Source organism: Burkholderia sp. NRF60-BP8 (assembly GCF_001522585.2).
Taxonomy (GTDB): domain Bacteria; phylum Pseudomonadota; class Gammaproteobacteria; order Burkholderiales; family Burkholderiaceae; genus Burkholderia.
The window spans coordinates 227,766-284,750 of the sequence record NZ_CP013373.1 but is presented as its reverse complement, the minus strand read 5'-3'; the positions used below and the strand labels follow the sequence as shown (position 1 = coordinate 284,750).

Below are 56,985 nucleotides of genomic sequence, written 5' to 3'. Positions count from 1 at the left end.
ATCGCGGCCGCATGCAGGAATGGGCGGAGTTCTACGAACGCCTGTTCAACTTCCGCGAAGTGCGCTATTTCGACATCGAAGGCAAGGTGACGGGCGTGAAGTCGAAGGCGATGACGTCGCCGTGCGGCAAGATCCGCATCCCGATCAACGAGGAAGGCTCGGATACGGCCGGCCAGATCCAGGAATATCTCGACGCGTATCACGGCGAAGGCATCCAGCACATCGCGCTCGGCGCGAGCGACATCTACCGGGCGGTCGACGGGCTGCGCAGCAAGGAAGTGAAGCTGCTCGACACGATCGACACGTATTACGAGCTGGTCGACCGCCGCGTGCCGAACCACGGCGAATCGCTGGACGAGCTGAAGAAGCGCAAGATCCTGATCGACGGCGCGCGCGACGACCTGCTGCTGCAGATCTTCACCGAAAACCAGATCGGGCCGATCTTCTTCGAAATCATCCAGCGCAAGGGCAACCAGGGCTTCGGCGAAGGCAACTTCAAGGCGCTGTTCGAATCGATCGAACTCGACCAGATCCGCCGCGGCGTCGTGCAGGACAAGGCCTGACGCTGCCGCCGCGCGGCGGCAGCCCCGAGTAACCGGGACGGCCACGCGATCCGGCGGCACAAAGAAAAAGGGCGGGAATCCCGGGATTCCCGCCCTTTTTGCATTCCGGCGCAGCCCGCGGGCCGCGCGATCGCATCAACGCACGTTCGCCTTCGACTCGGCGGCACGTTCGGCCGACGGCTGTGCTGCGGTGTCCTGAGCCGGCACGATCTGACGCATCTGCGCGCCGGCTGCCGCCAGTGCGCTCGCGCCGCGCGCGTGCACCGGGCCGGTCATCGCGAAAAATGCGGCGGACACGATCAGGAAACTCTGGATATGACGTGTGTTCATTGCACCTCCTGTAAAACTGCCGGCGCCTCCCCGACTGAGTCGGAACGAACCGACGCGGCCGGGCACCTCCGGCAGGCCGACAAGATTAACGGCATTTGCCGGCAGATCAACGCGGCTTTACATGCTTTTACATGATGTAACGCATCATCCCGCCCTGTTTTGCGGTGCGCCGCCCTCATTTCCCCGCGTTGCGACCGATGGGCGGCGGGTTTGCCCCAGTGCTACCATCCCTTGAAACCGGCGAACATGCCGGCCACTGCTGAAGCGTCCAAAAGATGCCGACGCAACCGAAGTTTTGGTGATCCCAGACCGGGTGGAGGAGACAGTTAATGAATGCCCCGCTAGACGCAGACCAACGCGCGTCGCTAGAAGCCGCGCTGAAGTCCGTCACGCTTGACGACAAATACACGCTGGAACGCGGCCGCGCGTACATGAGCGGCATCCAGGCCCTCGTGCGCCTGCCGATGCTCCAGCAGGAACGCGACCGCGCCGCCGGCCTCAATACGGCCGGCTTCATATCCGGCTACCGCGGCTCGCCGCTCGGCGGCCTCGATCTGTCGCTCTGGAAAGCCAAGCAGCACCTGGCCGCCCACCAGATCGTCTTCCAGCCCGGCCTCAACGAAGACCTCGCCGCCACCGCCGTGTGGGGCTCGCAGCAGGTGAACCTGTACCCGGGCGCAAAATACGACGGCGTGTTCGGCATGTGGTACGGCAAGGGCCCGGGCGTCGATCGCACCGGCGACGTCTTCAAGCACGCGAACTCGGCCGGCTCGTCGCAGCACGGCGGCGTGCTGGTGCTCGCCGGCGACGATCACGCGGCGAAATCGTCGACGCTCGCGCATCAATCCGAACACATCTTCAAGGCCTGCGGGCTGCCGGTGCTGTTTCCGTCCAACGTGCAGGAATATCTCGATTTCGGCCTGCACGGCTGGGCGATGAGCCGTTATTCGGGCCTGTGGGTCGCGCTCAAGTGCGTGACGGACGTGGTCGAATCGTCGGCGTCGGTCGACATCGACCCGCATCGCACCGAGATCGTGCTGCCGACCGATTTCATCCTGCCGGAAGGCGGACTGAACATCCGCTGGCCCGATCCGCCGCTCGTGCAGGAAGCGCGGCTGCTCGACTACAAGTGGTACGCGGCGCTCGCCTACGTGCGCGCGAACAAGCTCGACCGGATCGAGATCGACTCGCCGCATGCGCGCTTCGGGATCATGACCGGCGGCAAGGCGTACCTCGACGTGCGCCAGGCGCTGATCGACCTCGGCCTCGACGACGAAACCTGCGCGCGGATCGGCATCCGGCTCTACAAGGTCGGCTGCGTGTGGCCGCTCGAAGCGCAGGGCGCGCAGGCGTTCGCGCGTGGGCTCGACGAAATCCTCGTCGTCGAGGAAAAGCGCCAGATCCTCGAATACGCGATCAAGGAAGAGCTGTACAACTGGCCCGACGCGCAACGCCCGCGCGTGTTCGGCAAGTTCGACGAGAAGGATGGCGCCGGCGGCGAATGGTCGGTGCCGATGGGCAACTGGCTGCTCCCCGCGCATTACGAGCTGTCGCCGGCGATCATCGCGAAGGCGATCGCGACGCGGCTCGAGAAGTTCGAATTGCCGTCCGACGTGCGCGCGCGCATCGCCGCGCGGCTCGCGGTGATCAACGCGAAGGAAATGGCGCTCGCGAAGCCGCACGTGCAGACCGAGCGCAAACCGTGGTTCTGCTCGGGCTGCCCGCACAACACGTCGACCAACGTGCCGGAAGGCTCGCGTGCGATCGCGGGGATCGGCTGCCACTACATGACCGTGTGGATGGACCGCAGCACGAGCACCTTCAGCCAGATGGGCGGCGAAGGCGTGCCGTGGATCGGCCAGGCGCCGTTCACGGACGAAAAGCACGTGTTCGCGAACCTCGGCGACGGCACCTATTTCCATTCGGGCCTGCTCGCGGTGCGCGCGGCGATCTCGTCGAAGGCGAACATCACCTACAAGATCCTCTACAACGACGCGGTGGCGATGACGGGCGGCCAGCCGGTCGACGGCGTGCTGACGGTGCCGCAGATCACGCATCAGCTCGCGTCCGAAGGCGCGAAGAAGATCGTGATCGTCACCGACGAACCGGAGAAGTACGACAGCCAGAAGGCGCTGCTCGCGCCGGGCGTGACGATCCATCACCGCGACCGGCTCGACGACGTGCAGCGCGAACTGCGCGAGATCGAAGGCACGACGATCCTGATCTACGACCAGACCTGCGCGACCGAGAAGCGCCGCCGTCGCAAACGCGGCACGTATCCGGACCCGGCCAAGCGCGTCGTGATCAACGAAGCGGTGTGCGAAGGCTGCGGCGACTGCTCGGTGCAGTCGAACTGCCTGTCGGTCGAACCGCTGGAAACCGAATTCGGCACGAAGCGCCAGATCAACCAGTCGAGCTGCAACAAGGACTTTTCGTGCGTGAAGGGCTTCTGCCCGAGCTTCGTCACGGTCGAGGGCGGCCAGTTGAAGAAGCCGAAGGCCGTGTCGGTCGACGGCAGCGCATTGCCGCCGATCCCCGAGCCGACGCTGCCGGACATCGAGCGCGCGTACGGCGTGCTCGTCACCGGCGTGGGCGGCACGGGCGTCGTCACGATCGGCGCGCTGCTCGGCATGGCCGCGCACCTGGAGAACAAGGGCGTGACCGTGCTCGACGTCACCGGCCTCGCGCAGAAAGGCGGCGCCGTGATGAGCCACGTGCAGATCTCGCACGCGCCGACCGACATCCACGCCACGCGGATCGCGATGGGCGAAGCCGATCTCGTGATCGGCTGCGACGCGATCGTCACGGCCGGCGACGAGTGCACGTCGCGGATGCGGCACGACGCGACGCGGGTCGTCGTCAACAGTGCGCAGACGCCGACCGCCGAGTTCATCAAGAACCCGAACTGGGCATTCCCCGGCGTGTCCGCCGAGAACGACATTCGCGCGGCGGCGGGTGACGCCGTCGACTTCATCGACGCGAACCGCTTCGCGGTCGCGCTGCTCGGCGACGCGATCTACACGAACCCGTTCGTGCTCGGCTACGCCTGGCAGAAGGGCTGGCTGCCGCTGACGCTCGCGTCGCTCGAACGCGCGATCGAGTTGAACGCGGTATCGGTCGAGAAGAACCGCGCGGCGTTCGACTGGGGCCGCCGCGCCGCGTACGACCTGGCCAGCGTGAAGCAGGCCGCGGCCGGCGACGCCCGCCCCGCGCAAGGCGCCACGGTGATCTCGCTGCACACGAAGAAGGCGGTCGACGCGCTGATCGCGAAGCGCGTGGCATTCCTCACCGCCTACCAGAACGCCGCGTACGCGTCGCGTTATGCGGCATTCGTCGACAAGGTGCGTGCCACCGAGCGCGCGCTGGCGGACGGCGACACCGTGCAGGAACCGCTGACCGAAGCGGTCGCGCGCAACCTGTTCAAGCTGATGGCGTACAAGGACGAATACGAGGTCGCGCGGCTGCAGTCCGATCCTGCGTTCCTCGCGCGCCTGACCGCGCAGTTCGAAGGCGACTGGAAGCTGAAATTCCACCTCGCGCCGCCGCTGTTCGCGAAGACGGATGCGCACGGCCATCTCGTGAAGAAGGCGTACGGCCCGTGGATGATGACGGCGTTCCGGCTGCTGGCGAAGGCGAAGTTCCTGCGCGGCACGGGGCTCGATCCGTTCGGCCGCACCGCGGAGCGCCGCACCGAGCGCGCGCTGATCGGCGAGTACGAAGCGCTGATCGACGAGGTGCTGGCCAGGTTGAACGCGGCCAACCGCCCGCTCGCGCTCGAGCTCGCGGCGCTGCCGGACGGCATTCGAGGCTACGGTCACGTGAAGGAGAACAACCTGCGCGCGGTGCGCCAGAAGTGGCACACGCTGCTCGCCAAGTGGCGTTCGCCGGCAGGCGGCGAGTCGCACCAGCAGGTCGCGTAACGGTACGCGGCGGGCGACGCGTTCGCGGTCGGAACGCCTCGCCCACGCCGCCCTTTACGGTTCACACGAAAAAAAACGCCACGGAACGCAGGTTCCGTGGCGTTTTTCATTGCGCCGCGCCTGACGCGCGGCACCCGCGGGCGTGGACTTACTTCGTGTTCGCGTTCGCGGCGGCAACGGCCGTCATGTTGATGATCCGGCGCACGGTCGCGGCCGGCGTCAGGATGTGGACCGGCTTCGCCGCGCCGAGCAGGAACGGGCCGACCGTCACGCCTTCGCCGCCGACCATCTTCAGCAGGTTGTACGCGATGTTCGCGGCTTCGACGTTCGGCATGATCAGCAGGTTCGCTTCGCCCGACAGCGTCGTGCCCGGGAACGCCTGCTTGCGGATCATTTCCGACAGCGCGGCGTCGCCGTGCATTTCGCCGTCGACTTCGAGGTTCGGCGCACGTTCGACGATCAGCTTGCGGGCCTCGGCCATCCGGCGCGACGACGCCGACGGCGCGCTGCCGAAGTTCGAGTTCGACAGCAGCGCGGCCTTCGGCGCGATGCCGAAGCGCTCGATCTCGGCCGCGGCCTGGATCGTCATGTCGGCGAGCTGGTCGGCGCTCGGCTGCTCGTTCACGTACGTGTCGCACAGGAACAGGTTGCGGCCCGGCAGCATCAGCAGGTTCATCGCGGCGAAGTGCTCGGCGCCCTTCGCGCGGCCCAGCACCTGCTCGATGAACTTCAGGTGGCTGTGGAACGTGTCGATCATCCCGCAGATCATCCCGTCCGCATCGCCCAGGTGCACCAGCATCGCGCCGATCAGCGTGTTGAACTTGCGCATCGCGGCCTTCGCGACTTCCGGCGTCACGCCGTCGCGCGCGCCGATCTCCTGATACGCCTGCCAATAGCGGTGGTAGCGCGCATCGTCTTCCGGATCGACGATTTCGAAATCGGTGCCGGCCTTCAGCTTCGAACCGATCTTCGCGAGACGCATGTCGACGACCGACGGACGGCCGATGATGATCGGCTTCGCGATCTTTTCCAGCAGCACGAACTGCGCGGCACGCAGCACGCGCTCGTCCTCGCCCTCGGCGAACACGATGCGGGCTTCCTTCTGCTTCGCGGTCGCGAACACCGGGCGCATCACCATGCCGGTGCGGTAGACGGTCGCGCCGAGCTGCTCGCGGTAGGCGTCCATGTCCTGGATCGGGCGCGTGGCGACACCCGAATCCATCGCGGCCTGCGCGACGGCCGGCGCGATCTTGATGATCAGGCGCGGATCGAACGGCTTCGGAATCAGGTATTCCGGGCCGAATTCGAGCGAATGGCCTTCATACGCCTTCGCGACTTCCTCGCTCTGGTCGGTTTCCTCGGCCAGCTCGGCGATCGCGCGCACGCACGCGAGCTTCATTTCTTCAGTGATCGTCGTCGCGCCGACGTCGAGCGCGCCGCGGAAGATGAACGGGAAGCACAGCACGTTGTTGACCTGGTTCGGGTAGTCCGAACGGCCGGTCGCGACGATCGCGTCCGGGCGCACGGCCTTCGCGTCTTCCGGGCGGATTTCCGGTTCCGGGTTCGCGAGCGCCAGGATCAGCGGGCGATCGCCCATCGTCTTGACCATGTCCTGCTTCAGCACGCCCGCGCTCGAGCAGCCGAGGAACACGTCCGCGCCGACGATCGCGTCGGCGAGCGTGCGCGCGTCGGTGTTCGCCGCATAGCGCTGCTTCGACGGATCGAGGTTGCCGCGCCCTTCGTAGATCACGCCCTTCGAATCGGCGACGAGGATGTTCGACTTCGTGAGGCCGAGGTTCACCAGCAGGTCCAGACACGCGATCGCCGCGGCGCCCGCGCCCGAGCACACGAGCTTCACTTCCGACAGCTTCTTGCCGACGACCTTCAGGCCGTTCAGGATCGCGGCCGACGCGATGATCGCGGTGCCGTGCTGGTCGTCGTGGAAGACGGGGATCTTCATGCGCTCGCGCAGCTTCTGCTCGATGTAGAAGCATTCCGGCGCCTTGATGTCCTCGAGGTTGATGCCGCCGAGCGTCGGCTCGAGCATCGCGATCGCCTCGACGAGCTTGTCGGGGTCGGACTCCGACAGTTCGATGTCGAACACGTCGATGCCCGCGAATTTCTTGAAGAGGCAGCCCTTGCCTTCCATCACCGGCTTCGCGGCGAGCGGGCCGATGTTGCCGAGACCGAGCACGGCCGTGCCGTTCGTGATGACGCCGACGAGGTTGCCGCGCGACGTGTACTTCTGCGCGTCGAGCGGATCGGCGTGGATCGCCTCGCACGCGGCGGCGACGCCCGGCGAATACGCGAGCGACAGATCGAGCTGGTTCGACAGCGGCTTGGTCGGGGTGACCGAAATCTTGCCGGGTTTCGGGTTCAGGTGATAAGCGAGAGCGGCCTGCTTCAGTTGTTCGTCCATGATTGACCTGCGAGAGACATGCGAAATTGTGACGATTCAGTACACAGCACCTTCGGCCGCGTCTGCTTGAATCGAGGGGATGGTCGACTGCGAGACGGCCCGCGACGCGCCGGATCGGCGCGCCATCGAACCTTGGCGGATGGCAAGAGGAAAGTACAAAGTACTGAACGATTTCCAAGGGTCGCCTAGTGTACACCCCCTAAATGACCTCTGTTGGTGCACCGCCGCATCCCCGGCATCAGCATCGGGACGGTCGCGCCCCATTTGTTTCGCCGGTGGTGAGCGACATCGCGAACCCGCGCGAATTCCGCCGAAAACCGACCTGAATCGGGTAAAATAGCCGGCTACGCGCGCAGCGATGCGATCGGTCCGCCGATCGCGCCCCGGCCCCCCGGGCGGGTTCCCTTGCTGCGCCACCGGGCCCGCGCCCGCTCCTCGCTCATCACCCAAGGAATGCCCATGACAGGCTACGATCGTCAGTCGATCTCGGATACGACCGCCAAAATCCTGCTCGAAGTGCAGGCGGTGCACTTCAATGCCGAAAAACCGTTCATCTTCACGTCCGGCTGGGCAAGCCCCGTCTACATCGACTGCCGCAAGCTGATCTCGTATCCGCGCGTGCGCCGTGCGTTGATGGAAATGGCGGAAACGACGATCACGCGCGACATCGGCTTCGAGCAGATCGACGCGGTGGCGGGCGGCGAGACGGCCGGCATCCCGTTCGCGGCCTGGATCGCGGACCGGATGATGGTGCCGATGCAGTACGTGCGCAAAAAGCCGAAGGGTTTCGGCCGCAATGCGCAGATCGAAGGCCATCTCGAGGAGGGCTCGCGCGTGCTGCTGGTGGAAGACCTGACGACCGACAGCCGCAGCAAGATCAACTTCGTCAACGCGCTGCGCACCGCCGGCGCGACGGTGAACCACTGCTTCGTGCTGTTCCACTACGACATCTTCAAGGAAAGCGTGTCGGTCCTGAAGGACATCGACGTCGACCTGCACGCGCTCGCCACGTGGTGGGACGTGCTGCGCGTCGCGAAGGCCTCGGGCTACTTCGAGACGAAGACGCTCGACGAAGTCGAGAAATTCCTGCACGCACCGGCCGAGTGGTCGGCCGCGCACGGCGGCGCGACGGCGCCGAAGGAATGACGCCACGCCGGCATGCGTGCCGGCGCACTGGCCGAGACAGCCGCCTGCTTCATCGCAGGCGGTTTTTTTTCGTCCGTCGGCCGGCGCGCTGACCGACCGCAATCGCTCTCGCCGGCGTGCGTCGCTCATCGAACCCTAATGCTAGACTTGATCCATCGCCGCCATCGGCGGCGCGGGCAACACACAACGCCAACAATGCCGGGAGCCTCGGCCCGGCCCACGTGACGGGAGAAGCGCCATATGCGTGTGGATCGCCGGATCACTCCGCCTGCGCCATCGGGTCGCCCGTCTCCGCTCCGCCTCCCCGCCCTCCTGTACGCCGCCGTTTTCGCGGTGCTGCCCGCGCATGCGGAAGGCCCGTTCACCGTGACGAGCGACGACCTGACGCCCGGCGCCCGCGTGCGGGCCGCGAACGTGTTCGACCGCGGCGACTGCAAGGGCGCGAACCGCTCGCCGCAACTCGCGTGGCACAACCCGCCGCCCGGCACGCGCGGCTATGCGGTCACGATCTTCGATCCCGACGCGCCCGGGCACGGCTGGTGGCACTGGGCCGTCGCGGGCATCCCCGCGACCGTCACGAGCCTGCCGGCCGACGCGAGCGCATCCGGCTTCCTGCGCCGCATCGGCGCGAGCGAGGCACGCAACGATTTCGGGATCGACGGCTACGGCGGCCCGTGCCCGCCGCCCGGCAAGCCTCATCGCTACGTGATCACCGTCTACGCGCTGAAAGGCACCGACCTGCGCATCTCGCAGGGCCGCCCCGCGCCGATGTTCGAACACGAGATCGGCACGCTCGCGATCGGCGCCGCGCAACTCACGGTCACTTACGGACAGTAGGCACTCGCGCGCCGCCGCCCGTCGCGCGGCACGATTGCCCGCGCCGGCGAATTTCAGTGCGCGGCGTGCGCGCTTTTTCCCGTCATTTCGGCTTGCTAGACTCGGCAGCACCGGTCGCGGCGCTCCGCCGCGCATCCGTCGCGCCGACCGAGTGCGGCGCGCGACGCGGCGAGCCTGCGGTCCGCCGTTCCCATCCCTTTCCGGAGAACGCTTCATGTCGAACATCGTCATCGTCTATCACAGCGGCTACGGTCACACGCAGAAACTGGCCGAGGCCGTGCACGCGGGTGCGCAGGATGCCGGCGCCACCGCACGCCTCATCGCCGTCGGCGAACTCGACGACGCGGGCTGGGCCGCGCTCGACGCGGCGGACGCGATCGTCTTCGGCGCGCCGACCTACATGGGCGGCCCGTCCGCGCAGTTCAAGCAGTTCGCCGATGCCACGTCGAAACCGTGGTTTACGCAGAAATGGAAGGACAAGATCGCCGCGGGTTTCACGAATTCGGCGACGATGAACGGCGACAAGTTCTCGACGATTCAGTATTTCGTCACGCTGGCGATGCAACATGGGATGGTGTGGGTCGGCACGGGCATGATGCCGGCCAACTCGAAGGCGGCCACGCGCAACGACATCAACTACGTCGGCGGCTTCACGGGCCTGCTCGCGCAGTCGCCGGCGGACGCGACGCCCGACGAGGGCCCGCTGCCCGGCGACCTCGACACCGCGAAAGCGTTCGGCCGGCGCGTCGCCGACGCGACGGCGCGCTGGGTGGCCGGCGGCCGCTGAGCGCGCCCGGGCGCCCTCGGTCGGTCCGTGCCGCCGCTGGCGGCCGCGCGGCCCCGAGACGCGCCAAACGGACACAAGACGGCCCGCGGGCCGTCTTTTTTCGCCCCGTGCGGTGCAGTGCCGCCGGATGACGTCTTAAAATGGCGGTTTCAGGGCGCCGCGGCTCCCGTTTCATTCAGTGAGAGCGAAATGAGCACCAAAGTTTTTGTCGACGGCCAGGAAGGCACGACCGGCCTCAAGATCTTCGAATACCTGTCGGCACGCAGCGACATCGAGATCCTGCGCATCGATGAAGCGAAGCGCAAGGACGTCGACGAGCGCCGCCGCCTGATCAACGCGTCGGACGTCACGTTCCTGTGCCTGCCGGATGTCGCGTCGCGCGAATCCGCATCGCTCGTCGAAAATCCGAACACCACGCTGATCGACGCGAGCACCGCGTTCCGCACCCACGCCGACTGGGCCTACGGCCTGCCCGAACTGACCCGCGCGCAGCGCGAGAAGATTCGCACGTCGAAGCGCATCGCGGTGCCCGGCTGCCACGCATCGGCGTTCGTGCTCGCGATGCGTCCGCTCGTCGATGCGGGCATCGTCGCGCCGACGTTCGCCGCGCACAGCTACTCGATCACCGGCTACAGCGGCGGCGGCAAGTCGATGATCGCCGAGTACGAAAGCGCCGCGCCGGGCGGCAAGCTCGCGAGCCCGCGCCCGTACGCGCTCGGCCTCGCTCACAAGCACCTGCCGGAAATGGCCGCGCATACCGGCCTCGCGAACGCGCCGATCTTCACGCCGATCGTCGGCCCCTTCCTGAAGGGCCTCGCGGTGACGACCTACTTCACGCCCGAGCAGCTCGCGAAGCGCGCGACGCCGCAGGACGTGCAGCGCGTGTTCGCCGAGTACTACGCGGACGAAGCGTTCGTGCGCGTCGCACCGTTCGACGCGGAGGCGAACCTCGACAGCGGCTTCTTCGACGTGCAGGCGAACAACGACACGAACCGCGTCGACCTGTTCGTGTTCGGCAACGCGGAGCGCTTCGTCACGGTCGCGCGCCTCGACAACCTCGGCAAGGGCGCATCGGGCGCCGCGATCCAGTGCATGAACCTCAACATCGGCGCGGCCGAGGACGCGGGCCTCAAACGCTGATTCAGCATCGCACGCGACGCAAAGCCGGCCACTGGCCGGCTTTTTATTTACTCGTATCAGGCAATATACAAAAACACCGGGCCGCGCATTTACAAATATTTACAAGCTTTCCATTGCGCGATTACCAGTGAATTAAACCAGCCTGCCTCCTTATCCAGTCAATCCCGAATAGGGATAAACCGGATACCGTCGATTTAAACGCTGCCGTTATACGCAGGAAGGCGCTGCGAGAGCGCGCCGGGCGTCGCGCATCCCCCACCGCGGCAGCTTTCGACAGCCCGTCTCGCGTTTAAATTCTTACCAATTGCCTTATCGGGCAAGGATTCAAATCGCAGATCCCGTTTCAATCGCCTTTTTTAGACGGGTTCATCAATTGACAGCAAAAATCCAGGCGGCGACATTAGCTCGCACAATTAAACGATTGGAGACAGCGGCATGTCGCACGCCTTATCGAAGGGGGTGGCAACGGCCTTTGCCATTGCCCCTTTCCTGGTTGCATGTGGTGGGGGGGACTCCGGTGGCGCGCTCGCGCCGATCAATGCGCCCCAATGTTCCGGCTCGAGCTGCGGCACGCAAGGGCCGCCGCCTTCGCAGCCCATCAACGGCGCACTCTGCCCGGCCAACGCGGATATCGTGAAGAGCACGTATCTCGGCGGCGCAGGGAGCGGCGAGATCGTCAGCGTCAACATCGACGCGGTCGCGATGACGTACACGCTCACGTGGCTCGAATCGCCGATTCCGCTGAAGACGGGCACCGTCACGCCGAGCCGCGTCGGCACGACCATCACCGGCAAGGTCGTCCACCCGCCGACCGGCACGCTGCCGACCGCCGAGCAGACGCGCTGCGCGTTCGTCCTCACGCCGGGCACCGGCCCCGCGCCGGACGGCTCGACCTACTCGACGGCCGCCGACTTCAACCAGGCGAACCCGCCGATGCTGCTGGTCGGCATGGGCGTGGCGGGCGGCGGCATTCCCGGCGCGACGATCCAGTACGACGGGCTGACGATCATCCCGGGCGTCGTGCAGAACGTCGGCCAGGTGCCGAACCGTCACTTCGACTTCTATCCGTTCCTCGGCTTCGCGAACACGACGACCGACCTCTCGAAACTGCCGGGCACGTACAACGCGCTGCTCTACCACCTCGTGCCATCGGGCAACTACGCGACGAAGGGCTCGAATTCGAGCGAGACGTTCGATGCGAACGGCGCGTGCACGTCGAGCGGTTCGGGCGGCTGCCAGACGACCGGCGATCCGTGGAAGACGAGCGCGAAGGGCGGCTACTTCGACAGCACGAAGGCGCCGCAGACGCTGCCGCAGACGCAACTGCCGATCGTCGGCGCGACCGGCAAGTCGGCGACCGCGCACATGGTGATCGGCCAGCTCAACGGCGCGACGGTGCCGGTGATCGTGCGCACGGGCAACGTGAACCTCGGCACGCCGCCGCTGCACCTCGACGCGCAGGTCGACGACGAATCGGGCATCGCGGTGCTCGGCGCGGCGACGGCGATCACGTCGGGCGCGATCGACGGCGGCTACGCGGGCGCGGACTCGAACTTCAAGTACACGGCCGCGCTGATCCGCGGCAGTAACGCGTCGTTCATCAACCCGTCCACGCAGGCCGAGGAAGACGGCTTCACGCTCGACTACGGTCAGACGACACCAGGCCTGCTGAACGCGACGACGACACCGAAGCCGCCGCCCGGCACGAACTACCCGTCCGCATCGGGCGTCGTGATCGCGACGGGCGGGCTGTACGCGGCGCTGATCCAGGGCACGGTGAACGGCGGCGTCACGTCGACGTCGGCGAATTCGACGACATCGTCGACCCCGTACTTCGGCGTGGGCGCGCAGATCAGCAAGTAGCGATCGAGGGCGCGGCGGCCGGCCCGCCGCCGCGCGACGCAGGGAAGGCACGAAGGCGCTCGGCTCGGCGCCGGCAGGACGAGCACACGACAGAAGCGGCCGACAGGGAGCTGGCCGCCGCACAAGACAAATCTGGAGGAGCAACATGAAGCGCAACCTCATTCTGGCGGCGGCCCTTGCCGCCCCCCTTCTTTCCGCATGCGGCGGCGGCAGCGACAATCCGCCGCCGCTCGTCGAGGATCGGCTCTGCCCTGCCACGCTCGACTACAACACCGTGTTTACGGGCGGCGCGGGCAGCGGCGAACTCGCGAAGGTCCAGCTCGACACGACCAAGATGACCTGGCAGGTCACCTATGTCGAATCGCCGGTGCCGCAAAAGACCGGTACCGTCGTGCCGACCCGTGCGGGCACCGTCGACAGCGGCACGCTCACGCAGGAAACGCTGTTGCCGACCAACAAGCTGAACCAATGCGCGTTCCGTCTGAACGGCGCGAGCCTCGATGCGTCGCGTCCGGCGCGCATCTTCGTCGGCTTCGGCGTCGCGGGCGGCACGATTCCCGGCAAGGAGATCCAGTTCGACGGCGTGCTCGGCCAGGCCGCGGTGCCCGACACGAAATTCCCGTACTACCCGTTCATCGGCTTCTCGTCGATCGAAACCGACATCACGAAGGTCGCGGGCACGTACAGCCACATCGGCTTCGGCGAAGTGCCGTCGCAGAAATTCGCGCCGGCATCGATCGACGCGAAGGTGACGATCAACGCGGACGGCACGTGGACCAAGTGCGACACGACCGGCCAGTTCGCCGGCGGCGCGTGCGCGCAGCAGGGCACGAACTTCGTGCAGTCGGCCGACGGCAGCGGCGCGTTCCAGTCGAACAACTACGCGAGCCAGTTGAAGCCGACGCTGTCGGCCACGCCGCAGGGCAAGGGCTTCATGATCGTCGGCAAGCTGCGCAACCAGCTCGTGCCGATCCTCGTGCGCACGGGGGTCGCGAACCCGAACCCGACGCCCGACAGCAACGGCGTGCCGGGCCTGACCGCCGACGACGAATCGAGCATCTCGATCCTCGCGCCGCAGACGGCCGTGGCGGCCGGCTCGCAGAACGGCGAGTACATCGGCGTCGACAGCCAGTTCGATTACCGCACCACCGCGCTGATCGACAAGCAGGCCACGCTGCTCGACCCGTTCCAGCCGTCGCAGGCGTCGCTCGCGACCGCGCTCGACCTCGACTACACGCAGAAGGTGCCGGGCACGGTCACGACGATCCACACGGGTTCGGGCAGCACGTCGCCGACCGGCAAGTTCATCTTCACGGGTGGCGTGTTCGGTTTCCTCGACAACGCGGGATCGACGCCGTATTTCACGATCGGCGCATTCGTCCAGTAAGCGGAGGGAGAAGCCGTGATGAAGAAAACCCTTCTCTGCGCGGCGGCGGCCGCCGCCGCGCCGCTCGCGGCGCACGCGCAGAGCGCCGGCAGCAACGTCGTCACGCTGGGCTGGTTCCATATCATGCCGCAGCAGAGCAGCACGCCGATGACGACCAACGTCGCGCCGACGCCGATCAACACGCCGCTGCGGCTGCCGCCGTCGTTCACGTCGCCGGGCACGGGGCTGCACACGAGCGGCGCCGACACCGTCGGCCTGACGGTCAGCCACTTCCTGACCGACCACATCGCGGTCACGTCGGTGGCGGGCGTGCCGCCGGTATTCAAGGTGTCGGGCCAGGGCACGATCAAGCCGCCCGGACCCGCCGGCGCGCTCGGCACGCAGAACATCGGGCTGGGATCGGTCAACCCGATCGTGAAGAGCGTGCGGCAGTGGAGCCCGGCGGTGATCCTGCAGTACTACTTCGGGCAGGCCACCGCGAAGTTCCGGCCGTTCCTCGGCCTCGGCGTGTCGTACAACTGGTTCAGCGACCTGCAGCTCAACACGAACTTCATCAAGCAGACGCAGGACAACCTCGGTGCGATCCTCGCGGCGGGCGCGGGCAAGCCGGGGACGACGTCGGTGGAAGCGAAGGCGTCGTCGTCGTGGCAGCCGGTGTTCAACGCGGGCCTGCAGTACAACCTGACCGAACACTTCGGGCTGGTCGCGTCGGTGACCTACATCCCGCTGAAGACGACGTCGACGGTGACGATCAAGGCGGCCGACGGCTCGGTGCTCGCCGAATCGAAATCGGACCTGAAGGCGGACCCGATCATCAGCTACGTCGGGATGACCTACAAGTTCTGAGCGCGGCGAGGGCCGGCAAATGGAGCGCCGCGACACAATCGCAGGCAAAAAAAAGCCCGCCTAAGTGGCGGGCTGAATCCATATCAGAGGAGACATGGAGGAGACAGGTGCAACTATAGCGAATCGGTTTCCGCAATGCAACATTTCCGTAGAGAAAATAAGGATTTTCCCTCGAACGCGGCCTCTAGTTCGCCGTTACGGCACCCGACCCCTTCTCGTTCTCCCGTTCGAGGACCTCGCCCAGCGCGTCGCGCAGCAGCGCGACCGGCCGCACCAGCCGGCCCGGCAACGTGCCGTGCACGATCCACACGTTGATCCGCGTTTCCAGCCCCGTCGTTTCCACCACCCTCAGCGCATCGCGATGCGCGCTGCGCGCCAGCGCGTTCGGCGCAGCGATCCCGATGCCGGCGCCGCGCGCGACGAGCGACAACTGCAACTCCGAGCCGAATGCCTCGACCGCGACGTCGAACGGCAGCCCGGCCGCGCCGAGCGCCCGGCTCAGCGCCGAACGCATCCCGCAGCCGTCCTGGCTCAGCACCCACGGAAAACCCGACAGCGTGTCGAGCGACAGCGGGCCCGCCGGCAGCGGGAAATCGCGCGCGGCGACGAGCACCGTCGGCTGCGTGGCGATGAGCGTTGCCGTCAACGCGTCCGGTAGCGCCGCGCTCGCCGGCACCATCACGGTGGCGACGTCGAGCGCGCCGCGCTCGATGCCCTGCACCAGCGCGGGCGACCAGCCGGCCGTCACGCGCAGCGTGAGGCGCGGGAACGCGTCGCGCAGCCGATCGATCGGCCGCTCCAGCGCGAGTTCGGACAGAAACGGCGGCACGCCGATGCGCAGTTCGCCCGACGGCTCGCCGTCCGGCGCGCCCGCCGCCATCAGCTCGTCGACCGCGCCGAGCACGTTGCGCGCGAGCGCGTAGACGTCGCGCCCGGCCGCGGTCGGCTTCAGCGGCTTGCTCTGCCGTTCGAGCAGCGGCACGCCGAGCAGCGATTCGAGGTTCTGCACGCGCCGCGTCAGGCCCGGCTGCGTCAGATGAAGCTTCGCGGCCGCGGCAACCATCGACCCGCTGTCGACGACCGCGACGAACGCCTGGAGATCACGCGTATTCAAAACAAACTCGCATAATCGTGTTAGACATATTTCAATTGTCGCATAAACATCGGACACCTACGATGGGAATTCCTTCGACCTCCCCGTCAGGCTTCCGATGAACTGCCCTGCCCACCGTTGCTCCGCCCCCGTTTCCTCGTCCGTCGCCGCGCCGCCCGCGCTGAGCGCGGGCATGACGCTGTTCTTCGCCGCGACGGTCGGCGTGATCGTGATGGATCTGTTCGCCGCGCAACCGCTGACCGGCCCGATCAGCGCGGACCTGCACCTGCCGCCCGGCCTCGCCGGGCTCGTCGCGATGCTGCCGCAACTCGGCTACGCGGCCGGGCTCGCGCTACTCGTGCCGCTGGTCGACCTGCTCGAGAACCGCCGCCTGATCGTCGCGACGCTCGCCGTCTGCGCGGCGGCGCTCGCGCTGCCCGCCGTCACGCGCTCGGGCATCGTGTTCCTGCTCGCGACGCTCGCGGCCGGCGCCGCGTCGAGCGTGATCCAGATGCTCGTGCCGATGGCCGCGTCGATGGCGCCCGAAGCGCAGCGCGGCCGCGCGGTCGGCAACGTGATGAGCGGGCTGATGCTCGGGATCCTGCTGTCGCGGCCGCTCGCGAGCCTGATCGCGGGATCGGCCGGCTGGCGCGCGTTCTATCTGCTGGCCGCGCTCGCGAACGCGGCGATCGCCGTCGTGCTCGCGCTGCGCCTGCCGACGCGCACACCGTCGATCACGGTCGGCTACCGTGCGTTGCTCGCATCGATGGGACGCCTGCTCGCCGACGAGCCGGTGCTGCGTCGGCATGCGCTGTCGGCCGCGCTCGCGATGGCCGCGTTCAGCGCATTCTGGACCGCCGTCGGGCTGCGGCTCGCGCAGCCGCCGTTCGCGCTCGACCTGCATGGGATCGCGCTGTTCGCGTTCGCCGGCGCCAGCGGCGCGATCGTCACGCCGCTCGCCGGCCGCGCGGGCGACCGCGGTCACGGCCCGGCCGCGCAGCGGCTCGCGCACGGCACGATGCTCGCGGCGCTCGCCGTGCTCGGGATCGCCGGCGCCGGCTGGTTCGGCTTCGACGCGCATGCGCATCGCGGCGTCGCGCTCGCGCTGCTGGCCGGCGGTGCGGCGCTGCTCGATGCGGGCGTCATCGTCGACCAGACGATCGGCCGTCGCGCGATCAACCTGCTGAACCCGGCCGCGCGCGGACGCCTGAACGGGCTGTTCGTCGGGCTGTTCTTCGTCGGCGGCGCGCTCGGCGCGGCGCTCGCGGGCAGCGCATGGGCATGGGGCGGATGGAGCGCGGTGTGCGGCGTCGGGTTCGCGTTCGCCGGCGCGACGGCCGTGTTCGGGCTGACGGCCGGACGCGGCGCCGGCGCGGTGGCGCTGAATCGCCCGCGTGCGTGAGCGGGCAGCGGTGCGACGCGGCGCCCGAAAACCGAACGCCCCGCCCTCTTGCGAGGGACGGGGCGTTCGGTACGCCGGTGCCGGCCGGGAATCAGTGACGAACCAGCGCCATCATCGCGCCGAAGCCGACGAACAGCCCGCCCGTCAGCCGGTTGAACACCTTCGCGACGCTCTGGCTCTTCAGCGTGGCGCCGATGCGCGTGCCGAACGCCGCATAGACGAGATACCAGCTCACTTCGATCACCGCGAACGTGACGACGAGGATGCCGAACTGCGGCAGCGTAGGCTCGGCCGCGTTGATGAACTGCGGCAGCAGCGCGGCCGCGAACAGGATCGCCTTCGGGTTGCTGCCCGCGACCAGGAAGCCGTTGCGGAACAGCGCCACGCGCGATGCCGACGCCCCTTGCGACACGGCATCGGCGTCGGCCGCCGGCGCGTCGTCCACGCGTGCGCGCCACGCCTTCACGCCGAGATAGATCAGGTAGGCCGCGCCCGCGAAGCGCAACGTATTGAACATCGCCGGCCATGCCTCGAGCACCGCGCCGAGCCCCGCCGCGGATACCGCGAGCATCAGCACCAGCGCGCTCAGGCAGCCGGCCATCGTCGCGGACGAGCGCCGCAGCCCGTGCCGCGCGCCGTGCGTCATCACGAGCAGCATGTTCGGACCCGGAATCGCCGACACGACGAACACCGTCGCCACGAAAAGCCACCACGTATGCAAGTTCATGACTGCCTCTGCCTGGAATGATGATGTAAGGGAAACGGACTGCCGATTATGCCGTGCGCACGGCGCTTCTGTCGCGTGTCAGCGGCCGGCGCGGCGCAGCGCGGCCTCGCCGAGCACCGCGAAATCCTGGTCGCCGCCGCCGTGCGCGAGCACGTCGAGCAGGCTGTCGCGCACGACGCTCGCCACCGGCAGCGGCACCGACGTCGCGTCGCCGGCTTCCAGCGCGAGCCGCACGTCCTTCAGCCCGAGCCGCGCCTTGAAACGCGCGGGCTCGTAGCGCCGCTCCGCGATCATCGCGCCGTAGCCTTCGTAGACGGGCCCCGGGAACACGCTGCTGGTGATCACGTCGAGGAAATCGCGCATCGCGACGCCGTGCGCGCCCAGCAGCGCGGACGCCTCGCCGAGCGTCTCGATCGCCGACGCGAGCGTGAAATTCGCGGCGATCTTCGCGACGTTCGCGTGCTGCGGCAGCGAACCGAAGCGCCAGGTCTTCTGACCGATCGCGTCGAACAGCGGCTGCACGCGGTCGATCGCCTCGGCCGGGCCGCCCGCCATGATCGTCAGGCGCGCGGCGGCCGCGACGTCGGGCCGCCCCATCACCGGCGCGGCGACGTAGTCGATGCCGCGCGACGCATGCGCGTGCGCGAGCGATTCGGCGAGCGCGACCGACACCGTCGCCATGTTCACGTGGATCAGCCCGCGCGGCGCCTGGGCCAGCAGCGCTTCGTCGAATACCGCGCGCGCGGCCGTATCGTCGCCGAGCATCGAGAACACGGCGTCGCCGCGAAACGCGTCGGCCGGCGTGTCGACGACACGCGCGCCGAATGCGGCCAGCGGCTCGGCCCGCTCGCGCGACCGGTTCCAGACCCGCACCGTGTGGCCCGCCTTCAGCAGGTTCGTCGCGATCGCCTGCCCCATTTCGCCCAGCCCGATAAACCCGAGATCCATGTCCCGCTCCTTCGCTCCGTGAAGCCGCGAGTTAAACACAGATGCCGGCGCTTTGCAGCGCCTGCCGCCGGCCGGGCGCGGTGCGATACTGCACGGATGGCGACCGCGACCTTCCGCTTTCACGGCGAACTGAACGCCTTTCTCGCGCGCCCGCAGCGCGACCGGGCGTTCGCGCACGCGTACGCCCGCGATGCGACGGTGAAGCATGCGATCGAGGCGCTCGGCGTCCCGCATACCGAAATCGGCCGGCTGTGCGTGAACGACGCGCCGGCCGCGCTCGACCGGCCGCTCGGCGACGGCGACCGCGTCGAGGTCTTTCCCGAGCGCGCACGGCCGGCGGTCAACGGCGCGGCCGCGCGGCAACCGGCGTCATGGCGCTTCGTGGCCGACGCGCATCTCGGTGGCCTCGCGCAACTGCTGCGCCTCGCCGGCTTCGACACCTGCTACGACAACCACTACCGCGACGACGAACTCGCGGCGCTCGCCGAGCGCGAGAACCGGATCGTGCTGACGCGCGACCGCGAGCTGCTCAAGCGGCGCGCGGTCGCGCGCGGCTGCTATCTCCATGCGCTGCAGCCGGCCGACCAGTTGCGCGAACTGTTCGAGCGGCTCGATCTCGCGCCGCACATGCGGCCGTTCCGGCTGTGCCTGCGCTGCAACGCGCCGCTGCATCCGCTCGACGCGGCGACCGCGGCGCCGCGTGTGCCGGCCGGCATCCGGCAGCGGCACCGGCGCTTCGCCGCGTGCGACGTGTGCCGGCGCGTGTTCTGGGAAGGCTCGCACTGGCGGCGCATGCGCGCGGTGGTCGACGCGATGCGCATGCCGCCGCCCGCCCGGCTCGACGACCCCGCCGAACCCGGCGCCTGAAAAAACGAAACCCCGCATGCCGGAGCATGCGGGGTTGGCAAACCGCTGACCGGCAACGCCGGTCGTGGGGCGAACCGCTTAGTTCTGCGTGCCTGCGTCGTTCGTGCCGGCGGCCGATGCGGCTGCAGCCTTCGCCTGGCCCTTCTTCGAACCGTGGTGCTTCAGCTGGTGCTTCGGCTTGCTGTGATCCTTCTTGGCCGGTGCCGAAGCGGCGGCCGACGTGTCGGCTGCCGGCGCGGACGCCTGTGCGAATGCCGAAACCGATGCGAGCGCGAATGCTGCGGCGATGATCGAAGCGAGCGTCTTCTTCATTGTTCTTCCTTTAGCGGAGAAAAAATCAAACGTACCGGTAATCAAAGATGCGAGGCATTCGCACCGGAGCCCCAGGCCGCGAGGCCGGCTTTCGCCGTTTCCGTCGCGACAAAACCTGGCGCACTGGTTCCATAACGCACCGCGTTCGCGGCAAGTTGACACGTTGCTTGCATCCTCGGGTTTCCCCGGGGGCCGGCGCGTCAGCCTGCGCCGGCAGGCCGGACAGGCCGCCGCCGCACGGCGCCGCAAACCGGCTCGCACGGCGCCGGGGCCGCGCTTATACTGGCGTCCATCCGTCCCTTTCCCCGGAAACCGGATCGCGCCGGTCACACGACCGCCGCCGTCTCGAGGCGCTCAAATTGCCCGATCACAATCTGGACAAACTGAAAATCGACCGGCGTCCGATCGCACCGGTGCCGCGCCGGCGCCGGTGGGTCCGCTATGCGGTCGCCGCCGCGCTGATCGTCATCGCGATCGTCGCCGGCCTCGCGCTCACCGGTCGGCCGACCGTCGACACCACGTCCGTCACGTCCGCCTACCCGTACCAGAACGACACGCAGCTCAATGCGACCGGCTACGTCGTGCCGCAACGCAAGGCCGCGGTCGCGTCGAAGGGCCAGGGGCGCGTCGAATGGCTCGGCGTGCTCGAAGGCACGCGCGTGAAGCAGGACGAGATCATCGCGCGGCTCGAAAGCAGCGACGTGCAGGCGTCGCTTGCCCAGGCGCGCGCGCAGGTGCAGGTTTCCCGCGCGAACCTCGGCGTCGCGCAGGCGGAACTCAAGGATGCGGAGATCGCGTTGCGCCGCACCGCCGCGCTCGCGCCGCGCGGCGCCGTGCCGGCCGCGCAGCTCGACACCGACACGGCGCGCGTGAACAAGGCGCGCGCGACGCTCGCCAGCGACCGGGCCGCGATCGCGTCCGCCGAAGCGAACGCGCAGGCCGCGCAGGTCGCGGTCGATCAGACGGTGATCCGCGCGCCGTTTGACGGCATCGTGCTCGCCAAGCACGCGAACGTCGGCGACAACATCACGCCGTTCTCGTCCGCGTCGGACAGCAAGGGCGCGGTCGTGACGATCGCCGACATGGAGACGCTCGAGGTCGAGGCCGACGTCGCCGAATCGAACATCGCGAAGATCCGCGCCGAGCAGCCGTGCGAGATCCAGCTCGACGCGCTGCCCGACATGCGCTTCGCCGGCCGCGTGTCGCGGATCGTGCCGACCGTCGACCGCTCGAAGGCCACCGTGCTCGTGAAGGTGCGCTTCGTCGACCGCGACGAGCGCGTGCTGCCCGACATGAGCGCGAAGATCGCGTTCCTGTCGAAGCCGGCGTCGCCGCAGGACCGACAGCCGGTGACCGCCGTGCAGGCGAGCGCCGTGGTCGAGCGCGACGGCCGGCCGGTCGTGTTCGTCGTGAAGGACGACGCCGTGCATGCGGCGGCCGTGACGCGCGGCATGCGGATCGGCGAACTGGTGGCGATCCGTGGCGTGAAATCCGGCGACACGGTCGTGCTCGCGCCGGGCGCGAAGCTGAAGGACGGCGCGAAAGTGACCGTCGCGAAGAAGTAGCGCGCGTGAACGACGCCCTACCGCCCCTCGTCGAGATCAGCCACGTCGCGAAGTCGTACCGGCGCGGCAACCAGATCGTGCCCGTGCTCACCGACATCTCGCTCGACATCGGCGAAGGCGACTTCGTCGCGCTGATGGGGCCGTCCGGTTCCGGCAAGAGCACGCTGCTGAACCTCGTGGCCGGCATCGACCGGCCCGACAGCGGCGAGCTGCGCGTCGGCGGCCTCGACATCTCGCAACTCGCCGAGGCGCAACTGGCCGAATGGCGCGCCGCGAACGTCGGCTTCATCTTCCAGTTCTACAACCTGATGCCCGTGCTCACCGCGTTCGAGAACGTCGAACTGCCGCTGATGCTCACGCACCTGTCGCGCCGCGAACGACGCGAGCGCGTCGAGCTCGTGCTCGACATGGTGAATCTCGGCGATCGCACGCGCCATTACCCGTCCGAGCTGTCGGGCGGCCAGCAGCAGCGCGTCGCGATCGCGCGCGCGCTGATCACCGATCCCGTGCTGATCGTCGCCGACGAGCCGACCGGCGACCTCGACCGCGCGTCGGCGACCGACGTGCTCGCGATGCTGCAGCGGATGAACGCCGAACTCGGCAAGACGATCATCATGGTGACGCACGACGCGCATGCGGCCGGCGCCGCGCGCTCGCTCGTCCATCTGGAAAAAGGAGAACTGATCGATGGGCACGCCGGCTGACCGGCGGCGGGAGCGCGCAAGATGGTCGTGAAGCTGATCGCGCGCAACGCGCTGCGGCACCGGCTGCGCACGCTCCTGACCGTGCTCGGGCTGACCATCGCGGTGCTCGCGTTCGGGCTGCTGCATACGGTGGTCGACGCGTGGTACGCGGGCGCGGCGGCCGCGTCCAGCGGCCGGCTCGTCACGCGCAACGCGATCTCGCTGGTGTTTCCGCTGCCGGTGAGCGACGAGAGCCGGATCCGCGGCGTCGACGGCGTGACGACCGTGGTCCGCTCGAACTGGTTCGGCGGCATCTACCGCGACCCGAAGAACTTCTTCGCGAGCTTTGCTGTATCGGACAACTATCTCGACCTGTATCCCGAATTCATCCTGCCGGCGCAGCAGCGCGCCGACTACGACCGCGACCGCCGCGGCTGCCTCGTGGGCCGCCAGCTCGCGACGCAGTTCGGCTTCAAGGTCGGCGACGTGATCCCGCTGAAGGGCACGATCTATCCGGGCACGTGGGACTTCGTCGTGCGCGGGATTCTCGACGGCCGCGACGATTCGACGATCACGCGCCAGCTGGTGTTCCACTGGGATTATCTGAACGAGACGGTGCGCAAGCGCACGCCGAAGCAGGCCGACCAGGTCGGCGTGTTCGTGCTCGGCATCGCGAACCCCGACGACGGCGCGTCGATCGCGCGCAACGTCGACGCGGTGTTCAAGAACTCGCTCGCCGAAACGCTGACCGAGACCGAACAGGCGTTCCAGCTCGGCTTCGTCGCGATGTCGAACCAGATCATCGCGGCGATCCGCCTCGTGTCGTACGTGGTGATCCTGATCATCATGGCCGTGATGGCCAACGCGATGGCGATGAGCGCGCGCGAGCGCACGGCCGAATACGCGACGCTGAAGGCGCTCGGCTTCGGCCCCGGGTTCCTCGCGCTGCTCGTGTTCGGCGAATCGGTCGCGATCGCGGTGGCCGGCGGCGCGCTCGGCATCCTCGCGACGCCGCCCGCCGCGAGCCTGTTCAAGCAGGCGGCCGGCGGCATCTTCCCGGTGTTCAAGGTGTCGACCGAGACGGTCGTGCTGCAGGCCGCGTGCTCGGTCGCGGTCGGTCTCGCGGCCGCGCTCGTGCCGGCGTGGCAGGCCGCGCGCGTGCGCGTCGTCGAAGGCCTGCGGGCGATCGGATAGAGGCGCGCATGGCCATTCCGCTCACCTACATCGCGCGCAACCTGTGGACCCGACGGCTCACCACCGCGCTCACGGCCGGCGGGATGGCGCTCGTGATCTTCGTGTTCGCGACGGTGCAGATGCTCGACGCGGGGCTCACGAAAACGCTCGTGTCGACCGGCGAGGCGGACAACGCGGTGGTGATCCGCAAGGGCGCCGAGACCGAGATCCAGAGTTCGATCGACCACCAGCAGGCCAACGCGCTCGAGATGCACCCGGCCGTCGCGCTCGGCCCGGACGGACGGCCGCTCGTCTCGAAGGAAGCCGTCGTGCTGATCTCGCTCGTCAAGACCTCGACCGGCAAGCCGTCGAACGTCGTGATCCGCGGCGTGTCGCCGGCCGGCCTCGCGCTGCGGCCGCACGTGAAGCTCGCGGCCGGCCGCCCGTTCGCGCCGGGCTCGTCGGAGATCGTCGTCGGCAGCGCGATCGCGAAAGGCTTCAGCGGCACGCAACTCGGCGACCGCCTGCATTTCGCGCAGCGCGACTGGACCATCGTCGGCGTGTTCGACGCGGGCGGCAGCGGCTTCGACTCGGAGATCTGGGGCGACGTCGACCAGCTGATGCAGTCGTTCCGGCGCACCAGCTATTCGTCGATGGTGCTGCGCATCCCGAGCGCCGACGGCTTCGCGCGCTTCAAGGCCGACATCGACGTCGACCCGCGGCTGACCGACGAGGCGAAACGCGAACAGACCTTCTACGGCGACCAGTCGAAGGCGCTGTCGACGTTCATCAACATCCTCGGCATCACGCTGTCGACGATCTTCTCGATCGCCGCGATGATCGGCGCGATGATCACGATGTATGCATCGGTCGCGAACCGCGTGGCCGAGATCGGCACGCTGCGCGCGCTCGGCTTCAAGCGCACCAACGTGCTCGCCGCGTTCCTGCTAGAGGCGCTGCTGCTCGGCTTCGTCGGCGGCGTGATGGGGCTCGCGTGCGCGTCGCTGATGCAGTTCGCGTCGTTCTCGACGACCAACTTCCAGACCTTCTCGGACCTGTCGTTCCGCTTCGTGCTGACGCCCGCGATCGTCGTGAAGACGCTCGCGTTCTCGCTCGTGATGGGACTCGTCGGCGGCTTCCTGCCGGCGATGCGCGCCGCGCGGCTCAAGATCGTCGACGCGCTGCGCGCGCAGTGACGCGCGCCGCCGCTCACGTTCGACGTTCGCGCGGCACCCACGCGCCGTGGAACCCGGCCGGCACGCGGCGCGGCAGATGCACGGTCGCGACCGGCCCCGCGTCGATCGCGCGCGCATCGAGGATCACGACGTCGCTCGTATCCGTCGCCGCGCGGTAGACCATCACCAGCAGCCAGCCGTCGTCCTCGTCTTCGTCGCGACGGCCCGGACGCGGCACGAACACCGGCTCGCTGTTCTGGTCGCCGGCCGGCACCGCGTAGTGCATCGTCGTGCCGCGCACGTGATCGAAACGCATCACGCCGCGCAGTTCGGCGTTGTTCGGCTGCTCGGCCGCATACAGGTAGCGGTAGCGGCGCCCGGTCCGGCTTTCGTCGATGCGCGGTAGCTCGATGCCGCCGTCGGCGAGCGGTCCTTCGTCGACCAACCCGTTCGCCGTATCGATCACGTAGCGCCACAGCTCGCCGACCGGGTTGTCGGCGAAGCGGCCCGTGCGCGCGTCGAGCCGCAGGAACGACGGATAGCGCACCGCGTCGAGCACGATGCACGACGCGTCGCAATCGTACGCGTTCACGACGTGCTGGATGAAGCACGGCTCGACGCCGAACCAGCGCACGTCGCCGCCATGGCGCGGGATCACGCCGATGCGCGCGGGCCGGTCGTCGTGCCAGCGCAGCGGCATCCGGTGGCCTTGCTTCAGCAGCGAGAAGTCGTAGCCGACGTTCAGGTCGAGCAACAGGCTGCGGGTTTCGGTGATCGCGAGGTCGTGCATCATCGACGGCGCGCTCAGCTCGATCTCGAGCTCGACGCGCGGCACGCCCTGCGCATCCGCGACGCCGTAGCGCAGCCACGGCGCACGCCAGTCCGCGCGGAACAGGATCAGCTCGCCGGTCACCGGATCGACCTTCGGATGCGCGGTCATCCCGCCGTCGAAACCCGCATGCCGCGCCGGCAGGCCGAGCGAATCGAGCGCGGCGGTGATCGCGAGCGGCGCGCCGCCCTCGGCCAGTGCGAGCAGTTCGCCCGCATGCTGCAACACGCTCACGTTCGGATTGGTGTCGGGCAGATGCGGCACTTGCCCGGGCGCGTGCACGGCGGCCCAGCGCTGCGTGCGCGCCCAGCGGTTCCGGTAGCCGGCCGCGCGGCCGCCGTCGAACGCGATCGCATGCAGCATCGCGGCCTCCGGCCACCACGACAGCATGTCGTTGCCTTCGAAACGGCCACCCGGCGGGTTCGGGCCGTTGCGCAGCAGCGTGCCGTCGAGTTCGCGCGGAATGGCGCCCGTCACACGCAGATCGACGAGGTCGACTTCGTCGGCGACCGGCGCGATCGCGCCGCGGTTCAGGTCGAATACGGTCATGGCGTCGGCGCTCCGTCAGTGGCCTTCGGTGGACGGCGGCAGGTCGCCGCGCGCCAGCGCGAGCGCATGGTCGCGCACGTCGTCGGGCCAGCCGGCGACGCACTCGGCCAGTCGCGCCGGATCGTTCGCATACAGCGCCCGCGCGGCTTCCTCGAAACCGGGCAGGTCGCCCGCCATCGCCGACATGAAGTGGTAGGCACGGGCCTGCGCGTCGCGCTGCCGGTCGGCCGCCGCATGCGTACGCCGCGCGTCCTCGACGAGCTTGCGCAGCGCGACCGACGCGCCGCCCGGCTGCGCGCCGAGCCATTCCCAGTGACGCGGCAGCAGCGTGACCTCGCGCGACACGACGCCGAGCTTCGGCCGGCCGCGGCCGCGCTGCTCGCCCGCGCCGGCCGGCTCGCCGGCGCCGCCGGATGCATCGCCCGACGGCACCGCATAGCGCGCGCGAATGTCGTCCACGGTGCCGCGCAGGTCGAGGTCGATCGAGCGGCCCGTCGCGTCGTCGAAGATCAGGATCGAACCGGGCATCGCGTCGCCGGCCGTCTGCCGGACCGCGAGCGCGACCGTCGCGAGCGGGCCGGACGCGAGCCGCCGGTGGCCGTCGAAGGCCGTGTACGAAGGAAGGAGCGTGGAAGTCGTCATGGTGGTCGCCCGCGGGCTGGAATCGGAATGACGCTATTTTTATCCGGGTATTAATTGGATGTCAATATTGCCCGGGTAAAAATATCGCCAGCGGATTCCACCCTGACGCGCGGCCGAGGTGGCCGAGGTGGCCGATCAGGCAGCCCGCGCCGGCACCGCGATGCCGCGCGCGCTGGCCAACGCGTCGTCGAGCGACACATGCCCCTCGAACGCGGACGACACCGGCGGCGGCAGGTTTTCCTCGATCGCGTGCGCGAACCGCACGCCGGCATCGTCGGCCAGCCGCGCGCGCAGCGCGGCGACATGCGGAAACGCATCGCGCTCGAACACCGCGTGATAGTCGGCCCAGCGCGCGATCCCGGCAAAGTACGCATCGGCCAGCGTGCGCCGCGCGCCCAGCAGCCACGGGCCTTCTCCGCGTTCGAGCAGCGCTTCGAGCTGCCGGTGCGCCTTCAGCACCTTGCCGCGGCCGTACGCCTGCAGCGCCGCTTTCTCGGCGCCTTCGGTGTCGTGTTCGTACACGTACCAGAGCGCACCGAACGCGTTGAAGAACGTCGTGTTCAGCCACGCCAGCATCCGGTTCAGCCGGTCGAAATCCGCGCTGCCCTGGCGAAACGCGAGGCCGCTGTCGAGCGCCTGCGCGCCGATATGGCCGAGGATCGCGATGCTTTCGGTCAGCACGTCGCCGTTCGCGGTGACGAACGCCGGCGTTTCGGCGACGGGGTTCAGCGCGACGAACGCGTCGCTCGTCACGGCGCCCGGCATCGTGATGCGCGACAGCCGGTACGGGCGGGCGACCCATTCGAGCGCGACGATCGAGCCGAACGAGCAGCCGGCGGGAATACCGTAGAGAAGGATCGGAGACATCGGGGAATTCCGCGAAAGTTGAACGAGCCGTTATGCTCCCATGGCGGACGATGACGCAGTAGCCGCTAAAATCGAAACCCGTCGTTTCTCCATGTGGACGCTGGAAGTGAATCTGAACGATCTCTACCTGTTCGTGCAGGCGGTGGATGCCGGCAGCATGTCGGCGGCCGCGCGCCGGCTCGACCTGCCGAAATCGACGGTCAGCAAGCGCGTGGCCGAGCTCGAGCGCACGCTCGGCGCGCGGCTCGTGCATCGCACGTCGCGCAGCTTCCGGCTCACGCCGGTCGGCGCCGAATTCTTCGAGCATGCGCGCGCCGCCGTGATCGAGGCCGAAAGCGCGCGCGACGCGGTGCTGCGGCAGGCCGCCGAGCCGGCCGGCGTCGTGCGGATCACGAGCTCGGTGCCGGTCGCGCAGCACATCCTCGCGCCGTGCCTGCCGGCGCTGGCGATCGCGCACCCGAAGCTGCTGCTGCAGATTCATGCGAGCGACCGCCTCGTCGACATCGCGCAGGAAGGCTTCGACATCGCGGTGCGCAGCCATTTCGCGCCGCTGCCCGATTCCGCGCTCGTGCAACGGCCGCTCGCGGCGTCGCCGATCGTCGTCGTCGCCGCGCCGGCCTATCTCGCACGGGCCGGCACGCCCGACACGCCGGCCGATCTCGCGCGGCACGACGGGCTCCACCCGGGGCCGCAGCCGTGGCGGCTGCAGCGCCTCGACGATGCCAGCGACGCCGTCGACGTGACGCCGCGCTTGCGGCTGCAGGCCGACGAATCGACGCTGCTGCTACAGGCGGCGACGGCCGGCCTCGGCCTCGCCTGCCTGCCCGACTGGATCGCCGGGGCCGCGCTCGCGTCCGGCACGCTCGTGCGCGTGCTGCCCGGCTGGTGCGCCGGCACCGTCACGACGACGCTGCTGATGCCGCATCGGCGCGGCCAGTTGCCGGGCGTGCGCGCCGCCGTCGAGTTTCTCGCGCAGCACGTCGCGCGCCGCCACCGCAACAGCCCGGACGACGCGCACGCGTGACCGCGCGCCGCCTTCGATCGATTCAAATGCTGAATCGATCAAGTCAGCAATTGGCATGAAAGCGCAAATGTCGACATGACAGAATGGGCCGGGACGCCCCGCCTGCATCGGCGTCCGGTGCCCGGCCTCCCGTCGGCGGCATCCACACACATCACGCGCGCACCCGACGCGCCTGCCGCACGACGGCACCTTCCGCCCTTCGGAGGAGACAAGTCATGAATCCGCTTCACGCGCTGCCGGCGTCCGCGTCGGCAACGGCCCGGCGCACCCGCGTGCGCTGGCTGGTGCTGGCCGTCCTGTTCGCGATCACGACGATCAACTACGCGGATCGCGCCGCCATCGCGATCGCGGGCCCGGCGCTGGCCCGCTCGATGCACCTGAGCCACGTGCAGATGGGCTTCATCTTTTCCGCGTTCGGCTGGTCGTACGTGATCGCGCAATTGCCCGGCGGCTGGCTGCTCGACCGCTACGGCTCGCGCATCGTCTACGCATTCAGCATCTTCTTCTGGTCGCTGTTCACGCTGCTGCAAGGCGGGATCGGCTTCTTCGGCGGGGCGGCCGCGTTCGCGCTGCTGTTCGGGCTGCGTTTCCTGGTCGGCGCGGCCGAGGCGCCGTCGTTCCCCGCCAACAGCCGGATCGTGTCCGCGTGGTTCCCGGCGCCCGAGCGCGGCACCGCGTCGGCGATCTTCAACGCCGCGCAGTACGCGGCGACCGTCGTGTTCGCGCCGCTGATGGGCTGGCTCGTGCATGCGTTCGGCTGGCAGTCGGTGTTCGCGGTGATGGGCGTGCTCGGCTTCGTGTTCGTGCTGGTGTGGAACCGCACGATGTACGACCCGAAGCATCACCCGAACATCAACCGCGCGGAACTCGACTACCTCGCCGAAGGCGGGGCGCTCGTCGACATCGACCAGGCGACGGGCGGGCGCGACGGCGGCCCGTCGATGCGCCAAGTGAAGGCGCTGCTGAGGAACCGGATGCTGGTCGGCGTGTACGTCGCGCAGTACTGCATCAACGCGCTCACCTACTTCTTCATCACGTGGTTCCCCGTCTATCTCGTGCAGGCGCGCGGGATGTCGATCCTCAACGCCGGCCTCGTCGCGTCGATCCCCGCCGTATGCGGGTTCCTCGGCGGGATTCTCGGCGGCGTCGTGTCCGATGCGCTGCTCAGGCAGGGCCGGTCGCTGTCGGTCGCGCGCAAGGTGCCGATCGTGATCGGCATGCTGCTGTCGATGTCGATGATCGTCTGCAATTACACCGATTCGCACGTGCTCGTCGTGGTGTTCATGGCGCTGTCGTTCTTCGGCAAGGGGCTCGGCGCGCTCGGCTGGGCCGTCAACGCCGACACCGCGCCGCGCCAGATCGCCGGCCTGAGCGGTGCGCTGCTCAACACGTGCGGCAATCTTTCCAGCATCACGACGCCGATCGCGATCGGCTATATCGTCGACCGAAGCGGCTCGTTCAACGGCGCGCTCGTCTATGTCGTCGCGCATGCGCTCGTCGCCGTGATCTGCTACCTGTTCGTCGTCGGCGAGATCCGCCGCGTCGAGCTTCAATGAACGGCGCGGGCCGCGCCGGCGCGTCCGGCGGCCCGCACGCCACCGGAACCAGGAGCGAACCGATGTCCGAACCCAGCCGTGCCGGCACCCCGCGCGTCACCCGCATGCAGGTGATTCCCGTCGCCGGCCGCGACAGCATGCTGCTCAACCTGTGCGGCGCGCATGCGCCGTACTTCACGCGCAACCTCGTGATCCTCGACGACGGCAGCGGGCATACGGGCGTCGGCGAAGTGCCGGGCGGCGAAGGCATCCGCCACGCGCTCGAGCGCATGACGGATCTCGTGGTCGGGCAGCCGATCGGACGCTACCAGGCCACGCTCAACGCGGTGCGCGCGGCGCTGTCCGGCGCGGGCGCCGGCGCCGGACGCACGATTCGCCACGAAGTGACGTCGGCCGGCGAGGCGGCGGTGCTGCGTCAGCCGCACGAGATCAACCTGCGGCTCGACAACGTGATCACCGCGATCGAAGCCGCGCTGCTCGACCTGCTCGGCCAGCACCTCGACGTGCCGGTCGCGGCGCTGCTCGGCGAAGGCCAGCAGCGCGACGCGGTGCCGATGCTCGCGTATTTGTTCTACATCGGCGACCGGCGCCGCACCGATCTGCCGTATCGCGACGAAGCGCAGGCGTCGGTGCCGTGGTTCCGGCTGCGCAACGAAGCGGCGCTGACGCCGGCCGCGATCGCTCGGCAGGCCGAAGCCGCGGTCGAGCGCTACGGTTTCGCCGATTTCAAGCTGAAGGGCGGCGTGATGGCCGGCGCCGACGAGATGGAAGCGATCGCGGCGATCAAGGCGCGCTTTCCCGACGCGCGCGCGACGCTCGACCCGAACGGCGCGTGGTCGCTCGACGAGGCCGTCGCGCTGTGCCGCGGACAAGGCCACCTGCTCGCGTATGCGGAAGATCCGTGCGGGCCGGAAGGCGGTTATTCGGGCCGCGAGGTGATGGCCGAATTCCGCCGCGCGACGGGGATTCCGACCGCGACCAACATGATCGCGACCGACTGGCGGCAGATGGATCATGCGGTGCGGCTGCAGGCGGTCGACATTCCGCTCGCCGATCCGCATTTCTGGACGATGCAGGGCTCGGTGCGGCTCGCGCAGCTGTGCCGCGACTGGGGGCTCACCTGGGGTTCGCATTCGAACAACCACTTCGACGTGTCGCTCGCGATGTTCACGCATGCGGCGGCGGCCGCGCCCGGCACGATCACCGCGATCGATACGCACTGGATCTGGCAGGAAGGCGACGCGCGGCTCACGCGCGAGCCGTTCGCGATCGTCGGCGGCAAGGTGGCCGTGCCGGAACGGCCGGGGCTGGGCATCGAACTGGACATGGCGCAGGTCGAGGCCGCGCATGCGCTGTACAACGAGGTGGGCGGCACCGCGCGCGACGATGCGGTCGCGATGCGCTATCTGGTGCCGGGGTGGACGTACGATCCGAAGCGGCCGAGTTTCGGGCGGGTTTAGGGTGGAGTGGCGGGACGGCGGGTGGCGTGACGGGTGGCTGTTGCCAAACGCGGCAAACGGCCGCATTCTGCCGGCTGCCTGAATCGGCCTGCGCGGCGGGCGGTCGGGCGCCTTCGTCCATCCGCAAAAGAACGCCCTCGCCATGACGTCATCCGAGCCGACACCGCGACAGATCGTCGTCTTCGTGCTGTATTCGGTGCTGTGCCTGCCCGCGAGCATGACCGTCGCCGGGTATCTCGCGACCCGGATCACGCAGAACGTATCGAACTTCGAAGGCGGGGCCGGCTACGCGGCGCTGTGGTGGATCATCATTCTGACCTGCGCGTTGTATGGACTATCGATCGCCCTCTGCGCGCTGCTGCGGAAGAGGACCGCGGTGCTCGCGGTCATGACGGCGGGGTTCGCCGTGTTGTCGGTGCCGACGTTCAGGGTGATCCATGAATTGGCGACTTAGCGCGCAGGCCGAGCTCCCGCGGACAAACAAAAAGGCCCGATCTCGCGATCGGGCCTTTCAAATTCCGTTGGTGGAGCGGAGGAGGATCGAACTCCCGACCTTCGCATTGCGAACGCGACGCTCTCCCAGCTGAGCTACCGCCCCAACAGTCGACCATCATACACACGCATTTCCGCGCTTGGCAATAGGGGTTACGTCACTCCCGTCGCGTTACTTCGACGGCGCCCCCGCCAATACCCATTCGACCACCGAACGGACGTCGGCATCGCTCATGCGCGGATGCGCCGGCATCGGAATCGCGCCCCAGACGCCCGAGCCGCCGTCCTTCACCTTCTTCGACAGCTTGGCCACGGCCTGCGGATCGGACTTGTAGCGCGCGGCGATATCCTTGAACGACGGGCCGACGAGCTTGCGGTCGACCGCATGGCAGCCCATGCACGCGTTGCTGCGCGCCACCTTCAGGCCGTCGCCGACGTCCGCATGCGCGACGCCCAGCGTGCCGGCCGCGAACGCCGCAGCCGCGGCGCCCTGCATCATCCATCGTTTCATCTGCTTCATCCGCATGCCCGTCATTGCGCCTTCGCCTTCGGATTGCCCGGATGCACGCTCGACGAATTCGAGATCGGCGCGGGCGACTGCAGCGGCGCGGACTGCACCGACGCGTCCGGCACCGCGCCGACCGTCGCGCTGTCCGCCGGCGCGGCGGCCGCCTGCGCGCCGGATGCGCCGCTCGCCGGCGACGCGTCCTGCAGCGCCTGCGCGTCCTGCGGCTTCACGTACTGGAACACCTTCACGACCTTCTCGACGCCCGGCACCTGGCTCGCGGCTTCCGCACCGCGATTGCCTTCATCCACCGTCACGAGGCCCATCAGGTAAAGATTGCCGCGTTCGGCGACGACCTTGTAATAGTTCGCCGAGATGCCCTTCGTCGCGATCAGCTCCGACTTCACGCGCCCTTCGAGGTACGAGTCGTTCGCGCGCGACGACAGCGACGACGCCGGCTCGACCGACAGCTCGTTGACGATGCCGTTCACGTTGTTGATGCCGCGCACGATTTCCTCGGCGCGCTGCTTCGACGCATCGTTCGGCACTTCGCCCGTCAGCAGCACGCGACGGTTGAACACCGTCACGTTGACGTGCGACTGGTCCGGCAGCCCGTTGTTGATCTGCGTGAGCGACTTGACCTGGATCTCGCGATCCTCCGTCTGCGCGCCGAGCGTACGGCGATCGGTCGCGATCAGCGCGCCGCCGCCCGCCGCAGCGCCCACGACTCCGAGCACACAACCCTGCAGCGACACGGCGAGGCCCGCCGTCAGCGCGGCGAGCAGCGTGGTTCTGACGAGCGTCTGTTTGACGCGGCTTTGATTCATCGACGGCTCTCCTTCGTTCAATCCTCACCCAGCAGCATCGCGTCGATGCCGTCGCACAGGCAGTGGATGGTCAGCAGATGGACTTCGTGGATGCGCGCCGCGCGAACGGCGGGCACGCTGATCGGAATATCGGTGTCGGACAACGCCGCCGCGACCGTGTGGCCGTTGCCGCCCGTCAATGCGACGACGGTCATCTCGCGCTCGTGCGCTTCGTCGATGGCCGCGAGCACGCGCGGCGATGCGCCACCCGCGTCGAGCACCAGCAGGACGTCGCCCGTCTGGCCCAGCACGCGCACCTGCTGCGCGAACAACTGCTCGACGGCCGCCGCGCCCGCGAGGCCGGCCTGCGACGCGTCGGTGGCCAGCGCGATCGCGGGCAAGCCCGGACGCTCGCGCTCGAAACCGCCGACGAGCGACGCGGCGAGGTATTGCGCGGCGGCGGCCGACGGGCCGTCGCCGCACGCGACGATCTTGTTGCCGTTCGCCAGTGCGGCGAACATCGCATCGACCGCGGCTGCGATCGGCAGCGACAGCGCGTCGGCCGCTTCGGCATGAAGCGCGGCGCTGTCGCGGAATTGTTGCTGAATACGTTCGACTGACATCGATTCCTGGTGAACTGGGCGCGCGGCACAACTCGCGCGACATCGTGGGTGCGGCGAGTTTACCGTACTCCGGCGCCCTCTCCGGGGGTCCGGCAAGAACTCTTTACATCTCGTCACAGCTCGCGGCTACGCATCGTCGGTACGAAATGCGTCGCGCAGCCACGCAAGCCGTCCGGCCTCGAACGCGACGACGTCGAAACGGCACGCGGCGCCAGCGCCGTGCCGCGACCAGAACTGCAACGCGGCCGCGACCAGACGCCGCCGCTTGCGCCAGCCGACGCTCGCGGCCGCGCCGCCATGCCGGGCGCTGCGCCGCGCGCGCACTTCGACGAACACGAGCATGCCGTCGGGCTCGCGCATCACGAGATCGAGCTCGCCGCCGCGCATCGTCACGTTCGCGGCGACGAACCCGAGACCGCGGCGCTCGAGAAACTGCCGCGCGCGCTGCTCGAACACGGCACCGACCGGCTTGGATCGCGCCGCGCCGGAAAAGTTGTCGCCCGAATGCGGCCGACCGCGCGCGCCATCCGGTCGGGCCGGCGCCGCGTGGCACAATGCCGTCCTTGTTCCGTTCGTGCCGCGATTGCGTGCCTTGCCTGCCATGACTGCCCTCCTCGAACTCGCGCATACGCAGCACTACCCGGACGCCGCGCTCTACGTGGTCGCCACACCGATCGGCAATACGGCCGACATCACGCTGCGCGCGCTGCACGTGCTCGGCCTCGCCGATCGCATCGCGGCCGAAGACACCCGCAACACGGGCCAACTGCTCGCCCGCTACGGGATCTCGAAACCGCTCGTCGCCGTGCACGAGCACAACGAACGCGAAGCCGCGCAGCGCGTGATCGAGCTGCTGCGTGGCGGCGAACGCGTGGCCTACGTGTCGGACGCCGGCACGCCCGGCATCTCGGACCCCGGCGCGCGGCTCGTCGACGCCGTGCGTGCCGCCGGCTTCACGGTGGTTCCGCTGCCGGGCCCGAGCGCGGCCGTGACCGCGCTGAGCGTGGCCGGCGACTGGGCCGGCGCGTTCACGTTCGCGGGCTTCCTGCCGCCGAAGGCGAAGCAGCGCGCGACCGCGCTGCAGGCGCTGGCCTCGCACCCGTACGCGCTGGTGTTCTATGAAGCGCCGCACCGGATCGCCGAAACCGTCGCCGCGCTCGCCGACGCGTTCGGCCCCACGCGCCGGCTGCTGATCGCGCGCGAGCTCACCAAGCTACACGAGGAGTTGTTCCAGGGCACCCTGGCCGAAGGACGGAGCTGGCTCGCCGGCGACGCGAACCGGCAGCGCGGCGAGTTCGTGCTGGTCGTCGAAGGCGCGCCGGCGGCAAGCGGCGAAGCCGACGATACCGCGCACGACGCGCTGCTCAGGCTGCTGCTGGAAGAGGTGCCGGTGAAGAGCGCGGCCAGGCTCGCGGCCGCACTCACGGGTGCGTCGCGCAACACGCTGTATGCGCGTGCGCTCGTGCTGAAGGAAGGCTGACGCGCGACGCCGGCGCGCGGAAACGACAAAGGGCTGCCGGCAGGCAGCCCTTCGTGCATGAGCGGACGATCCGCCGCGTTACTTCGCCGAGATCGACGCGAACATTTCGTCGCGCGCCTCGCGCGCTTCCTGCGGCGACAGCCCTTCGATCTTCACGCGGCCCGTGCCGGCGTGCACGAGGCCGATCACCTTGGCCGCCGCGTACGACAGGTCGAGCACGCGGCCGCGCTTGAACGGCCCGCGATCGTTGACCTTCACGACGACCCACTTGCCGGTCGATGCGTTCGTCACCTTGATGTACGACGACAGCGGCAGCGTGCGGTGCGCGGCGGTGAACGCATTCATGTTGAAGCGCTCGCCGTTCGCGGTGCGGCGGCCGTGGAAATCCCGCCCGTACCACGATGCGCGGCCGGTCTGGCGGAAATCGGATACGTCCTTGCCGTCGATCGGCTCGGCGTCCGCCAGCGACGACTTCTTCGCGTCCTTGCTGTCGGCAGCCGGCATCGATGCCAGCGCGGAATCGAAATTGAGCGGCTGCTTGTCGTCGTCCGCCTTCGCGGCAGCGGCCGTCTTGTCGACCGCCTTCTTCTGGCTCACGCTGCCGGTGGTCTGGCTGGGTGGCACCGCACAGCCCGTCAGCGCAAAAAATAATGCAATGGTTCCGAATCGGCTCGGAAAACGTAAATTCATCGACGTGTCGCCTTCTGGTTCGGGCCGCATCGATACAACGCTGCGTCACAACGCAGCGATGCGGCCCGGACGGCAAATGCGTGCACGCCCCGCTCGAGTGCGAGCAGGCGGCTAGCATGGGCGCGGCGTTCGTCTAGGCCGCAACCGTCCTGATTAGCTTTCACGTCTGGCGCAACCTGTCCCCAACAGCCTGACCAGACCCCACATGCCGCCATCGAACATGGCTTCACGTTCGCGCGCGTCGATACGACCGACGCACAGGAACGGCGGCACAGGCCTCATCCGGCGGCGCGGCAGCAGGGCCGCGGACGGGCGCGCAGCACCCGGCCGGACAAGACGTGAGCACCGAATGCTCGGTGCTGGATACACCGCCGGACTCCCCGGCGGCCGATGCTTGACGGTGAATCGGATGCCTCGTTTAACGGGGCCGAAACACCAGCGAATTGCGTGAAATTCACGCGCAATGGGGCGCATTATACATAAATCAAAACCTTGTCTCGAAAAGCGCCCCCGGCGGACCATTGATTCTCGCTATGGCTGTAACAATCGGCATGCTCCGGGAATGCCCTCATCCGCACGCCGCGGCATGCGTCGCACGCACGGCAGGCGGCGCGCGCGACCGGTACAATCGGTCCTTTTAGCCGCCGGTGCCTCCATGAAAGTCACGCTCATTCCGGTCACACCGTTCCAGCAGAACTGCTCGCTGCTCGTCTGCGAGAAGACGGGCCGCGCCGCCGTCGTCGATCCGGGCGGCGATCTCGACCGGATCGAACAGGAAGTCGCGCGGCAGAACGTGCAGGTCGAGAAGGTGCTGCTCACGCACGGGCACATCGATCACTGCGCGGGCGCGAAGACGCTCGCGACGCGCTACGGCGTGCCGATCGAGGGGCCTCAGGAAGAAGAGCGCTTCTGGATCGAGAAGCTGCCGATGCAGAGCGAACGCTTCGGCTTTCCGGCCGCCGACAGCTTCGAGCCCGACCGGTGGCTGAACGACGGCGACACAGTGCAGTTCGGCGACGAGACGCTCGAGGTCTATCACTGCCCGGGTCACACGCCCGGCCACGTCGTGTTCTTCAGCCGCGCGCATCGCGTCGCGATCGTCGGCGACGTGCTGTTCGCGGGCTCGATCGGCCGGACCGATTTCCCGCGCGGCAATCACGAGGACCTCGTCCGTTCGATCAAGGAAAAGCTGTGGCCGCTCGGCGACGACGTCACGTTCGTGCCCGGTCACGGCCCGGTGTCGACGTTCGGCGACGAGCGCCGCACGAATCCGTTCGTGTCCGACAAGGTATTCGGATGAACCAGACCGCCATCCCGGAAATTTACGTCAGCACCGACGTCGAAGCCGACGGCCCGATTCCCGGCCCGCACTCGATGCTGAGCTTCGCGTCGGCCGCCTATACCGAGGACAAGCAGCTGATCGCGACGTTCTCGGCAAACCTCGAGACCCTGCCCGGCGCGCACGCGCACCCGGTGCAGGAGGCCTGGTGGAAAACCGAACCCGAAGCGTGGGCCGCGTGCCGGCGCGACCTGCAGACGCCCGAGACGGCGCTGGTCGCCTACGTCGAATGGGTCGAGGCGCTGCCCGGCAAGCCGGTGTTCGTCGCGATGCCGGCCGGCTTCGATTTCACGTTCATGTTCTGGTACATGATGCGTTTCGCGGGGCGCTGCCCGTTCTCGTGGTCGGCGCTCGACATCAAGACGCTCGCGTTCGCGATGACGGGCCTGCCGTACCGCAAGGCGATCAAGCCGCGCTTTCCGAAGCACTGGTTCGACGACCATCCGCACACGCACGTCGCGCTCGACGACGCGATCGAGCAAGGCGCACTGTTCTGCAACATGCTGGCCGACCTGCGCCGTCAGCAGGCCGCGCTCGCGGGTCTGGCCGTGTCGGATACCGATCGGTCGGATCGCGCGGGGGCGGGACAAAATCCCACGGATCCGCGAGCAAATTAGCGAATCTCGCTCAACGGCGCGTCGCCAGATTGCCTTTCCTTCCCCGGCCCTCTAACATTCAGCGTGTTGTAGCTGCCGCATGGAGGCGCAGGTGACGCTCGATTCCTTTTCGCAAAAAATCCTTCGCCTGTTGCAGCTCGACGCGCGCCGTTCCGTGCAGGAAATCTCCGATCAGGTCGGTCTGTCGAGCACACCGTGCTGGCGCCGCATCAAGGACATGGAACAGTCGGGCGTGATCCAGCGCTACACGGCGCTGCTCGATCGCGAGAAGCTCGGCCTGCACGTCTGCGCGCTCGCGCACGTGCACCTGACGCGCCACAACGAAGGCGGCGTCGAGCAGTTCGAGCGCGAGATCGCGACCTGCCCGGAAGTCACCGAGTGCTACAGCACGACCGGCGAAGCCGATTACATCCTCAAGATCGTCGCGCCGGACATCAAGGCCTACGACGTGTTCCTGCACGAACGCATCTTCAAGATTCCGGCCGTGTCGCAGGTGCGCACGAGCGTCGTGCTGCGCGAAATCAAGTTCGACACGCAACTGCCGCTGTAATGCGCGGGCCCGCGCCTGCGGCCGGCCGCGTTCGCGGCTGCCGGCTGCCCGGTCAGGTCTGCACGGGCAACGTGCGCGTGAAGCCGATCCGGCGCGCACCGAACTCGCGCTTCAGCGTCTCGACGTCGAGCCGCCCGGCCAGCGCCGCATCGGCGTCGCGCGGGTCGCTGTCGAGCGTCACGTCGACCTCGAGCCCCGTACTCAGGTAATGCAGGTTGATCGCCGCCGCGTGCAACCCGCGCTGCGCGAGCGCGGCCTCGAGCCGGGCCGCGAGCTCGCCGCGCGGCGGCAGCGCGAGCGCCGGACGGCGCGCCGCGTCGTTCTCGGGGTCGACATGGATCAGCGCATCCAGCACGCGCGGGTCGGACAGCACGCGCGCCCGCGCGGTCTCAGCGATGTAATGCCCTTCGGAGACGGAGATCTTCGGATCGACGAGGATGTGCGCATCGACGAGCGCGGCATCGCCCATCTTGCGCGTGCGCAGGTCGTGCACGTCGCGCACGCCGGGCGTCGCGGCGAGCAGCGCGCGGATTTCGGCCGTGTCGGCCGTATCGAGCGCGCGGTCGGAGAGGTCCTGCAACGCGTCATAGCCGAACGTCCAGCCCATGCGCGCGACCATGAAGCCGACGATCGCCGCCGCGATCGGGTCGAGCAGCCGCACCCCGGCCAGACTGCCGACGATGCCGATCGCGACGACGAGCGACGACGCGGCATCCGAACGCGCATGCCACGCGTTGGCGACGAGCATCGCCGAGCGCACGCGCCGCGCTTCACGCAGCATGTAGCGAAACAACGCTTCCTTCGACACGAGCACCGTCAGCGCAACGATCAGCGCGGAAAAATGCACGGCCGGAATGTTTTCGAGATTAACGAGGCGGTCGCCGGCGCGCCAGAGCATGCCGATACCGACCGCAATCAGGATCGCGCCGAGAAACAGCGACGCGACCGTCTCGTAGCGGCTATGGCCGTAATTGTGGTCGGCATCCGGCGATGCGCCGCTATGCCGATTCGCAACCAGCACGACAAAATCCGAGATCAAATCGGAAATCGAATGCACACCGTCGGCAATCAATGCCTGCGAATGCGCAATCACGCCGACGACGATCTGAAATGTCGCAAGCACGACATTCAGGACAATACTGACGAGCGTGCTCTTGCGCGCGACTGCGTGCTTATCCGCGCTCTGCGCGTCGCCGGAAAACGTGGACATGAAATATGAGATATCGGTGTGCGAGTCGTAATTCTATCAAAGGCGCCCCGCGAGCCCAGCCAATACCCACAAATTTCTCATTTAAATCAACCGCTTATACGAACGTGTCGCATTTTCATTCACGCGACACATGCTTACGTTTTCATGACGGCGCAGCCGGGCGCTGCCGGTGTCCGGAAACAAAAAAGCCGCGCTCCTCGACGGACACGCGGCTCTCTTGAAGAGCGAGCAACTTAAACGAACGTTTAAATCGCAAACTGATCGCGGTTCTTGCCGGCGATCCAGCGCGGCGGCTTGCCACGCCCCGACCACGTCGCGCCCGTTTCCGGATCGCGGTATTTGGCGGCCACGCCTGCGCGCGGACGACCGACCTTGCCGGCCTTCGCGCGGCTGAGACCGAGTTCGGCGAGCGAAAAGCCGTAGTCGGCAATTTTCTGCTTCACGTCATTCAGCACTTCAGCGTATTCACGCGACTTCGCTTCTTCGATTTGCTTCTCCAGCTTCTCCCGCTGGGCCAGCAGGTCCTTGTAAGAAGACATAGTTTCCCTTTCTATCTATCTGACCAATGGTGCCGGTCTGCAGCCAGCTCACCATTCATGAAATATATGTGCCTCGGATTTTCGAAGGCAGAGATTAGCACAAAAAAGATTTGATAGAAGCGAGATTCATGAAAATCCCGAGGCCAATTGGAATTCGCGCATGTCATTTTGACCGGCCGCGGCCTTTTCTCAAATTTTTACGCTCCTGCATAGAGATTAGGACATTAGCGATCGACTATTCGGTCTATCAACATACGCAATTACCCTGCATTCGAGAAAATCAAAGCTTTCATCGGACGACAGTTTTGCAAAAACCACATGACGCAGTTTGCTAAACGGACAAATCCCTGACCCGTGACGTCACGTCACATCCTTTGCGCAGGCGATCAGCCGCTCGTGCAGCGCACCGGTATCGGCCGAAGGCGACTCGAACGGCGTGCGCACGCGGCGCCCGTCGCATCGCCAGTCCGCGCCATGACGATCGACGCCGAGCAGGTCGAGCCCGTCGCGGTGTGCGTCGCTCGCCTCGTAGGCACGCCACAGCGCCTGTTCGTCGTCGAATGCGAGCGGCGGCAGCGCATCGAGATGCGTGCCGTCGACCCAGCCCATCCGCCCGAACCCGCCGATATAGCGCAGCCGCTCGATCTCGAGCGCCCAGAACGCGAAATCGCCGAGCGCGAGATAGCGCGCGGCGTCCGGTTCGTAGCGCAGGTAACGCGCGGTGACGTGCGGATCGTCGCCGAGCGGCACGAACCGGCCCAGCAGCGTCGCGCGCTCGGCATTCAGGACCTCGCCGCCGCTCGCATCGACGACGAGGAAACCCGCACGCGGATCGGCGGCGAGATTGCGCGTGTGCTCGGCCAGGCCGCTCACCAGGATCACGGGCCGATGGCTTGCATCGGGTGCAAACGGCACGACCGTCGGGTACGGGAAGCCCTGCGGTTCGCGCGCATGGGTGGCGAGCGTGCCGAGCGCGCAGCGGTGCAGCAGATGCAAGGCGAAGGCGGGATCGATGTTCAAGGGGAACTCCTGCGGTCGAAAGGCGGCGCGGCGGGCATCGCATCGATGTTACCCGCGCTCGCCGTACGCTGCGCATCGGCCGAACGGCCAAAGAACGGCCGATGCGACACCGGGCCGCCGCCGCAGGATGGCCCGATCGCCCGGGCATCGACCGAACGGCCATCGCCCGGCAAGAACGTAAGCGGTTCGATAGAATCGGACAGATCCGACGGGCGCCGTGTGCGCCCGCGCATTTTCCTGGCGAGCCTTCCCGTGTCCGAATCCTCCTCCCCTGAATCGTCGTCCCCGTTCGCCGCGCCGCCCGACGCGCATCGCGTGCTGCCGCTGCCCGCCCGCCAGCGTGCGCGCACGGCGTCGATGGCGCTGTTCTTCGTCGCCGGCATGATGTACGCGTCGTGGGGCGTGCACGTGCCGACCGTGCGCGACAAGTTCGCGCTGAGCCCCGGGCTGCTGTCGATCGCGCTGTTCGCGGTCGCCGGCGGATCGATCGCCGCGATGCTGACCATCGCGCGCTGGATCGCGCGCGTCGGCTCGCGCACCGCGTGCCTCGCCGGCGGGCTCGTGATGTCCGCGTGCGCGGCGCTGATCCTCGTCGTGCCCGACTACTGGATGCTGCTCCCGGTGCTCGCGCTGTTCGGCTTCTCGATGGCGACGCTCGACGTCGCGATGAACGCCGAGGCCAGCGCGGTCGAAATCGCACTCGGCAAGCCGATCATGTCGTCGCTGCACGGGATGTTCAGCATCGGCGGGATGGCCGGCGCGGCGGCCGGCGGCGCGCTGCTGTCGGCCGGCATGGCGCCGGTCGCGCATCTCGCGCTCGCGGCGGCGGTGAGCGCCGCGGTGCTCGTGGCCGCGAGCCCGGCCGTGCTGCCGCACGTGCCGCATCACGAACAGGCGCACGGCGGCGGCAACCGCTGGCGCTCGCCCGCGCTGTGGATGCTCGGCGGCATCGCGCTGATCGCGCTGGTCGCCGAAGGCGCGATGTACGACTGGGCGACGGTCTACATGCGCGACGTGGTCGCGGCGAGCCCGGCGCTCGCGAGCGCCGCGTACGCGGCGTTCTCCGGCGGGATGGCCGTCGCGCGCTTCGCGGGCGACGCCGTGCGCGCCCGCTTCGGCGCGCCGCAGCTCGTGTTCGCGAGTGCGTCGCTCGCGTGCGCGGGGATGATCGGCGCGCTGCTGCTGCCGAATCCGGTCGCGGTGCTGACGGGTTTCACGCTGATGGGCCTCGGGCTGGCCAACATGATGCCCGTGCTGTTCGCGGCCGCCGCGCGCGTGAAAGGCATCCATGCGGCCGAAGGGCTCGCGCACGTGGCCGGGCTCGCGTATTTCGGGCTGCTGTTCGGTCCGGTCGTGATCGGCGCGGTCGCGCAGGCCGCGAACCTGACGATCGGCCTGTCGGTCGTCGCGCTGTGCGCGGCGCTCGTCGCGCTCGTCGCGCCAAGGGTGCTCGCGCACCTGAAAATCTGACGGCGCGGCAGCGCACGCCGGCCCAAAAAGAAAGCGCGCATGCGTGGCCGCATGCGCGCTTTCACCCCTGCTGTTGACCGCTGGTCGCGTTACATCTTCACTTCGTCGAGCAGCGACTTCTTGCCGCTCTTGTAGTTGTACAGCGAGATCACGCCGTGCTGCAGGTCGCCCTTCGAGTCGAAGGTCGTCGTGCCGATCACGCCCGTGTACTTCGTCGCCGGCATCGCCGCGAGGATCTTCGCCGGGTCCGTCGAGTCCGCGCGCTTCATCGCGTCGGCGATGATGTACACGGCGTCATACGTGAACGGTGCGTAGATCTGGATCGGCTGGCCGAAGCGCTTCTCGTACTTCGCCTTGAACGCGGCACCGCCCGGCATCTTCTCGAGCGACGCACCGGCCTCCGAGCACACGACGTTGTCGGTCGCGTCGCCGGCCAGGTCGGCCAGCTTCTCCGTGCACACGCCGTCGCCCGCGAAGATCTTCGCGCGCAGGCCGAGCTGCTTCGCCTGTTTCGCGAACGGGCCGCCGGTGGCGTCCATGCCGCCGTACATGATCGCGTCCGGGTTCTCGCCCTTGATCTTGGTCAGAATCGCGCGGAAGTCGACCGCCTTGTCGTTCGTCGCGTCGTGCGACATCACCTTCAGGCCGAGCGCCTTCGCCTTCTTCTCGAACTCGTTCGCGAGACCTTGGCCGTATGCGGTCGAATCGTCGACCACCGCCACGCTCTTGATCCCCTTCGAGTGCGCGTAGTTCGCCAGCGCCGGGCCCTGCTGCGCATCGGTCGCGACCACGCGGTAGGTGGTCTTGAAGCCTTGCTGCGTGTACGCCGGGTTGGTCGCCGACGGCGAGATCTGCACGATGCCCGCATCGCTGTAGATCTTCGAGGCCGGGATCGACGTGCCCGAGTTCAGGTGGCCGACCACCGCAACGACCTTGTCGTCGACGAGCTTCTGCGCAACCTGCGTCGCCTGCCGCGGGTCGGCGGCGTCATCCTGCGGATCGAGTTGCAGCGTGATCTTCTGGCCGCCGATCGTGAGACCCTTCGCGTTGATTTCCTCGACGGCGAGACGCGCGCCGTTTTCGTTGTCCTTGCCCAGGTGTGCAATGCCGCCCGTCAACGGCGCGACGTGGCCGATCTTGACGACTTGATCGGCGGACGCGTTGCTTGCAGCTGCAGCGCACAGCATCGCCGCTGCGGTGATCGGCAACAGCTTTTGCATCTTGATATTCATGTAAGTCTCCAGTTCGGTCCCAAAAAACGCCATCGCCCGGTGCCCCGCTGCCATCCCCGTGTTTGCCATCACTGGACGATTCGCCGGTTGCATCGTTCATGCACTTGGCCTCAAGCACGTGAAAACCGCCGCTTTTAGCGGCCGCCCGCCCGTACTTGCGCGCAAGTGTAGGTGATCAAATTAATTTGTGGGACTTTTTTGGGGTAGTGGTAACACTACCGATATGCGCGCTTTGGAAGGATGACTCGAATAACGCTGCAAGCCCCGACGGATAAGGGTTTCCGCTAAGTCGGAAGAGACTTTCGAAAGGTCGTTTCAACCTATTCGCGAGGGCATTTCGATTCGGTATTTTGTGCCCTGGATCGTTGAATGAAACGCGCGTGACACCACGCGCGTTTCGTCGTCCGGTATCGATCGTTCTGGCGGATGAAGCAGCGTTCAGGCGGCCGCTGCACGCCATTCCGCGTCGAGCGCGGCGACCAGTTGCGACGTCGTCAGCGCATCGCCGCGCCGCCGCGCGAGCGGCGCGCCCTGTCCGGCCCACAGCGACAGGTAGTCGCCGTCGTTCGCGCGCGCGGCGGCCTGGCGCAGCGGCTGGGTCAGCGCGTTCTGTATCGGATACGGTGCGGCGTCCGCGACGTGCTCGCCGAGCCGCGCCATCAACGCGTTGCGCAGCCCGCGTGCATGACGGCCGGTGATCGCGCGCGTGACCTGCGTCGACGTGTCGGCGCTCGCGAGCAGCCGTGCCTTCCAGTCCGCCGCGATCGCGCTTTCCGCGCACGTGAGGAACGCGGTGCCGAGTTGAGCGGCCTGCGCGCCGAGCGCGAGCACGGCCGCGATGCCGCGGCCGTCCATGATCCCGCCCGCGGCGAGCACGGGCAGGCCCGTCGCGTCGACGAGCTGCGGCACGAGCGCGAGCGTGCCGATCAACGCATCGGCGGCGGAACCGATGAAGGTGCCGCGATGGCCGCCCGCCTCGGCGCCTTGCGCGGAGATCGCGTCGGCGCCGGCCGCCTGCCACGCGAGCCCTTCGGCCACGTGCGTCGCGGTGCCGATCACATAAGTGCCGGCGGCTTTCAGGCGTGCGACGTCGGCCGCGTCGAGCACGCCGAACGTGAAGCTCGCGACCGGCACGCGCAGCGCAACGAGCGCATCGAGCTGCGCGCGGAAATCGGGCGCGTAGCGCGCGGGCGCCGTGCCCGGCGGCAAGCCGAGCGTGGCGTTCAGCGGATCGATTGCGGCCAGCGCGCGCGCGACGGTCGCCGCGTCGGGCGCGGCTTCATCGGGCAGCACGAACAGGTTGATCGCGAACGGGCGATCGGTCGCCGCGCGGATCGCGGCGACTTCGGCTTCGATACGTTCGGGCGCGAGCGCGCCGGCGCCGAGGCTGCCGAGCGCACCGGCGTTCGACGCGGCCGCGACCATCGCGGTCGTGGTCGCGCCGACCATCGGCGCCTGCACGAGCGGCAGGCGCAGGCCGAAGCGTTCGGAAAAGGGCGTGGAAAACGAGCGGGCAGACATGGCGAATCCTTCGAAGACGATGCGCGAAAGCGCTTTGTAAAGGCCGACACATCGACTGTATCGAAGCCGGCCGGCGCCGAAAAATGAATAATCGAGATCGAAACGATCGCTGCGCGAGAAGCGGCCGCGCGCGCTGCAGCACCGGACGATCGGTGGCACACTAGGCCGCCCTCCATTCATTCCCCGGGGCGCCTCGCGCACCCCGTACGCCAGGAGTTCAAAACGTGACTGCCCAATGGATCGACATCCCGACCGGTAACGACAGCTTCGGCGGCTATCTTGCACTGCCCAAGCGCGGCAGGGGCCCTGCCGTCATCATCATCCAGGAAATCTTCGGCGTGAACGCACACATCCGTTCGGTCGCCGACCAGTATGCGGCCGACGGCTTCGTCGCGCTCGCGCCGGACGTGTTCTGGCGCACGCAGCCGCGCGTCGAGCTGACCTACGACGGCGCGGATCGCGACAAGGGCATCGAGCTGATGAAGAAGACCGACGTGGGTCTCGCGGTCGCGGACATCGGCGCGGCGGCCGACGCGTTGCGCGCGCGCCCCGAAGTGGGCGGCAAGCTCGCCGCGATCGGCTACTGCTTCGGCGGCCAGCTCGCGTACCGCGCGGCGGCGACCGGCAAGCTCGACGCGGCGGTGTCCTATTACGGCGGCGGCATCCACAACGCGCTCGATCTCGCCGGCCAGATCAAGCAGCCGATCCTGTTCCACTACGCGGAAAACGACCACGCCATTCCGCTCACCGCCGTCGACCAGGTGAAGGCCGCGTTCGCCGGCCACAGCGATGCGTCGTTCCACGTGTACCCGGGCGCCGAGCACGGCTTCAACTGCACGGACCGCGCCTCGTACAACCAGCGCGCGGCGGCGCTCGCGCACGGCCGCACGCTGACCTTCCTCGCCGAGCACCTCTAAAAAAGACACGGCCGCGGGCCCGCCACGCCGGGCCCGCGTTATGCTCGCACCATCGCCACGCGTGACAACGGGGGTGAACGCGATGCACTCGGACTATCTCGCGCATGATGCAATCGGCCTCGCCGCGCTCGTGCGCGAGCGCCGCGCCAGCCCGCGCGAACTGCTCGACGCCGCGATCGGCCAGGCCGAAGCGGTCAACGGCGCGATCAACGCGATCGTGCTGCAGGACTACGAAGCCGCGCGCCAGCGGGCGGCGGCCGCGCCCGAGCCAGGCGCCGACGCGCCGTTCGCGGGCGTCCCGTATCTCGTCAAGGATCTCGGCGCGGCGGTCGCCGGGCTGCCGCTGTCGATGGGCAGCCGGCACTACCGTTACTTCGTGCCGGCCGACGATTCGCCGGTGATCGCCCGCAGCCGCGCGGCGGGCCTCAACGTATTCGGCAAAACCAACACGTCCGAGATCGGCCAGATGCCGTACACGGAACCGGAACTGTTCGGTGCGTGCCGCAACCCGTGGAACCTCGATCACACGCCCGGCGGTTCGAGCGGCGGCGCGGCGGCAGCCGTCGCGGCCGGCATCGTGCCGCTCGCGCATGCGTCCGACGGCGGCGGCTCGATCCGCATTCCGGCGTCGTGCTGCGGGCTGTTCGGCCTGAAGCCGAGCCGCAACCCGGTGCTCGTCGACCTGCCGTCGAACGGCGAACTCGTCGTCCAGCACGCGGTGTCGCGCAGCGTGCGCGACAGTGCGCTGCTGCTCGACGTGACGACCGGCCAGACACTGCCGCCCGGCGCGCCCGGCACCTTCCTCGGCGCGCTCGATACGCCGCCCGGCCCGCTGCGGATCGGCCTCGTCGTCGATCCGATGCTCGCGCCGGCGCTCGCCGACGACACGCGCGCGGCGCTCGACGATGCGGCCGCGCTGCTCGAATCGCTCGGCCATCACGTCGAGCCGGCGACGCTGCCAATCGACTACGCGCGCGCGGCCGAAACCTTCCTGACGCTGTGGGCGACGATCGCCGAGGACATGGTGCTCGGCGCGCGCGAACTGACCGGTCGCACGCCGCGGCGCGGCGAGTTCGAGGCCGCGACCTGGGCGATGGCCGTGGTCGGTCGCCGCCTCGCGCGCACGCGGCTGCCCGACGTGCTCGAATGGCAGCGCCAGCTCACCGTGCAGGTCGCCGGCCTCGTGTCGCGCTACGACGCGATCCTGTGCGCGTCGCTCGCCGGGCCGCCGGTGAAGATCGGCGAATTGCAGCCGACGCCGTTCGAATCCGCGCAGATGAAGCTGCTCGCCGCGCTGCCGGTGAAACCGCTGCTGAAGGAAATGCTCGCGAAGTCGTCGGAGAAGGCGTTCGCGTGGGCCGGCTGCACCGAGCTGTTCAACCTGACCGGCCAGCCGGCGATGTCGGTGCCGCTGTACTGGAATGCGCGCGGGCTGCCGATCGGCGTGCAGTTCGCCGCGCGCCATGCCGACGACGCGTTGCTGCTCCGGCTCGCGCGGCAGCTCGAACAGGCGCGGCCGTGGTTCGACCGCCGCCCGCCGCTGATGCAGGCGCAGCGCTGACGCGCGCACGTTTGCGCCACGCGCCACGATAAAAAAAGCCCCGCCGGCACGAACCGGCGGGGCCGTTGCGCATGCAACCGCGTGACGGTGCTTACACCGCGAGCCGCTCGCAGATCGTCCGCGTCGCGGCCGCTGCGTTCAGCGTGTAGAAGTGCAGCCCCGGCACGCCCGCGTCGATCAGGCGCTGGCACAGGCTCGTGACGACGTCCGCGCCGAACGCACGGATCGACTCGCGATCGTCGCCGAAGCTTTCGAGCCGGCGCGCGACCCAGCGCGGCACTTCGGCGCCGCACATCTCGGAGAAGCGCATCAGCTGCGAGAAGTTCGTGATCGGCATGATGCCCGGCACGATCGGCACGTCCACGCCCAGCTTGCGCGCATCGTCGACGAAGCGGAAATACGCATCCGCGTTGAAGAAATACTGCGTGATCGCGGAATTCGCGCCGGCTTTCACCTTGCGCGCGAAGTTCTCGAGATCGGCTGCGGGCGAACGCGATTGCGGGTGGTACTCCGGGTAGCCGGCGACCTCGATGTGGAACCAGTCGCCATGCTCGGCGCGGATGAAGCTGACCAGCTCGGACGCATAGCGCAGCTCGCCGACCGCGCCCATCCCCGACGGCAGGTCGCCGCGCAGCGCGACGATGTGCCGGATGCCGTGCGAGCGGTACTGGTCGAGAATCGCGCGCAGGCTGTCGCGCGACGAGCCGATGCACGACAGGTGCGGCGCGGCCTCGAGGCCGTCCTTCTGCATGTCGAGCACGGTATCGAGCGTGCCCTGCTGCGTCGATCCGCCGGCGCCGAACGTCACGGAGACGAATTTCGGCTTCAGCGGCAGCAGCTGCGCGCGCGTGGCGCGCAGCTTGTCGACGCCGTCCGCCGTCTTCGGCGGGAAGAATTCAAACGAGAGTTCGATCGGTTTCATGATTCGATGGGGTTGGGCCTGCGGCCGCCCGCCCTCAGCCGATGTCGCGCTGGCCGAAGATCAGGGCGGACAGCAGCCACGACACGATGCTGTACAGGATCGAACCGAAGAACGCGGACCAGAACCCCGACACCTCGAAGCCCTTCAGCAGCGACGACGCGAACCAGAAGCACAACGCGTTCACGACGAGGATGAACACCCCGAGCGTGACGATCGTGACGGGCAGCGTCAGCAGGATCAGCACCGGCCGGATCACCGTGTTGATCAGCCCGAGCACGACCGCGATGATCAGCGCGGTGCCGAAGCTCTTGATGTGGATCGACGGCACGAGGTACGTGATGATCAGCAACGCGAGCGCGTTGATGACCCAGGTGAGGATGACGCTCATGGAGGGCTCCGGTTCGGTTGTCGATCGGTACGATCGGTGAGCGCCGCCGCGCCGTGCGCCCGCAACGGGCGCGCACGGCGCGGCGGCAGCGCATCAATAGCGGTAGTGGTTCGGCTTGAACGGGCCGTCCTTCTGCACGCCGATGTACGCGGCCTGCTCGTCCGACAGCACCGACAGGTTCGCGCCGATGCGCGCCAGGTGCAAGCGCGCGACCTTTTCGTCGAGATGCTTCGGCAGCACGTACACCTTGTTCTCGTACTGCTCGCCGCGCGTGAACAGTTCGATCTGCGCGAGCGTCTGGTTCGCGAACGAGTTCGACATCACGAACGACGGATGGCCGGTCGCGCAGCCGAGGTTCACGAGGCGGCCTTCGGCCAGCAGGATCACGCGCTTGCCGTCCGGGAAAATGATGTGGTCGACCTGCGGCTTGATGTTTTCCCACTGGTACTGGCGCGTCGACGCGACGTCGATTTCCGAGTCGAAGTGGCCGATGTTGCAGACGATCGCGTTGTGACGCATCGCCTTCATGTGATCGTGGTTGATCACGTGGTAGTTGCCGGTCGCCGTCACGAAGATGTCGGCCTTGTCCGCCGCGTATTCCATCGTCACGACGCGGTAGCCTTCCATCGCCGCCTGCAGCGCGCAGATCGGATCGACTTCGGTGACCCACACGGTCGCACCCAGGCCGCGCAGCGATTGCGCGCAACCCTTGCCCACGTCGCCGTAGCCCGCGACGACCGCGACCTTGCCCGCGATCATCACGTCGGTCGCGCGCTTGATGCCGTCGACGAGCGACTCGCGGCAGCCGTACAGGTTGTCGAACTTCGACTTCGTGACCGAATCGTTCACGTTGAACGCCGGGAACGGCAGGCGGCCGTCCTTTTCCATCTGGTACAGGCGATGCACGCCGGTCGTGGTTTCTTCGGTCACGCCCTTGATGTGCGCGAGGCGCTTCGAGTACCAGTTCGCGTCGACGTCGAGGTGCGCCGCGATCGACTTGTACAGCGCGACTTCTTCCTCGTTGGTCGGCTTCGCGATCACCGAACGGTCCTTCTCGGCCTTCGAGCCGAGGATCAGCAGCAGCGTGGCATCGCCGCCGTCATCCAGGATCATGTTCGCGAATTCGCCGTTCGGCCATTCGAAGATGCGGTGCGAGAACTCCCAGTATTCGTCGAGCGATTCGCCCTTGAACGCGAACACCGGCGTGCCGGCTTCGACGATCGCGGCCGCCGCGTGATCCTGGGTCGAGAAGATGTTGCACGACGCCCAGCGCACGTCCGCGCCGAGCGCCTTCAGCGTCTCGATCAGCACGCCCGTCTGGATCGTCATGTGCAGCGAACCGGCAATGCGCGCGCCCTTCAGCGGCTGCTGCGCCTTGTATTCGTCGCGGATCTGCACGAGGCCCGGCATTTCGGTCTCGGCGATGTTCAGTTCCTTGCGGCCCCAGCCGGCCAGCGCCATGTCGGCGACGACGTAATCGTGGGAAGCCTTGGAATCGATAATGGCGTTCATCACGCCCTCCTTTCTAAAAAGTTTCTAGATTGGTGACGTGAGCGCCGTTCAGGAAGCGGGGCCGGCAGCGAAAAAATCGCTGCACGGCTGCTTGGTGAAGCCTTCCGAGCCTGGCGGACGCTGGATGGTCCGTCGCAACGCTCCTCGGAAAACGGAGGGGATTGTAGCAAATCGGCGCGCGAAATGCGCAAGCGCCGAGCAACCGCGGCACGGGCGCGCGGCGTCGGCGCGCGCGGCCGTTCCAAAGGGTCAGGACTCCGCGCCGACCCACGCCTGTTCGCGCAGCCGCGCACGCAGGCGCGCAACGGCCTGGCTGTGCAACTGGCACACGCGCGATTCGCTCACCTCGAGGACCGCGCCGATCTCGCGCAGATTCAGACCCCGTTCGTAGTACAGCGACATCAGCAGCTTCTCGCGCTCCGGCAGCCGCTCGATCGCCTCGACGAGCGCCTCGCGCAGGTGCTCGTCGAGCAACGCCGACAGCGGATCGGCGTGATCGACGCGATAGCGGTCGAGAAACGGCTCGTCGTCGGCGGCGCGGTCGAAATCCTCGTAGTAGATGAGCTGGCTGCCGTGCAGGTCCTGCAGCATCCCCTGGTATTCGTCGAGCGGCATGTTCAGGTGCTGCGCGATCTCGGTCTCGCTCGCCGAGCGGCCGAGGTGCTGCTCGACCTGGTGCACCGCGTGCTCGACCTCGCGCGACGTCTTGCGCAGGCTGCGCGGCAGCCAGTCGTTGCTGCGCAGCTCGTCGAGCATCGCGCCGCGGATGCGCTGCGTCGCGTAGGTCTCGAACTGCGCGCCCTGGTCTTCCTTGTAGCGGCCGGCCGCGTCCATCAGGCCGATCATGCCGGCCTGGATCAGGTCGTCGAGATCGACACTCGCCGGCATCTTCGCGACGAGCTGCAGCCCGAGGCGGCGCACGAGCGGCGCGTATTGCGCGAGCACGTCGGCCTGGGACATCTTTCCTTGAGCGTTGTACATCATGGCTCCCTCCTTCGGGTGGCGCTCACGCGGCGTGTGCCGCGCCCGCCTCGTACGACGGCTTGCCGCCGGCGTGGACCGCGCGGCCCGCGCCCGAACGCGGGCGCATCGGCCAGTACAACAGGTCGGCGGCAATCTGCCGGTAGTCGCGCGCGGCAGCCGACGACGGGAACGCGTCGACCACCGCATGCATCAGTTCGCGGGCGTGCTCGACGAGCGGATCGGCGCTCACGCAGCCCGCGTCGGCGATCGATACGGTCAGGTAGCGGCTCGCGACGCCCGCGAGATTGTCGAAGGCCGTCTTCGCGTCCGCGTGGCTGCCGACCTGGTTGGTCAGCACGCGGAACTGCGCGAACGCGTGCGCGAAATGCAGCCGCTTCATGCACGCGTACGCCTCGGTGATCGCCTGCGCGGCGACCCGCGTGACGACCAGCACGTCGTGGGCTTCGCGCGCGAGCGCCGAGAACGAGCCGTCGGCGCCGAGCTGCGCGTCGACGAGGACGATGTCGGCCGGGCCGTCGATGAAGTCGCTCAGTTGCGCGTCGCTGTAGCCGGCGCGCGCGAGCCGCGCGGCGCCGCACAGGCCGAAGCCGGCCGCCACCCGCGTGCGTTCGCCGTCGCGCAGCCACGCGCCGGCGAGCGTCGCGCTGGCCGAATGCACGTCGGCGCGCTCGTCGACGACGAGCACGTCCTTGCCGAGCGACGCGAGCGCCGCCGCGAGGTTCACCACGGTGGACGTGCAGCCGACGCCCGCCGGGCCGCCCGTCACCGCGACGATGCGCGACGCGCGCCCGGCCAGCAGGCGCCGCAGCCCTTCTGCCTGGTCGATGATCCGTTTATCCAAATCGCACCTCGTGCAGCTCGGCGGTGGAACGTGCGGTCAGTGCGGAAAGCAGCGTCGGCATGTCCTCGTCTTGCGGCACGAAGGGCGAGCCGTCGCGCGGCACACAGAACGCGCTCTTCAGCAGGAATCGGGTCGATGCGACGTACAGGTTCTCCGGCACCTTCTGGCCGGTCGACACGTAGTGGACCGGCAGCTTGTAGCGGATCACCGTGTCGAGCACGCCGCCGAGGTGGGTCGCCTCGTCGAGCTTCGTGAGAATGCAACCGGCCAGGTTCGGATGCTCGCCCGCGCTGCGGTACGCCTGCACGACTTCGTTCAGCGTGTCGCCGTGGCTCGTCGCGTTCAGCAGCAGCAGGCGCTGCACCGGCGCGTTCGCGCCGTGCAGCATCGCGATCTGGTCGGACACCGCGCGGTCGCGCTGGCTCATGCCGATCGTGTCGATCAGCACGATATGCTTGTTGCGCAACTCGGACAGCGCGAGCGCGAGGTCGCCCGCATCCTTCACCGCGTGAACCGGCACGCCGAGAATCTTGCCGAAGATGCGCAGTTGCTCGTGGCCGCCGATCCGGTAGCTGTCGGTGGTCAGCAGCGCGACCTTGCTCGCGCCGAAGCGCATCACGCAGCGCGCCGCCAGCTTCGCGGTGGTGGTCGTCTTGCCGACGCCCGTCGGCCCCATCAGCGCGAACACGCCGCCGCGCTCCATCAGCGCGTCCTCGCTGTCGAGCACCGGCAGGTTCGACGCGAGCACCGACTGCGCCCATTCGGCGGCCTGCTCGAAAGTCTGCGCGCCGTCGCCGGACGGCAGGTTGTCGACCAGCATCCGCACGAGCTGCGCGGAGAAGCCGGCCGCGAACAGGTGCTTCGTCAGCGCGCCGTGAACGGCGCTGCGACGCTGGCGGTCGTGCCACATCAGGCTGTCGAACTGCTCCGCCATCATCCCGCGCAGCTCGCCGAGCTCCTGCATCACGGTGTCGTTGACGATCCGCTCGATGCGCGACTTCACCGCATCGGCCACCGCGGCGGCCGTGTCCGCGGACAGCCGCGCGCGCTCCGTCGCCTTGCCGGCGTACGCAACGCCCGTGTCGGGGGCGCGCTTCGTGGCGGCCGGCGAACCGGCGGCCGGCGCTCCGGCGGCCGGCATCCGGCGTTCCGCGTCGCGCACGATGTCGCGCGCCCAGTCGTGCGGGGTCGCGCCGGCCGCGGCTTGCGGCGCGGGCGCGCTCGCCCGCGGCTCGGCCGGCGCCTGCGCGCGGGCCATCAACGCGTCGCGCTGCTGCGTCAGGCGCTTCGCGTGCTCGACCAGCCACGGCGCGGGTTCGGAAGGAGCGGCCGGGGCGCCGGCGGCCGGCGTACCGGCGGTGGGCGTACCGGCAGTCGCCGCCGCGATCGAAGACGCCGCCGCCGGCTCGTCCGCATCGATCGACGAAGCGTGCACGTCGGCCTCCTGCGCGTCGGCGCTCGCGCCGAACACGGACGAGAACACGTCCGGCAGCCCGCCTGCGCCCGCCGCATACGGATTGACGGCCGGGCGCGGCGCGATGCCCGGGCGCGACACGATGCCCGGCACCGCGGCGGCCGGCACGGATTCCGGCTGGCGCGACGTCGCGAGACGCGGACGCGCGGCCGGCGGCGCCACCGCGGCAAGATCCGAATCGGCGAGTGCAACGATTTCGACACTGCCGTCATCGAGCGTGCGGTTCGACAGCACGACCGCGTCGGCGCCGAGCGCCTCGCGCACGAGACGAAGTGCGTCGCGGCTCGTTGCGCCGGTGAATTTGCGAATGTTCAAGCGGAACCCCCGATGACGTTAACGACTTTGATCGTGCGCGTGTCCGGCACTTCGGCATACGACAGCACTTTCAATTGCGGCAGGCTGCGGCGCAGGAAACGCGCGAGCATCGCGCGCAGCGCGTGCTGCACGAGCAGCACGGGCGGCAGCCCGAGATTCTGTTGACGCAGCATCGCCTGCTGCGTGCCGGTCAGAAGGTTGTGCGCGAGGCCGGGTTCGAGGCCCGGGTTCGCGCCGGTGGCGAGCGCCTGCGACAGCACGCGCTCCAGATTGGCGTCGAGGCCCATCACCTGCATTTCGCCGGCGCCCGGATACCACTGCTGCGTGATCGCGCGGCCGAGCGAGAGCCGCACCGCGGCCGTGATCTCGTACGCGTCGCCGCGGCCCGCATGCTCGGACACGGCCTCGAGGATCGTGCGCATGTCGCGGATCGGCACGCCCTCCTCGAGCAGGTTCTGCAGCACCTTCTGCAGCGTCGTGAGCGAGATCGTCTTCGGCACGAGATCCTCGACGAGCGACGGCGCGTCCTTGCCGGTGCGCTCGACGAGCGCCTGCACTTCCTGGCGGCCGAGCAGCTCGGCCGCGTGCTGGACGACGAGATGGTTCAGATGCGTCGCGACGACCGTGCTCGCGTCGACCACCGTGTAGCCGTACACCTGCGCCTGCTCGCGCAGCGCGACGTCGATCCATACGGCCGGCAGCCCGAACGCGGGATCCTGCGTGACGGCGCCCGGCAGCGCGGCCGTCACCTGGCCCGGGTTGATCGCGAGCCACTGGCCCGGGAACACTTCGCCGACGCCGATCTCGACGCCCTTCAGCGCGATCCGGTACGCGTTCGGCCGCAGTTCGAGGTTGTCGCGGATATGGATCACCGGCGGCAGGAAGCCGATTTCCTGTGCGAATTTCTTGCGGATGCTCTTGATGCGCTTGAGCAGCTCGCCGTCGCTGTTCTTGTCGACGAGCGGAATCAGCCGATAGCCGACTTCGAGGCCGAGCGGGTCGATCAGCTGCACGTCGTCCCAGGTCGCTTCGTGGCTGTCGGCCGGCAGCACGGCGGGCGGCGCGATGTCGGTCACGTCGCCGGCCGCCTTGCGGGCCGCCGCGCGCCGGGTCTGCGTGCGCGCCAGCCAGATCGCGCCGCCGCCGAGCGCGAGGAACGCGAAGTGCGGCATCCCGGGGATCAGCCCCATCAGCGCGATGATCGCGCCGGTGATGTTCAGCACGCGCGGGTTCGTGAACAACTGGCCGGTGATCTGCGTGCCGATGTCCTCGTCGGTCGCGACGCGCGACACGATCACGCCGGCCGCGGTCGAGATCACGAGCGACGGGATCTGCGCGACGAGGCCGTCGCCGATCGTCAGCAGTGTGTAGTTGGTGCCGGCCGCGGCGAACGACATGTCGTGCTGGACCATCCCGACGATCAGCCCGCCGATCACGTTGATCGCCATGATGATCAGGCCGGCGATCGCGTCGCCGCGCACGAACTTCGACGCGCCGTCCATCGACCCGTAGAACTCGGCTTCCTGCGATACCGCGAGGCGCCGCTTGCGCGCCTGTTCCTCGTTGATGAGGCCCGCGTTCAGGTCGGCGTCGATCGCCATCTGCTTGCCGGGCATCGCGTCGAGCGTGAAGCGCGCGGACACTTCGGCGATCCGCCCCGCGCCCTTCGTGATCACCATGAAGTTGATGATCATCAGGATCACGAACACCACGATGCCGACCGCGAAGTTGCCGCCGACGAGGAAGTGGCCGAACGCCTCGATCACCTGGCCGGCCGCGTCCGGCCCGGTGTGCCCTTCGAGCAGCACGACGCGCGTCGACGCGACGTTCAGCGACAGGCGCAGGAGCGTCGAGAACAGCAGCACGC

At 68.3% G+C, this 56,985-nt stretch carries 52 protein-coding genes, 1 tRNA gene and 1 riboswitch (2 of these 54 running past the window's edge); of the genes, 26 read left to right on the top strand and 27 right to left on the bottom strand.

From position 1 onward, the window contains the following. A protein-coding gene (hppD, locus tag WS54_RS14340) for a 4-hydroxyphenylpyruvate dioxygenase (protein ID WP_059780351.1) crosses the window boundary here: on the top strand, positions 1-563 show its 3' portion. Its footprint begins 535 nt before the window's first position; only the last 563 of its 1,098 coding nucleotides appear in the window; its start codon lies beyond the left edge, outside the window; the stop codon is at positions 561-563. 135 nt (positions 564-698) lie between these two features. Here the strand turns inward: hppD and WS54_RS14335 are convergent, their stop codons facing one another. Next, positions 699-893, bottom strand: coding sequence for a hypothetical protein (locus WS54_RS14335; protein WP_034209530.1), 195 nt, complete (start codon positions 891-893; stop codon positions 699-701). Between the two features lie 329 nt (positions 894-1,222). Here WS54_RS14335 and WS54_RS14330 point away from each other — a divergent pair, with 329 nt between their 5' ends. Further along, on the top strand, positions 1,223-4,813 hold the full coding sequence (locus WS54_RS14330) for an indolepyruvate ferredoxin oxidoreductase family protein (RefSeq protein ID WP_059780352.1): 3,591 nt from the start codon (positions 1,223-1,225) through the stop codon (positions 4,811-4,813). A 148-nt stretch (positions 4,814-4,961) separates the two neighbouring features. Here WS54_RS14330 and WS54_RS14320 read toward each other — a convergent pair whose 3' ends face one another. After that, the gene (locus WS54_RS14320; protein WP_059780353.1) at positions 4,962-7,232 is read right to left on the bottom strand and encodes an NADP-dependent malic enzyme; all 2,271 of its coding nucleotides are present in this window, start codon (positions 7,230-7,232) and stop codon (positions 4,962-4,964) included. A 459-nt stretch (positions 7,233-7,691) separates the two neighbouring features. Between WS54_RS14320 and WS54_RS14315 the strand changes: the two genes are divergently transcribed. The 7 genes from WS54_RS14315 to WS54_RS14285 all read left to right on the top strand — a co-directional run bounded on the left by WS54_RS14315 (position 7,692) and on the right by WS54_RS14285 (position 15,238). Further along, positions 7,692-8,378 carry an orotate phosphoribosyltransferase gene (locus WS54_RS14315; RefSeq protein ID WP_011546659.1) on the top strand — a complete coding sequence of 229 codons (687 nt, stop codon included), beginning with the start codon at positions 7,692-7,694 and terminating at the stop codon, positions 8,376-8,378. A 240-nt stretch (positions 8,379-8,618) separates the two neighbouring features. Then, positions 8,619-9,215, top strand: a complete 597-nt coding sequence (locus WS54_RS14310) for a YbhB/YbcL family Raf kinase inhibitor-like protein (RefSeq protein WP_034209533.1) — start codon at positions 8,619-8,621, stop codon at positions 9,213-9,215. Between the two features lie 214 nt (positions 9,216-9,429). Further along, complete coding sequence (locus WS54_RS14305) at positions 9,430-10,002, top strand: flavodoxin family protein (RefSeq protein WP_027783284.1); 573 nt, start codon at positions 9,430-9,432, stop codon at positions 10,000-10,002. 189 nt (positions 10,003-10,191) lie between these two features. Then, on the top strand, positions 10,192-11,142 hold the full coding sequence (gene argC, locus WS54_RS14300) for an N-acetyl-gamma-glutamyl-phosphate reductase (protein WP_034209534.1): 951 nt from the start codon (positions 10,192-10,194) through the stop codon (positions 11,140-11,142). Positions 11,143-11,577: 435 nt separating this feature from the next. Next, entirely contained in the window at positions 11,578-13,005 is a 1,428-nt protein-coding gene (locus tag WS54_RS14295) for a DUF2957 domain-containing protein (protein ID WP_059780354.1), read from the top strand. Between the two features lie 145 nt (positions 13,006-13,150). After that, a complete protein-coding gene (locus WS54_RS14290; RefSeq protein ID WP_059780355.1) occupies positions 13,151-14,392 on the top strand; it encodes a DUF2957 domain-containing protein in 1,242 nt (413 codons plus the stop codon). An 18-nt stretch (positions 14,393-14,410) separates the two neighbouring features. Then, positions 14,411-15,238 carry an OmpW/AlkL family protein gene (locus WS54_RS14285; protein WP_059503357.1) on the top strand — a complete coding sequence of 276 codons (828 nt, stop codon included), beginning with the start codon at positions 14,411-14,413 and terminating at the stop codon, positions 15,236-15,238. 184 nt (positions 15,239-15,422) lie between these two features. Here the strand turns inward: WS54_RS14285 and WS54_RS14280 are convergent, their stop codons facing one another. Beyond that, a complete protein-coding gene (locus WS54_RS14280) occupies positions 15,423-16,352 on the bottom strand; it encodes a LysR family transcriptional regulator (protein WP_059780356.1) in 930 nt (309 codons plus the stop codon). A 97-nt stretch (positions 16,353-16,449) separates the two neighbouring features. Between WS54_RS14280 and WS54_RS14275 the strand changes: the two genes are divergently transcribed. Further along, a complete protein-coding gene (locus WS54_RS14275; RefSeq protein ID WP_059780357.1) occupies positions 16,450-17,733 on the top strand; it encodes an MFS transporter in 1,284 nt (427 codons plus the stop codon). Between the two features lie 91 nt (positions 17,734-17,824). On the opposite strand, the gene WS54_RS14270 is transcribed toward WS54_RS14275, so the two are convergent. Both WS54_RS14270 and WS54_RS14265 read right to left on the bottom strand, forming a co-directional pair. Then, positions 17,825-18,460, bottom strand: a complete 636-nt coding sequence (locus WS54_RS14270) for a LysE family translocator (protein ID WP_059780358.1) — start codon at positions 18,458-18,460, stop codon at positions 17,825-17,827. A gap of 78 nt (positions 18,461-18,538) precedes the next feature. Then, on the bottom strand, positions 18,539-19,615 hold the full coding sequence (locus WS54_RS14265; RefSeq protein WP_257792065.1) for an NAD(P)-dependent oxidoreductase: 1,077 nt from the start codon (positions 19,613-19,615) through the stop codon (positions 18,539-18,541). Between WS54_RS14265 and WS54_RS14260 the strand changes: the two genes are divergently transcribed. Beyond that, positions 19,505-20,275, top strand: coding sequence for a Mut7-C RNAse domain-containing protein (locus WS54_RS14260; protein WP_059780360.1), 771 nt, complete (start codon positions 19,505-19,507; stop codon positions 20,273-20,275). The two genes, WS54_RS14265 and WS54_RS14260, sit on opposite strands and share 111 nt — an antisense overlap. Positions 20,276-20,353: 78 nt before the next feature. Here WS54_RS14260 and WS54_RS14255 read toward each other — a convergent pair whose 3' ends face one another. Then, positions 20,354-20,587: a hypothetical protein gene (locus WS54_RS14255; protein ID WP_012327737.1), complete on the bottom strand. Its 234-nt coding sequence runs from the start codon at positions 20,585-20,587 to the stop codon at positions 20,354-20,356. Positions 20,588-20,946: 359 nt separating this feature from the next. Here WS54_RS14255 and WS54_RS14245 point away from each other — a divergent pair, with 359 nt between their 5' ends. From WS54_RS14245 to WS54_RS14230, 4 genes are read left to right on the top strand one after another with little or no spacing between them, the layout of a single operon-like run. Continuing rightward, a complete protein-coding gene (locus WS54_RS14245; RefSeq protein WP_059780361.1) occupies positions 20,947-22,152 on the top strand; it encodes an efflux RND transporter periplasmic adaptor subunit in 1,206 nt (401 codons plus the stop codon). Between the two features lie 5 nt (positions 22,153-22,157). After that, positions 22,158-22,856, top strand: coding sequence for an ABC transporter ATP-binding protein (locus WS54_RS14240; RefSeq protein WP_059780362.1), 699 nt, complete (start codon positions 22,158-22,160; stop codon positions 22,854-22,856). Between the two features lie 21 nt (positions 22,857-22,877). Further along, complete coding sequence (locus tag WS54_RS14235; protein WP_059780363.1) at positions 22,878-24,029, top strand: ABC transporter permease; 1,152 nt, start codon at positions 22,878-22,880, stop codon at positions 24,027-24,029. 8 nt (positions 24,030-24,037) lie between these two features. Beyond that, positions 24,038-25,204, top strand: a complete 1,167-nt coding sequence (locus WS54_RS14230) for an ABC transporter permease (protein ID WP_059780364.1) — start codon at positions 24,038-24,040, stop codon at positions 25,202-25,204. Positions 25,205-25,217: 13 nt separating this feature from the next. On the opposite strand, the gene WS54_RS14225 is transcribed toward WS54_RS14230, so the two are convergent. From WS54_RS14225 to WS54_RS14215, 3 genes are all read right to left on the bottom strand, one after another. Then, on the bottom strand, positions 25,218-26,561 hold the full coding sequence (locus tag WS54_RS14225; RefSeq protein WP_059780365.1) for a carotenoid oxygenase family protein: 1,344 nt from the start codon (positions 26,559-26,561) through the stop codon (positions 25,218-25,220). Between the two features lie 15 nt (positions 26,562-26,576). Beyond that, positions 26,577-27,203 carry a DUF2239 family protein gene (locus WS54_RS14220; RefSeq protein ID WP_059780366.1) on the bottom strand — a complete coding sequence of 209 codons (627 nt, stop codon included), beginning with the start codon at positions 27,201-27,203 and terminating at the stop codon, positions 26,577-26,579. Between the two features lie 135 nt (positions 27,204-27,338). Then, positions 27,339-28,070, bottom strand: coding sequence for a glutathione S-transferase family protein (locus WS54_RS14215; protein ID WP_059780367.1), 732 nt, complete (start codon positions 28,068-28,070; stop codon positions 27,339-27,341). 40 nt (positions 28,071-28,110) lie between these two features. Between WS54_RS14215 and WS54_RS14210 the strand changes: the two genes are divergently transcribed. From WS54_RS14210 to WS54_RS14195, 4 genes are all read left to right on the top strand, one after another. Further along, positions 28,111-29,094, top strand: a complete 984-nt coding sequence (locus tag WS54_RS14210) for a LysR family transcriptional regulator (RefSeq protein ID WP_059780368.1) — start codon at positions 28,111-28,113, stop codon at positions 29,092-29,094. A gap of 215 nt (positions 29,095-29,309) precedes the next feature. Further along, a complete protein-coding gene (locus tag WS54_RS14205; protein ID WP_059780369.1) occupies positions 29,310-30,650 on the top strand; it encodes an MFS transporter in 1,341 nt (446 codons plus the stop codon). Positions 30,651-30,712: 62 nt separating this feature from the next. Then, positions 30,713-32,110: an enolase C-terminal domain-like protein gene (locus WS54_RS14200; RefSeq protein ID WP_059780472.1), complete on the top strand. Its 1,398-nt coding sequence runs from the start codon at positions 30,713-30,715 to the stop codon at positions 32,108-32,110. Positions 32,111-32,252: 142 nt separating this feature from the next. Next, a complete protein-coding gene (locus tag WS54_RS14195; protein WP_034209551.1) occupies positions 32,253-32,564 on the top strand; it encodes a hypothetical protein in 312 nt (103 codons plus the stop codon). 68 nt (positions 32,565-32,632) lie between these two features. On the opposite strand, the gene WS54_RS14190 is transcribed toward WS54_RS14195, so the two are convergent. The 5 genes from WS54_RS14190 to WS54_RS14170 all read right to left on the bottom strand — a co-directional run bounded on the left by WS54_RS14190 (position 32,633) and on the right by WS54_RS14170 (position 35,091). Next, positions 32,633-32,708 (bottom strand) — tRNA-Ala (locus WS54_RS14190). A gap of 66 nt (positions 32,709-32,774) precedes the next feature. Next, complete coding sequence (locus WS54_RS14185) at positions 32,775-33,137, bottom strand: c-type cytochrome (protein ID WP_059780370.1); 363 nt, start codon at positions 33,135-33,137, stop codon at positions 32,775-32,777. After that, positions 33,134-33,934, bottom strand: coding sequence for a BON domain-containing protein (locus WS54_RS14180; RefSeq protein WP_034209553.1), 801 nt, complete (start codon positions 33,932-33,934; stop codon positions 33,134-33,136). The genes WS54_RS14185 and WS54_RS14180 overlap by 4 nt, the downstream gene beginning before the upstream one ends. 17 nt (positions 33,935-33,951) lie before the next feature. Next, entirely contained in the window at positions 33,952-34,536 is a 585-nt protein-coding gene (locus WS54_RS14175) for an SIS domain-containing protein (RefSeq protein WP_034209554.1), read from the bottom strand. 126 nt (positions 34,537-34,662) lie between these two features. After that, on the bottom strand, positions 34,663-35,091 hold the full coding sequence (locus WS54_RS14170; RefSeq protein WP_179955225.1) for a YraN family protein: 429 nt from the start codon (positions 35,089-35,091) through the stop codon (positions 34,663-34,665). 46 nt (positions 35,092-35,137) lie between these two features. Between WS54_RS14170 and rsmI the strand changes: the two genes are divergently transcribed. Beyond that, positions 35,138-36,016 carry a 16S rRNA (cytidine(1402)-2'-O)-methyltransferase gene (rsmI, locus tag WS54_RS14165; RefSeq protein WP_059780372.1) on the top strand — a complete coding sequence of 293 codons (879 nt, stop codon included), beginning with the start codon at positions 35,138-35,140 and terminating at the stop codon, positions 36,014-36,016. Between the two features lie 78 nt (positions 36,017-36,094). Here the strand turns inward: rsmI and WS54_RS14160 are convergent, their stop codons facing one another. Beyond that, positions 36,095-36,706 (bottom strand): septal ring lytic transglycosylase RlpA family protein, encoded by a 612-nt coding sequence (locus tag WS54_RS14160; RefSeq protein WP_034209557.1) that lies wholly within the window; start codon positions 36,704-36,706, stop codon positions 36,095-36,097. Between the two features lie 655 nt (positions 36,707-37,361). Between WS54_RS14160 and WS54_RS14150 the strand changes: the two genes are divergently transcribed. The 3 genes from WS54_RS14150 (at position 37,362) to WS54_RS14140 (ending at position 39,212) form a co-directional block, all read left to right on the top strand. Further along, on the top strand, positions 37,362-38,006 hold the full coding sequence (locus WS54_RS14150) for an MBL fold metallo-hydrolase (RefSeq protein WP_034209558.1): 645 nt from the start codon (positions 37,362-37,364) through the stop codon (positions 38,004-38,006). Continuing rightward, complete coding sequence (locus tag WS54_RS14145) at positions 38,003-38,662, top strand: exonuclease (RefSeq protein ID WP_034209559.1); 660 nt, start codon at positions 38,003-38,005, stop codon at positions 38,660-38,662. Before WS54_RS14150 ends, WS54_RS14145 begins: the two co-directional genes overlap by 4 nt. A 79-nt stretch (positions 38,663-38,741) precedes the next feature. Continuing rightward, positions 38,742-39,212: an Lrp/AsnC family transcriptional regulator gene (locus tag WS54_RS14140; protein WP_006477376.1), complete on the top strand. Its 471-nt coding sequence runs from the start codon at positions 38,742-38,744 to the stop codon at positions 39,210-39,212. A 52-nt stretch (positions 39,213-39,264) separates the two neighbouring features. On the opposite strand, the gene WS54_RS14135 is transcribed toward WS54_RS14140, so the two are convergent. The 3 genes from WS54_RS14135 to WS54_RS14125 form a co-directional block, all read right to left on the bottom strand. Then, a complete protein-coding gene (locus WS54_RS14135; RefSeq protein WP_034209560.1) occupies positions 39,265-40,422 on the bottom strand; it encodes a cation diffusion facilitator family transporter in 1,158 nt (385 codons plus the stop codon). A gap of 245 nt (positions 40,423-40,667) precedes the next feature. Further along, a complete protein-coding gene (locus WS54_RS14130; RefSeq protein WP_034209561.1) occupies positions 40,668-40,961 on the bottom strand; it encodes an H-NS histone family protein in 294 nt (97 codons plus the stop codon). 360 nt (positions 40,962-41,321) lie between these two features. Next, complete coding sequence (locus WS54_RS14125; protein ID WP_059780373.1) at positions 41,322-41,981, bottom strand: HugZ family pyridoxamine 5'-phosphate oxidase; 660 nt, start codon at positions 41,979-41,981, stop codon at positions 41,322-41,324. A gap of 252 nt (positions 41,982-42,233) precedes the next feature. Between WS54_RS14125 and WS54_RS14120 the strand changes: the two genes are divergently transcribed. Next, entirely contained in the window at positions 42,234-43,451 is a 1,218-nt protein-coding gene (locus WS54_RS14120) for an MFS transporter (RefSeq protein ID WP_059780473.1), read from the top strand. 89 nt (positions 43,452-43,540) lie between these two features. Here the strand turns inward: WS54_RS14120 and WS54_RS14115 are convergent, their stop codons facing one another. Next, on the bottom strand, positions 43,541-44,683 hold the full coding sequence (locus tag WS54_RS14115) for a branched-chain amino acid ABC transporter substrate-binding protein (protein WP_034209563.1): 1,143 nt from the start codon (positions 44,681-44,683) through the stop codon (positions 43,541-43,543). Positions 44,684-45,121: 438 nt separating this feature from the next. Continuing rightward, on the bottom strand, positions 45,122-46,204 hold the full coding sequence (locus WS54_RS14110; RefSeq protein WP_059780374.1) for an NAD(P)H-dependent flavin oxidoreductase: 1,083 nt from the start codon (positions 46,202-46,204) through the stop codon (positions 45,122-45,124). A gap of 224 nt (positions 46,205-46,428) precedes the next feature. On the opposite strand from WS54_RS14110, the gene WS54_RS14105 reads away from it, so the two are divergent. Continuing rightward, on the top strand, positions 46,429-47,121 hold the full coding sequence (locus tag WS54_RS14105; protein WP_059780375.1) for a dienelactone hydrolase family protein: 693 nt from the start codon (positions 46,429-46,431) through the stop codon (positions 47,119-47,121). An 82-nt stretch (positions 47,122-47,203) separates the two neighbouring features. Then, complete coding sequence (locus WS54_RS14100; RefSeq protein ID WP_059780474.1) at positions 47,204-48,682, top strand: amidase; 1,479 nt, start codon at positions 47,204-47,206, stop codon at positions 48,680-48,682. Between the two features lie 91 nt (positions 48,683-48,773). Here WS54_RS14100 and metF read toward each other — a convergent pair whose 3' ends face one another. From metF to flhA, 7 genes are all read right to left on the bottom strand, one after another. Next, the gene (gene metF / locus WS54_RS14095) at positions 48,774-49,604 is read right to left on the bottom strand and encodes a methylenetetrahydrofolate reductase [NAD(P)H] (RefSeq protein ID WP_034209566.1); all 831 of its coding nucleotides are present in this window, start codon (positions 49,602-49,604) and stop codon (positions 48,774-48,776) included. Between the two features lie 34 nt (positions 49,605-49,638). Then, entirely contained in the window at positions 49,639-49,992 is a 354-nt protein-coding gene (locus tag WS54_RS14090; protein WP_006477367.1) for a phage holin family protein, read from the bottom strand. A gap of 93 nt (positions 49,993-50,085) precedes the next feature. Then, the gene (ahcY, locus tag WS54_RS14085; protein WP_059780376.1) at positions 50,086-51,504 is read right to left on the bottom strand and encodes an adenosylhomocysteinase; all 1,419 of its coding nucleotides are present in this window, start codon (positions 51,502-51,504) and stop codon (positions 50,086-50,088) included. 32 nt (positions 51,505-51,536) lie between these two features. Next, positions 51,537-51,656, bottom strand: a riboswitch (S-adenosyl-L-homocysteine riboswitch). Positions 51,657-51,753: 97 nt separating this feature from the next. Then, the gene (locus WS54_RS14080) at positions 51,754-52,488 is read right to left on the bottom strand and encodes an RNA polymerase sigma factor FliA (protein WP_006484033.1); all 735 of its coding nucleotides are present in this window, start codon (positions 52,486-52,488) and stop codon (positions 51,754-51,756) included. Between the two features lie 22 nt (positions 52,489-52,510). Continuing rightward, positions 52,511-53,329 (bottom strand): nucleotide-binding protein, encoded by an 819-nt coding sequence (locus WS54_RS14075; RefSeq protein WP_027806797.1) that lies wholly within the window; start codon positions 53,327-53,329, stop codon positions 52,511-52,513. Continuing rightward, complete coding sequence (gene flhF, locus WS54_RS14070; protein WP_059780377.1) at positions 53,322-55,118, bottom strand: flagellar biosynthesis protein FlhF; 1,797 nt, start codon at positions 55,116-55,118, stop codon at positions 53,322-53,324. The genes WS54_RS14075 and flhF overlap by 8 nt, the downstream gene beginning before the upstream one ends. Then, on the bottom strand, positions 55,115-56,985 hold the 3' portion of the coding sequence (flhA, locus tag WS54_RS14065; RefSeq protein ID WP_034209569.1) for a flagellar biosynthesis protein FlhA. Its footprint extends 232 nt past the window's final position; the window shows 1,871 of its 2,103 coding nt (coding positions 233-2,103); the start codon falls outside the window, past its right edge — the gene reads right to left on this strand; its stop codon occupies positions 55,115-55,117. The genes flhF and flhA overlap by 4 nt, the downstream gene beginning before the upstream one ends.

Coding starts and splice junctions, on each gene's coding strand:
- WS54_RS14335 (WP_034209530.1), bottom strand. CDS start 893: ATGAACACACGTCATATCCAGAGTTTCCTGATCGTGTCCGCCGCATTT.
- WS54_RS14330 (WP_059780352.1), top strand. CDS start 1,223: ATGAATGCCCCGCTAGACGCAGACCAACGCGCGTCGCTAGAAGCCGCG.
- WS54_RS14320 (WP_059780353.1), bottom strand. CDS start 7,232: ATGGACGAACAACTGAAGCAGGCCGCTCTCGCTTATCACCTGAACCCG.
- WS54_RS14315 (WP_011546659.1), top strand. CDS start 7,692: ATGACAGGCTACGATCGTCAGTCGATCTCGGATACGACCGCCAAAATC.
- WS54_RS14310 (WP_034209533.1), top strand. CDS start 8,619: ATGCGTGTGGATCGCCGGATCACTCCGCCTGCGCCATCGGGTCGCCCG.
- WS54_RS14305 (WP_027783284.1), top strand. CDS start 9,430: ATGTCGAACATCGTCATCGTCTATCACAGCGGCTACGGTCACACGCAG.
- argC (WP_034209534.1), top strand. CDS start 10,192: ATGAGCACCAAAGTTTTTGTCGACGGCCAGGAAGGCACGACCGGCCTC.
- WS54_RS14295 (WP_059780354.1), top strand. CDS start 11,578: ATGTCGCACGCCTTATCGAAGGGGGTGGCAACGGCCTTTGCCATTGCC.
- WS54_RS14290 (WP_059780355.1), top strand. CDS start 13,151: ATGAAGCGCAACCTCATTCTGGCGGCGGCCCTTGCCGCCCCCCTTCTT.
- WS54_RS14285 (WP_059503357.1), top strand. CDS start 14,411: ATGAAGAAAACCCTTCTCTGCGCGGCGGCGGCCGCCGCCGCGCCGCTC.
- WS54_RS14275 (WP_059780357.1), top strand. CDS start 16,450: ATGAACTGCCCTGCCCACCGTTGCTCCGCCCCCGTTTCCTCGTCCGTC.
- WS54_RS14270 (WP_059780358.1), bottom strand. CDS start 18,460: ATGAACTTGCATACGTGGTGGCTTTTCGTGGCGACGGTGTTCGTCGTG.
- WS54_RS14260 (WP_059780360.1), top strand. CDS start 19,505: ATGGCGACCGCGACCTTCCGCTTTCACGGCGAACTGAACGCCTTTCTC.
- WS54_RS14265 (WP_257792065.1), bottom strand. CDS start 19,615: ATGCTTCACCGTCGCATCGCGGGCGTACGCGTGCGCGAACGCCCGGTC.
- WS54_RS14255 (WP_012327737.1), bottom strand. CDS start 20,587: ATGAAGAAGACGCTCGCTTCGATCATCGCCGCAGCATTCGCGCTCGCA.
- WS54_RS14235 (WP_059780363.1), top strand. CDS start 22,878: ATGGTCGTGAAGCTGATCGCGCGCAACGCGCTGCGGCACCGGCTGCGC.
- WS54_RS14230 (WP_059780364.1), top strand. CDS start 24,038: ATGGCCATTCCGCTCACCTACATCGCGCGCAACCTGTGGACCCGACGG.
- WS54_RS14225 (WP_059780365.1), bottom strand. CDS start 26,561: ATGACCGTATTCGACCTGAACCGCGGCGCGATCGCGCCGGTCGCCGAC.
- WS54_RS14220 (WP_059780366.1), bottom strand. CDS start 27,203: ATGACGACTTCCACGCTCCTTCCTTCGTACACGGCCTTCGACGGCCAC.
- WS54_RS14215 (WP_059780367.1), bottom strand. CDS start 28,070: ATGTCTCCGATCCTTCTCTACGGTATTCCCGCCGGCTGCTCGTTCGGC.
- WS54_RS14210 (WP_059780368.1), top strand. CDS start 28,111: ATGGCGGACGATGACGCAGTAGCCGCTAAAATCGAAACCCGTCGTTTC.
- WS54_RS14205 (WP_059780369.1), top strand. CDS start 29,310: ATGAATCCGCTTCACGCGCTGCCGGCGTCCGCGTCGGCAACGGCCCGG.
- WS54_RS14200 (WP_059780472.1), top strand. CDS start 30,713: ATGTCCGAACCCAGCCGTGCCGGCACCCCGCGCGTCACCCGCATGCAG.
- WS54_RS14195 (WP_034209551.1), top strand. CDS start 32,253: ATGACGTCATCCGAGCCGACACCGCGACAGATCGTCGTCTTCGTGCTG.
- WS54_RS14185 (WP_059780370.1), bottom strand. CDS start 33,137: ATGACGGGCATGCGGATGAAGCAGATGAAACGATGGATGATGCAGGGC.
- WS54_RS14180 (WP_034209553.1), bottom strand. CDS start 33,934: ATGAATCAAAGCCGCGTCAAACAGACGCTCGTCAGAACCACGCTGCTC.
- WS54_RS14175 (WP_034209554.1), bottom strand. CDS start 34,536: ATGTCAGTCGAACGTATTCAGCAACAATTCCGCGACAGCGCCGCGCTT.
- rsmI (WP_059780372.1), top strand. CDS start 35,138: ATGACTGCCCTCCTCGAACTCGCGCATACGCAGCACTACCCGGACGCC.
- WS54_RS14160 (WP_034209557.1), bottom strand. CDS start 36,706: ATGAATTTACGTTTTCCGAGCCGATTCGGAACCATTGCATTATTTTTT.
- WS54_RS14150 (WP_034209558.1), top strand. CDS start 37,362: ATGAAAGTCACGCTCATTCCGGTCACACCGTTCCAGCAGAACTGCTCG.
- WS54_RS14145 (WP_034209559.1), top strand. CDS start 38,003: ATGAACCAGACCGCCATCCCGGAAATTTACGTCAGCACCGACGTCGAA.
- WS54_RS14140 (WP_006477376.1), top strand. CDS start 38,742: ATGGAGGCGCAGGTGACGCTCGATTCCTTTTCGCAAAAAATCCTTCGC.
- WS54_RS14135 (WP_034209560.1), bottom strand. CDS start 40,422: ATGTCCACGTTTTCCGGCGACGCGCAGAGCGCGGATAAGCACGCAGTC.
- WS54_RS14130 (WP_034209561.1), bottom strand. CDS start 40,961: ATGTCTTCTTACAAGGACCTGCTGGCCCAGCGGGAGAAGCTGGAGAAG.
- WS54_RS14115 (WP_034209563.1), bottom strand. CDS start 44,683: ATGAATATCAAGATGCAAAAGCTGTTGCCGATCACCGCAGCGGCGATG.
- WS54_RS14110 (WP_059780374.1), bottom strand. CDS start 46,204: ATGTCTGCCCGCTCGTTTTCCACGCCCTTTTCCGAACGCTTCGGCCTG.
- WS54_RS14100 (WP_059780474.1), top strand. CDS start 47,204: ATGCACTCGGACTATCTCGCGCATGATGCAATCGGCCTCGCCGCGCTC.
- metF (WP_034209566.1), bottom strand. CDS start 49,604: ATGAAACCGATCGAACTCTCGTTTGAATTCTTCCCGCCGAAGACGGCG.
- WS54_RS14090 (WP_006477367.1), bottom strand. CDS start 49,992: ATGAGCGTCATCCTCACCTGGGTCATCAACGCGCTCGCGTTGCTGATC.
- ahcY (WP_059780376.1), bottom strand. CDS start 51,504: ATGAACGCCATTATCGATTCCAAGGCTTCCCACGATTACGTCGTCGCC.
- WS54_RS14080 (WP_006484033.1), bottom strand. CDS start 52,488: ATGATGTACAACGCTCAAGGAAAGATGTCCCAGGCCGACGTGCTCGCG.